53 protein-coding genes (1 of these 53 only partly in view) are annotated in these 54537 nt (G+C 68.1%); 23 read left to right on the top strand and 30 right to left on the bottom strand.

All coding sequences use genetic code 11. The annotated features are described in order from the left end of the window. On the top strand, window positions 1–358 hold the 3' portion of the coding sequence (locus AC3DEZ_RS19895; protein WP_488389754.1) for a hypothetical protein. 293 nt of this gene lie to the left of the window's left edge; only the last 358 of its 651 coding nucleotides appear in the window; its start codon lies beyond the left edge, outside the window; it ends in the stop codon at window positions 356–358. 107 nt (window positions 359–465) lie between these two features. Next, on the top strand, window positions 466–1395 hold the full coding sequence (locus AC3DEZ_RS19890; RefSeq protein WP_488389753.1) for a DUF2268 domain-containing putative Zn-dependent protease: 930 nt from the start codon (window positions 466–468) through the stop codon (window positions 1393–1395). Here AC3DEZ_RS19890 and AC3DEZ_RS19885 read toward each other — a convergent pair. From AC3DEZ_RS19885 to AC3DEZ_RS19850, 8 genes are all read right to left on the bottom strand, one after another. Then, the gene (locus AC3DEZ_RS19885; protein ID WP_488389752.1) at window positions 1392–2105 is read right to left on the bottom strand and encodes an ankyrin repeat domain-containing protein; all 714 of its coding nucleotides are present in this window, start codon (window positions 2103–2105) and stop codon (window positions 1392–1394) included. The two genes, AC3DEZ_RS19890 and AC3DEZ_RS19885, sit on opposite strands and share 4 nt — an antisense overlap. 88 nt (window positions 2106–2193) lie before the next feature. Beyond that, window positions 2194–2745 carry a hypothetical protein gene (locus AC3DEZ_RS19880; protein ID WP_488389751.1) on the bottom strand — a complete coding sequence of 184 codons (552 nt, stop codon included), beginning with the start codon at window positions 2743–2745 and terminating at the stop codon, window positions 2194–2196. A gap of 104 nt (window positions 2746–2849) precedes the next feature. Further along, window positions 2850–3452, bottom strand: coding sequence for a class I SAM-dependent methyltransferase (locus AC3DEZ_RS19875; RefSeq protein ID WP_488389750.1), 603 nt, complete (start codon window positions 3450–3452; stop codon window positions 2850–2852). Between the two features lie 112 nt (window positions 3453–3564). After that, window positions 3565–5661: a pyrroloquinoline quinone-dependent dehydrogenase gene (locus AC3DEZ_RS19870; protein WP_488389749.1), complete on the bottom strand. Its 2097-nt coding sequence runs from the start codon at window positions 5659–5661 to the stop codon at window positions 3565–3567. 147 nt (window positions 5662–5808) lie between these two features. Continuing rightward, complete coding sequence (locus AC3DEZ_RS19865; protein ID WP_488389748.1) at window positions 5809–6492, bottom strand: class I SAM-dependent methyltransferase; 684 nt, start codon at window positions 6490–6492, stop codon at window positions 5809–5811. Window positions 6493–6526: 34 nt separating this feature from the next. Next, entirely contained in the window at window positions 6527–7801 is a 1275-nt protein-coding gene (locus tag AC3DEZ_RS19860; RefSeq protein WP_488389747.1) for an MFS transporter, read from the bottom strand. Between the two features lie 40 nt (window positions 7802–7841). Beyond that, window positions 7842–8657, bottom strand: coding sequence for a siderophore-interacting protein (locus AC3DEZ_RS19855; protein WP_488389746.1), 816 nt, complete (start codon window positions 8655–8657; stop codon window positions 7842–7844). Between the two features lie 66 nt (window positions 8658–8723). Continuing rightward, a complete protein-coding gene (locus AC3DEZ_RS19850; protein ID WP_488389745.1) occupies window positions 8724–9425 on the bottom strand; it encodes a PadR family transcriptional regulator in 702 nt (233 codons plus the stop codon). A gap of 171 nt (window positions 9426–9596) precedes the next feature. Between AC3DEZ_RS19850 and AC3DEZ_RS19845 the strand changes: the two genes are divergently transcribed. The 3 genes from AC3DEZ_RS19845 (at window position 9597) to AC3DEZ_RS19835 (ending at window position 10852) form a co-directional block, all read left to right on the top strand. After that, on the top strand, window positions 9597–10115 hold the full coding sequence (locus AC3DEZ_RS19845; RefSeq protein ID WP_488389744.1) for a helix-turn-helix transcriptional regulator: 519 nt from the start codon (window positions 9597–9599) through the stop codon (window positions 10113–10115). Further along, window positions 10112–10528 carry a VOC family protein gene (locus tag AC3DEZ_RS19840; RefSeq protein WP_488389743.1) on the top strand — a complete coding sequence of 139 codons (417 nt, stop codon included), beginning with the start codon at window positions 10112–10114 and terminating at the stop codon, window positions 10526–10528. The genes AC3DEZ_RS19845 and AC3DEZ_RS19840 overlap by 4 nt, the downstream gene beginning before the upstream one ends. Before the next feature lie 108 nt (window positions 10529–10636). Beyond that, on the top strand, window positions 10637–10852 hold the full coding sequence (locus AC3DEZ_RS19835) for a hypothetical protein (protein WP_447103590.1): 216 nt from the start codon (window positions 10637–10639) through the stop codon (window positions 10850–10852). 42 nt (window positions 10853–10894) lie between these two features. Here AC3DEZ_RS19835 and AC3DEZ_RS19830 read toward each other — a convergent pair whose 3' ends face one another. The 9 genes from AC3DEZ_RS19830 to AC3DEZ_RS19790 all read right to left on the bottom strand — a co-directional run bounded on the left by AC3DEZ_RS19830 (window position 10895) and on the right by AC3DEZ_RS19790 (window position 19482). After that, window positions 10895–12334, bottom strand: coding sequence for an amidohydrolase family protein (locus tag AC3DEZ_RS19830; RefSeq protein WP_488389742.1), 1440 nt, complete (start codon window positions 12332–12334; stop codon window positions 10895–10897). Between the two features lie 25 nt (window positions 12335–12359). Further along, on the bottom strand, window positions 12360–12989 hold the full coding sequence (locus AC3DEZ_RS19825; protein ID WP_488389741.1) for a TetR/AcrR family transcriptional regulator: 630 nt from the start codon (window positions 12987–12989) through the stop codon (window positions 12360–12362). 52 nt (window positions 12990–13041) lie between these two features. Further along, a complete protein-coding gene (locus AC3DEZ_RS19820; protein WP_488389740.1) occupies window positions 13042–13674 on the bottom strand; it encodes a hypothetical protein in 633 nt (210 codons plus the stop codon). A gap of 22 nt (window positions 13675–13696) precedes the next feature. Next, complete coding sequence (locus tag AC3DEZ_RS19815) at window positions 13697–14458, bottom strand: DUF899 domain-containing protein (RefSeq protein WP_488389739.1); 762 nt, start codon at window positions 14456–14458, stop codon at window positions 13697–13699. Window positions 14459–14671: 213 nt separating this feature from the next. After that, the gene (locus tag AC3DEZ_RS19810) at window positions 14672–15337 is read right to left on the bottom strand and encodes a Vgb family protein (RefSeq protein ID WP_488389738.1); all 666 of its coding nucleotides are present in this window, start codon (window positions 15335–15337) and stop codon (window positions 14672–14674) included. A gap of 48 nt (window positions 15338–15385) precedes the next feature. Then, complete coding sequence (locus tag AC3DEZ_RS19805) at window positions 15386–16606, bottom strand: helix-turn-helix domain-containing protein (RefSeq protein ID WP_488389737.1); 1221 nt, start codon at window positions 16604–16606, stop codon at window positions 15386–15388. Between the two features lie 69 nt (window positions 16607–16675). Next, window positions 16676–17068, bottom strand: coding sequence for a DUF6165 family protein (locus AC3DEZ_RS19800; protein WP_488389736.1), 393 nt, complete (start codon window positions 17066–17068; stop codon window positions 16676–16678). 64 nt (window positions 17069–17132) lie between these two features. Next, on the bottom strand, window positions 17133–18170 hold the full coding sequence (locus AC3DEZ_RS19795; protein ID WP_488389735.1) for an NADP-dependent oxidoreductase: 1038 nt from the start codon (window positions 18168–18170) through the stop codon (window positions 17133–17135). A gap of 16 nt (window positions 18171–18186) precedes the next feature. Continuing rightward, window positions 18187–19482 (bottom strand): MFS transporter, encoded by a 1296-nt coding sequence (locus AC3DEZ_RS19790; protein ID WP_488389734.1) that lies wholly within the window; start codon window positions 19480–19482, stop codon window positions 18187–18189. A gap of 73 nt (window positions 19483–19555) precedes the next feature. Here AC3DEZ_RS19790 and AC3DEZ_RS19785 point away from each other — a divergent pair, with 73 nt between their 5' ends. After that, window positions 19556–20593: an AraC family transcriptional regulator gene (locus AC3DEZ_RS19785; protein WP_488389733.1), complete on the top strand. Its 1038-nt coding sequence runs from the start codon at window positions 19556–19558 to the stop codon at window positions 20591–20593. 27 nt (window positions 20594–20620) lie between these two features. On the opposite strand, the gene AC3DEZ_RS19780 is transcribed toward AC3DEZ_RS19785, so the two are convergent. From AC3DEZ_RS19780 to AC3DEZ_RS19770, 3 genes are read right to left on the bottom strand one after another with little or no spacing between them, the layout of a single operon-like run. Beyond that, window positions 20621–21586 (bottom strand): alpha/beta fold hydrolase, encoded by a 966-nt coding sequence (locus AC3DEZ_RS19780; protein WP_488389732.1) that lies wholly within the window; start codon window positions 21584–21586, stop codon window positions 20621–20623. A 53-nt stretch (window positions 21587–21639) separates the two neighbouring features. Beyond that, window positions 21640–22551 (bottom strand): hypothetical protein, encoded by a 912-nt coding sequence (locus AC3DEZ_RS19775; RefSeq protein WP_488389731.1) that lies wholly within the window; start codon window positions 22549–22551, stop codon window positions 21640–21642. After that, window positions 22548–22895, bottom strand: a complete 348-nt coding sequence (locus AC3DEZ_RS19770) for a PadR family transcriptional regulator (protein WP_488389730.1) — start codon at window positions 22893–22895, stop codon at window positions 22548–22550. The genes AC3DEZ_RS19775 and AC3DEZ_RS19770 overlap by 4 nt, the downstream gene beginning before the upstream one ends. A 296-nt stretch (window positions 22896–23191) precedes the next feature. On the opposite strand from AC3DEZ_RS19770, the gene AC3DEZ_RS19765 reads away from it, so the two are divergent. From AC3DEZ_RS19765 to AC3DEZ_RS19745, 5 genes are read left to right on the top strand one after another with little or no spacing between them, the layout of a single operon-like run. Then, window positions 23192–23665: a (R)-mandelonitrile lyase gene (locus AC3DEZ_RS19765; RefSeq protein WP_488389729.1), complete on the top strand. Its 474-nt coding sequence runs from the start codon at window positions 23192–23194 to the stop codon at window positions 23663–23665. Next, a complete protein-coding gene (locus AC3DEZ_RS19760; protein WP_488389728.1) occupies window positions 23643–24431 on the top strand; it encodes a carboxymuconolactone decarboxylase family protein in 789 nt (262 codons plus the stop codon). Before AC3DEZ_RS19765 ends, AC3DEZ_RS19760 begins: the two co-directional genes overlap by 23 nt. A gap of 2 nt (window positions 24432–24433) precedes the next feature. After that, complete coding sequence (locus tag AC3DEZ_RS19755) at window positions 24434–25510, top strand: alpha/beta hydrolase (protein WP_488389727.1); 1077 nt, start codon at window positions 24434–24436, stop codon at window positions 25508–25510. 44 nt (window positions 25511–25554) lie between these two features. Next, a complete protein-coding gene (locus AC3DEZ_RS19750) occupies window positions 25555–26655 on the top strand; it encodes an alpha/beta hydrolase (RefSeq protein WP_488389726.1) in 1101 nt (366 codons plus the stop codon). Between the two features lie 58 nt (window positions 26656–26713). Further along, window positions 26714–27631: an SDR family oxidoreductase gene (locus AC3DEZ_RS19745; protein WP_488389725.1), complete on the top strand. Its 918-nt coding sequence runs from the start codon at window positions 26714–26716 to the stop codon at window positions 27629–27631. Window positions 27632–27677: 46 nt separating this feature from the next. Here AC3DEZ_RS19745 and AC3DEZ_RS19740 read toward each other — a convergent pair whose 3' ends face one another. Together AC3DEZ_RS19740 and AC3DEZ_RS19735 are read right to left on the bottom strand one after the other, a co-directional pair. After that, the gene (locus AC3DEZ_RS19740) at window positions 27678–28571 is read right to left on the bottom strand and encodes a LysR family transcriptional regulator (protein ID WP_488389724.1); all 894 of its coding nucleotides are present in this window, start codon (window positions 28569–28571) and stop codon (window positions 27678–27680) included. Window positions 28572–28932: 361 nt separating this feature from the next. Beyond that, window positions 28933–31206, bottom strand: coding sequence for an arylsulfatase (locus AC3DEZ_RS19735; protein WP_488389723.1), 2274 nt, complete (start codon window positions 31204–31206; stop codon window positions 28933–28935). Window positions 31207–31461: 255 nt separating this feature from the next. Between AC3DEZ_RS19735 and AC3DEZ_RS19730 the strand changes: the two genes are divergently transcribed. From AC3DEZ_RS19730 to AC3DEZ_RS19710, 5 genes are all read left to right on the top strand, one after another. Then, entirely contained in the window at window positions 31462–32712 is a 1251-nt protein-coding gene (locus AC3DEZ_RS19730; protein WP_488389722.1) for an efflux RND transporter periplasmic adaptor subunit, read from the top strand. A 19-nt stretch (window positions 32713–32731) separates the two neighbouring features. Further along, window positions 32732–33508, top strand: a complete 777-nt coding sequence (locus tag AC3DEZ_RS19725; protein WP_488389721.1) for an ABC transporter ATP-binding protein — start codon at window positions 32732–32734, stop codon at window positions 33506–33508. Continuing rightward, on the top strand, window positions 33505–35949 hold the full coding sequence (locus AC3DEZ_RS19720) for an ADOP family duplicated permease (RefSeq protein ID WP_488389720.1): 2445 nt from the start codon (window positions 33505–33507) through the stop codon (window positions 35947–35949). Before AC3DEZ_RS19725 ends, AC3DEZ_RS19720 begins: the two co-directional genes overlap by 4 nt. 36 nt (window positions 35950–35985) lie before the next feature. After that, complete coding sequence (locus AC3DEZ_RS19715) at window positions 35986–37383, top strand: sigma-54-dependent transcriptional regulator (protein WP_488389719.1); 1398 nt, start codon at window positions 35986–35988, stop codon at window positions 37381–37383. Window positions 37384–38197: 814 nt separating this feature from the next. Next, a complete protein-coding gene (locus AC3DEZ_RS19710; protein ID WP_488389796.1) occupies window positions 38198–38680 on the top strand; it encodes a sensor histidine kinase in 483 nt (160 codons plus the stop codon). 258 nt (window positions 38681–38938) lie between these two features. Here AC3DEZ_RS19710 and AC3DEZ_RS19705 read toward each other — a convergent pair whose 3' ends face one another. Continuing rightward, window positions 38939–39829: a small ribosomal subunit Rsm22 family protein gene (locus AC3DEZ_RS19705; RefSeq protein WP_488389718.1), complete on the bottom strand. Its 891-nt coding sequence runs from the start codon at window positions 39827–39829 to the stop codon at window positions 38939–38941. Window positions 39830–39935: 106 nt separating this feature from the next. Then, window positions 39936–40847: a LysR family transcriptional regulator gene (locus tag AC3DEZ_RS19700; RefSeq protein WP_488389795.1), complete on the bottom strand. Its 912-nt coding sequence runs from the start codon at window positions 40845–40847 to the stop codon at window positions 39936–39938. A gap of 123 nt (window positions 40848–40970) precedes the next feature. Between AC3DEZ_RS19700 and AC3DEZ_RS19695 the strand changes: the two genes are divergently transcribed. The 3 genes from AC3DEZ_RS19695 (at window position 40971) to AC3DEZ_RS19685 (ending at window position 43367) form a co-directional block, all read left to right on the top strand. Further along, window positions 40971–41837, top strand: a complete 867-nt coding sequence (locus tag AC3DEZ_RS19695; protein ID WP_447103571.1) for a pirin family protein — start codon at window positions 40971–40973, stop codon at window positions 41835–41837. 80 nt (window positions 41838–41917) lie between these two features. Then, complete coding sequence (locus AC3DEZ_RS19690; RefSeq protein WP_488389717.1) at window positions 41918–42598, top strand: hydrolase; 681 nt, start codon at window positions 41918–41920, stop codon at window positions 42596–42598. A 127-nt stretch (window positions 42599–42725) separates the two neighbouring features. Further along, window positions 42726–43367: a hydrolase gene (locus tag AC3DEZ_RS19685; protein WP_488389716.1), complete on the top strand. Its 642-nt coding sequence runs from the start codon at window positions 42726–42728 to the stop codon at window positions 43365–43367. A 136-nt stretch (window positions 43368–43503) separates the two neighbouring features. Here the strand turns inward: AC3DEZ_RS19685 and AC3DEZ_RS19680 are convergent, their stop codons facing one another. Both AC3DEZ_RS19680 and AC3DEZ_RS19675 read right to left on the bottom strand, forming a co-directional pair. Then, window positions 43504–43635, bottom strand: coding sequence for a hypothetical protein (locus tag AC3DEZ_RS19680; RefSeq protein WP_488389715.1), 132 nt, complete (start codon window positions 43633–43635; stop codon window positions 43504–43506). 148 nt (window positions 43636–43783) lie between these two features. Beyond that, window positions 43784–44659, bottom strand: a complete 876-nt coding sequence (locus AC3DEZ_RS19675) for an EamA family transporter (RefSeq protein WP_488389714.1) — start codon at window positions 44657–44659, stop codon at window positions 43784–43786. A gap of 222 nt (window positions 44660–44881) precedes the next feature. Here AC3DEZ_RS19675 and AC3DEZ_RS19670 point away from each other — a divergent pair, with 222 nt between their 5' ends. The 4 genes from AC3DEZ_RS19670 (at window position 44882) to glnE (ending at window position 49900) form a co-directional block, all read left to right on the top strand. Continuing rightward, window positions 44882–45832 carry a CsgG/HfaB family protein gene (locus AC3DEZ_RS19670; protein WP_447103563.1) on the top strand — a complete coding sequence of 317 codons (951 nt, stop codon included), beginning with the start codon at window positions 44882–44884 and terminating at the stop codon, window positions 45830–45832. Window positions 45833–45948: 116 nt separating this feature from the next. Further along, window positions 45949–46227 (top strand): DUF493 family protein, encoded by a 279-nt coding sequence (locus tag AC3DEZ_RS19665; RefSeq protein ID WP_447103562.1) that lies wholly within the window; start codon window positions 45949–45951, stop codon window positions 46225–46227. After that, the gene (gene lipB, locus AC3DEZ_RS19660) at window positions 46215–46883 is read left to right on the top strand and encodes a lipoyl(octanoyl) transferase LipB (RefSeq protein ID WP_488389713.1); all 669 of its coding nucleotides are present in this window, start codon (window positions 46215–46217) and stop codon (window positions 46881–46883) included. Before AC3DEZ_RS19665 ends, lipB begins: the two co-directional genes overlap by 13 nt. A gap of 206 nt (window positions 46884–47089) precedes the next feature. Further along, window positions 47090–49900: a bifunctional [glutamate--ammonia ligase]-adenylyl-L-tyrosine phosphorylase/[glutamate--ammonia-ligase] adenylyltransferase gene (gene glnE, locus AC3DEZ_RS19655; RefSeq protein ID WP_488389712.1), complete on the top strand. Its 2811-nt coding sequence runs from the start codon at window positions 47090–47092 to the stop codon at window positions 49898–49900. 95 nt (window positions 49901–49995) lie between these two features. Here glnE and AC3DEZ_RS19650 read toward each other — a convergent pair whose 3' ends face one another. The 4 genes from AC3DEZ_RS19650 to AC3DEZ_RS19635 form a co-directional block, all read right to left on the bottom strand. After that, window positions 49996–50961, bottom strand: coding sequence for a hypothetical protein (locus tag AC3DEZ_RS19650; protein WP_488389711.1), 966 nt, complete (start codon window positions 50959–50961; stop codon window positions 49996–49998). Window positions 50962–51104: 143 nt separating this feature from the next. Then, window positions 51105–52208 (bottom strand): hypothetical protein, encoded by a 1104-nt coding sequence (locus AC3DEZ_RS19645; protein ID WP_488389710.1) that lies wholly within the window; start codon window positions 52206–52208, stop codon window positions 51105–51107. A 5-nt stretch (window positions 52209–52213) separates the two neighbouring features. Continuing rightward, window positions 52214–53500: a Smlt3024 family type IV secretion system effector gene (locus tag AC3DEZ_RS19640; RefSeq protein ID WP_488389709.1), complete on the bottom strand. Its 1287-nt coding sequence runs from the start codon at window positions 53498–53500 to the stop codon at window positions 52214–52216. A 20-nt stretch (window positions 53501–53520) separates the two neighbouring features. Then, window positions 53521–54537, bottom strand: a 1017-nt coding sequence (locus tag AC3DEZ_RS19635) for a hypothetical protein (RefSeq protein ID WP_488389708.1), incomplete at its 5' end; no start/stop codon positions are given.

Raw genomic sequence — 54537 nt, 5'->3', positions numbered from 1 at the left:
GTCGGAAGCCTATGTCCCCAGCCGCCCGGAACTGACCCATGCCGGCGGCTATGCCAAGTCCCGGGCACTGACGGTGGGCGGCATGGATTTCCATCTGGACACCTGGGGCCGCGCATTGAGCGACAAGGCGCCCGCCGATTCGGATCTGGAACAGGTCGAACAACTCGTCGCGGCCGCGAAGCTGCGGTTGCCGGACAACATGGCCTTCGTGCGCCTGGTACATCTTCCGGATGCGGCGCAGCGCAAGGAACTCATGCTCATCTACGCCGAGCGCGCGACCACGGATGCGACGCCCGACGATGGCGTGATCACGCGCATGCGGGAAACCATGACCATCGAGCGCTCGTCGAAGGACTAGAAGCCAGAACCGGCCGCGGCATGGCGACAGTCATCGTGACCAACGGCCGTTGATCCCGAACCGGCGCACTCCGTAGCGTGGCGCCCATCCCCCCGGAGTGACGGAACATGCGCGTGGCATTCAAGGCGATGGTGGTGTGTGTGGCATTGGGAAGCGTGGCGCCGCAGGCGGGCGCCGCCGATGCGGCGAAAGCGGGTGAGCCGGTCATCGACACCGGCGACGTCGAACGCTTCTACCAGCTGTACGAGCGTACCCACGGACAGCCAACCGCCGAGCAGTTGCAGCGGGATTATCTGGACAGCGGGTCCGCGGGGCTTCATCAGTTCGCCAGGGCGCGACGGATCACCGGCGAGGCGATTGCCGCGAATCTGGCCAAGCATCCGCAAGCCTACGTGGATGCGAAACGCTGCATGGCGGCGTTGCCCGATACCCGCATCCGGTTGAAGGCATCGCTGCGGAAACTGGTCGAACTGTACCCGGATGCGCGCCTGCCGGCGGTCACGATCGCGGTGGGCCGGGGCAAGCCGGTCGGCACCGCCAGCGCGGACACCGGCGTGCAGATCGGACTGGAAGCCCTGTGCGCGACCGACTGGATCAATCCGGACGTGGAAGATCGGTTCGTCCACGTGATCGCGCATGAATACGTGCATGTCCAGCAGGTGCCGGCGTTCGTGGAAACCGAGCAGGCCACGGTGCTGGAGAGCGCGTTGATGGAAGGCGCGGCCGAATTCGTCGGCGAGCTGATCTCGGGCGAAGTCGCCTATCTGCATCTGAAGCACAACACGAAGGGCCAGGAGAAGGCGATCGAGACGAAGTTCCAGGCGGACATGGACAAACGCGATCTGTCCGACTGGATCTACAACAGCAAGCCCGGCAATCCGGGCGATCTCGGCTATTGGGTGGGCTACCGGATCGTGAAGGCCTACTACCGGAACGCCGGCGACAAGCGCCAGGCGTTGCGCGACATCATCGGCCTGCGGGATGCCAAACAGTTTCTGGCGCGCAGCGGCTGGCAGCCGGGAATGGAACTGCGCTAACGGCGATCCGGGTGCGGCTTGCCCACCCCCATCACGCCCCAGCCGGTGCCGTGGTCATAGGTGGAGTTGCGCGCCGGATGGATGAAGTGATCGCCGAAGCAGAGCTTGCGCAGGATGGCGTCGGGCCGCAGATGCCAGCTCGCCCAGCCCAGCGGCGAATCGCCATGGCTGTCGCGCGCATCCACGCGAGCGCCCGCGCCCAGCAGCAGATCGATGGCCTTCTCGCTGCCGAAGGCCGCCGCGCGATGCAACGGGGTTTCGCCGTGGGTGCGCGCGTCGCGCATGAAGCCACCGGTCTCCACGCCGGGCCGCGTGGCCCGATTGGGATCCGCGCCGGCGGCCAGCAGCAATTCCAGAATCACGTCGTAGGCCGGTCGGTTGGCCTTGCACAGGGCCAGATGCAGGGGTGACTCGCCGGTTCCGGAAACCGCCTGGTTGACGTCCGCGCCCTGCTCGATCAGGAACTGGCAGAGCGGCCAGTGGCCATGGAAGACCGCATCGCCCAGGCCAAGGTTGTCGCCGAGCGACGCCAGGGTTTCACCGTGTGCGAGCAGGAAGCGGATCGCGCTGACGTCCCCGTAGTACGCGCACCATCGGATCAGCCGGGTGCCGTGGGCGTCCGCGTCGGTGGCGGCGTGGCCGTCACCGACATGATCGAACACCAGATCGGTGCGTCCATCGCGGATGCGGTCGAAGCGCTCGCTGTTCATGGGAACCCGTCGAAGTCCCGGATAATGGCCGGATTCTGCCACTGGACGCGTCGCTGGCGCGTGGCCGTTCGTCAGTGGCCGTGCCCCTTTACGGCGTGGCCCGCGCCGCGCGGTCGAACAGGCCCGCCGAAGCCAGCCACAGCGCCATGAATGCCGCCGTTGCCGGCCATGGATGATCCATGCCGCCGGAGTGCGCGATGACGCCGGCCGCCAGTTGGGCGAGCGCTGTCGCCAGCATCGCCATCGCCATCCCGCGCGGGCGGAAGCGTGCGATGCATGCGCCGAGAAGGCCGATGCCCAGCACGCCGCCGTACATCAGGTTGGCGGGGTTGCGCTCGCTGCCGATGAAACCGACCGCCAGATTCACCCAGACCAGCAGGAATCCGGTGGCGACGGCCAGGAAAGCGCCGACGCGATAGAGGCGATTGCCGCGACTCAATCGCACCGCCAGTTCACAGGCACCGCAGGCCACGGTCAACATCGCGCCGAACACGAGGAAATCGAATGGACTCCAGTTCACCTCATCGGTGAACTGCATGGCGATCAGCGGCAGCAACAGCAGGGCCGCCGCGCCGCCCCACATCAACAGGCGCCAGCCGGACAGTTGCGGACCACGGGGATGTTGCGCGTCTGCGGTCATGATCGGGTCTCCCTCCAGAGGTGTCGCCAGCGTGCCTGGGCAGGATGGGGCAGGGGAAACGCCTGTGTGAAGCGGAAATGAAAACCATGCCGGTGCGATGCTTTTCAGCTGGCGCGGAACACCAGCCAGGTCCAGGTCACGCCGGCCTGGCGGTTGGCGACGCTGACGGATGGCACCCGGCGCGAGAACAGCAGGGAGAAGCCCGCCTGGATCGCCAGTTGCGAGGTGGCGAGGGCGTCGCTCTCGAAACAGGTCCGCGCGGGATGTCCCGGACCATGGCGGATCGACATCAGCAGTCCTCCGCCGGACGCAACCAGTTGGCGCAGGCGGCGCAGCGCCCGTCGCCGGTCCTCCGGCGCGAGATGATGCCAGGCGGCCACCATCAGGATCAGGTCGAAGCCGGTTTCCGTGATCCGCTCCAGCGCGGGCAGCGTGTCTTCACACCAGCGGATGCGTGGATGCGCATGCAATCGCATGCCGGCTTCCCGGAAGCCCGCGACGGGCTCGACCGCCAGCACCGAGTGACCGCGCGCCGCCAGCCAGGCCGCATCCCGGCCGGTGCCCGCGCCGACGTCGACGATGCGGCTGGACGCTGCTGGCAGCCATGCCATCACCGGCGCCAGCACATCCGCCGACGAGATCGCTTCGAACGACGGAATCAGCGCGTCGGCTTCTTCGGCGTAGGCGGCTAGGATGTCCTGCTGCATGGATGCGTGCGCGTTCCCGAACAACCAGCGGATTCTGCGCCGCCGCCACGCAGGGGAGAAGTGCCGGCGCGTGGCATCTCGGCGGTTCGCGCGCTCGATGCCGGGCGCGGCGTCATGCCGCGCGCCGATGCGCGCGCCCGCGTCGGCGCCAGTATCGCCATAGTGCGATCGCGACACCCAGCAACATGAGCGTGGCGGTCGCGAGGATCGTCATCCGCACCGCCACGCCGTGCTGGAACACCACTTCCTCGCCTTCGCCATCCAGCGTGTAGGCGATCACGTAGTCGCCCATCGGGCCGAGGCCCTCGCGGCCGCCCGCGGCGATCACGATGAACTGGCGTCCCTTCACCGCGTAGATCGAAGGCGTGGCTTGTCCGCCCGCCGGCAGCTTGGCGTCCCACAGCACTTTGCCGGTCGCGCTGTCGAGCGCGCGGAAGCGCGCATCGGCGGAGGCGCCGATGAAGGTCAGGCCGCTGGCGGTGGTGACCGCGCCGCCAAGCACCGGCATGCCGATGTCCAACGGCAACCACGGCAGTTCTTCCTCCAGCGTGCCCAGCGGACGTTCCCACAACACCTTGCGCGCGCGCAGATCCACCGCCACCACCCGGCCCCACGGCGGCTTGACGCACGGCGTGCCCTTGGCCGAAGCCAGCACGCCGCGGCGCATGCCGTAGCCGGTGCCGTCCATGCTGTTGAACTCCTGCTCCGGATAGGCGTCGTCCTTGTCCCAGTCGAAGTCCCGGCGCGGGATCAATGTCACCTGCATCGGCAGGTCCGACACCGGCAGGATGGCGATCTGGCGCTGCGCGTCGATCGCGATGCCGCCCCAGTTCACTCCGCCGGCCCAGCCGGGCAGGGCAATCGTGCCGCGCACGCTGGGCGGGGTGAAGATGCCTTCCGAGCGCAGGCCCTCGATCTGTTGCGCGCAGTCGCGGCGCTCGGCCGGGGTCGGACCCCAGGCATCCTCCGGCGTCAGTGGCGCGTGGCGCGCCAGTCGCAGCGAAGGCTCCGGCATCGGCTGGGTCGGCCAGGCCTGTTCGCCGGGCACGTCCGACGCGGGCACCGGCACTTCGCTGATCGGGAACACCGGTTCGCCGGTGCGGCGATCGAAAGCGAACAGGAACCCGGTCTTGGTCGCCTGCAGCACCGCCGCGCGCGGACCCTGCGCGGTCTGCACGGTGGTCAGCGCCGGCTGCGAGGCCAGGTCGTAGTCCCACAGATCGTGATGCACCAGCTGCTGCGCCCAGACGCGCCGGCCACTGCGCAGATCCAGCGCCACCAGCGAATTGGCGTCGCGGTTCTCGCCGAGGCGTTCGGCGCCGGTGTAGTCGGGACTGGCCGAACCGGTGGGCACGTAGACCAGGTCCAACGCCGGATCCACCGACAGCGGCGCCCACGCATTGGCCGCGCCCACGGTGCGCGCCTGTTCCGGTTGCCAGCCGCGCGCGGCCGCTTCGGCCGGATCCCGCGGCACCGGATCCCAGCGCCACAGTTCGCGCCCGCTGCGCGCGTCGTAACCGCGCACCACGCCCTGTTCCAGCGCGTGCGCGCGGTTGTCACCGACCGAGCTGCCGACCACCAGCACACCGTCGGCGACCACCGGCGGCGAGGTCACCGCGTAGTTGCGCCATTCGCTGTCGGGCTCGTCGTGGAGGGTGATGCCGGCGCGCAGGTCGACCGCGCCCGCGTCGCCGAAACCCGCGCAGGGTTTTCCGTCGCGCGCGTCCAGCGCGATCAGGCGCGCGTCCAGGGTGCCGTAGACGATGCGTTCCCGACAGGCCGCGTCCTCGGCGGCCTGCGGATCCCGCCAGTAGGTCACCCCGCGCGAGGCCGGATCGCTGTAGCGCTTGGTCCGCGCCACCTTCGCGTTGAATGACCACAACTCGCGGCCGGTCGCGGCGTCCAGCGCGAACGCGATGCCGGTGCCGGTATTGAGGTACATGCGTCCGCCCACCACCAGCGGATTGGCTTCGAACCGCCGGCGTTCCGGATCCGGCAGGCCGGCACCGAGCTCGCCGGTGCGGAACGACCAGGCGATGCGCAGGCGGCCGACATTGGCGGGCGTGATCTGGGTGAGCGGCGAGTGCTGGCCGCCGCCGGTGGCACCGCCGTAGCTGGGCCAGTCGCCCGGATCCGCCGCCCGGGTGCCCGCACCCGCCAGTGCCAGGATCACGCCGCCCATCCACCCGTACCGCGCCTTGCCGATCATGTGTCCGCTCCCGTGTCGTTGCGGCGGCAGTGTGCGCGTGTCCGGGCGGGGCGTGGGATGCGAAGGGATGGACCGCGGGCCGTGGGGACGAATGGCGGAGTGCCGGGGGCGAGCCGTGCGGTCCCCGCTCCCACGACGGGACCACGCTCAGGCGTACGCCACCCAGGCGCGGAAGGTGAACCCGACATGGAACAGGCTGACGCCGGTGAAACCGGCGTCTTCCAGGATGGCTTCGTCCTCGTCGGGCGTGAGCAGGTGGAGATGCCGATCGATGGCGGCGCGCCCGGCTTCCGCCTGCGCCGGATTGATGCCGGACGCCATCGCGAAGGCCGCGTAGCGCGACAGCCAGAGTGCGCGCTGCCCGCCCTCTTGCGGAAAGCTGGCGTGGGCCACCACGAACGGCGCGCCCGGGCGCAGGCGCCGGTGGACTTCGCGCAAGGTCCGACGGCGTTCCTCCGTGGCGAGGAAGTGCAGGGTCAGCAGGCAGGCGCCCGCGTCGAAGGGTCCCCCGGGCGCATCGTCGATGTAGCCGTGGATCCATTCCACCCGCGCCGCCGGCGGGCCGAGCAGGGTCGCGGCGAGATCCAGCATGGGGCGCGCCGGATCCACGCCGGTGAATGACCAGCCCGGGTGGGCCTCCGCGAAGGCCTTCAGTTCGAGCCCGCCACCGGCGCCAAGCACCAGCACCCGCGCGTCGTCGGGTGCGCGTTCGGCGAGCAGGATCGCCGCCATGCGTTGCAGGTCGGCGAAACCGGGCACCAGGCGCGGCGGACCTTCGGCGTAGCGCGCCACGGCGGCGGCGTCGGAGAACGCGGACGAGGACTCATTCATGCAGACGCTCCGAGGGATGACGGCGCTGGCCGGCTCAGCCTTCGCTTCGCGCGAGCAGGTCCGCATCCTCGTCCACGGCGGCGACCGGGGCCTGCGGCCGGTCGCCGTCGGTGCTCACCCGTCCCACCCAAACGATCGCGATCAGGGACAGCGCCACCGCCACCCAGCCCGCCATGCCATAGCCGCTGATCGGACCGGCGGGTGTCGGCGAGGACAGCATCAGCCCGCCCAGCCAGGCGCCGCAGCCGGTGCCCATCGCCTGCACCGCGCTGTTGGCGCTGAGGAAGGCGCCGCGCTGGTGGGACGATGGCACCGTGGTCAGCAGCGCCTGCATGGGGATCATGCGACCGGACATCAGCACCATGAAGAAAGGGAAGAACGCCAGCATCGCGAAGAAGCCGATGTCGGGAAGATGGGTCACGAACAGCATCGGCGCCAGCGACAGCAGCACCGCGATACGGAACACCCGGTGCTTGCCGTGCCGATCCGCCAGCTTGCCGATCGCGCGCGAGGTGAAGAACGTCGCCGCGCCGCCGACCATGTACAGCCATGACAGCTGATCCGGGGCGATGCCGTGGTTGGCGACCAGGATGGGCGACATGAAGGGGATCACCAGCATCGAGGCGATCATCAGCAGCAGGGTCAGCACGAACGCGTTGAGATAGCGCGCCTGGGTGAACAGGCCGAACAGGTTGGGGAACGCCTGCTTCCATGGCACGGTCTGCCGCGCCAGATGCTGATCCAGCGGAGGCAGCACGCGTGATCCGGCGAACCAGATCACCACCGAGAGGCCGACCAGCAGCCAGAACGGCGCGGCCCAGCTGTAGTGCGCGCCCAGCAGCACGCCGGCCGGCACGCCCAGCACCGATGCCAGCGAGAACGCCATCATCACCGTGCCGGTGGCGGCGCCGCGGCGCGGACCGGGAATCACGTCGGCGATGATCGCCATCACGATGGAACCGAGCACGCCGCCGCTGATGCCGGCCAGCGCGCGCGAAGCCAGCAACAACACGTAGCTGTCGGCGAGCGCGCAGGCCAGGTTGGACAGGGCGAACAGCGCGTATACGACCAGCATCAGTTTGCGCCGGTCGAAACGATCGATGTAGGTGGCGGCCAGCAGGCCGGACAGGCCGGCGCACCAGGAATAGGCCGACACCGCGGCCGCGAACGCGGCCGGGGTGATGTGGAAGGCCTGCATGATCTGCGGACCCAGCGGCATCATCACCATGAAGTCCATGATGAGGGTGAACTGGGTCAGCATCAGCAGCCACAGCAGGCGCCGCTCGCGCGGCGCGCTCAAGGTATACATGTAACGTCCTTGCGGTCGTGGGGACCGGAACAGGGGGAAGTCAGTCTTCCAGGTTTTCGTGCACGCCCGGCGCGCCGCGCTTCCAGTAGGCGGCGGCGCGGATGCGCGACTTGTCGATGCCGCGCTCGCTTGCCAGATGCTGACGCACGGCACGGATGTCGGTGGATTCGCCGGCGGCCCAAACATACCCGTCGCCCTCCGGCAGCACCAGTGCGCGTATCGCCGACAGCAGCGGCGGCGCGTCCGGTGCCGCGTCATCGCGCTGGCACCAGATCACCCGCAAATCGGCGCGGGTATCGAACGCCAGCCGCGCGGAGGCATCGACGACTTCGAGCACGGCGATCGCACGCGCGCCGGCGGGCAGTTCGGACAGGCGGCGGGCGATGGCGGGCAACGCGGTGTCGTCGCCGATCAGCAGATGCCAGTCGAAGCCGGTGCCGATCACCAGCGACCCGCGCGGTCCGCCGACGCCCAGCCAGTCGCCCGGCTGCGCGCGCGACGCCCAGTCGGTGGCCGGACCGGCTTCGTGCAGGGCGAACTCCAGTTCCAGTTCGCGGGCGTCGTTGTCGTAACGGCGCGGGGTGAAATCGCGCATCACCGGGCGTGGCCTGTCGTCGCGGAACTCCACACCGTCCGGACCGAGCGCGGGAAGTTCGGGGCGCGCCTCGCCGGGCGCGGGAAAGAACAGCTTGACGTGATCGTCGAACGAGGCGGAGACGAAATCCTGCAGATCATCGCCGGCCAGGGTGACGCGGCGCAGATGCGGAGTGACGTCGTGCACGCGGGCGACTTGCAGGAGACGCAGTTTCAGCGGATGGCGGACGCGCACGACCGTCCGGTTGGCAGCTTCTGACATGGAAAACCTCGTGGGGGAGGGATGAAACGGTTCCGCCGCCCGGAGGCGGCGGAAGGGAGTGTCGGATCAGTGGTCTTCGCCGTCCTCGATCTCGCGGGTGGCGCGTTCCAGAATCGTGGCGATGCGCCGTTGTTCCGTCGCGGACACGCCGTCGCGGCGCACCAGCGCATGCTTCAACGCGTGGCGGGCGCGAACCAGTTCGGGCACCCAGCCGCCTTCGTCCACGTCGGCCGGCGGTTCACCGGCGAACGCGCGCCGTACCGAATCCATCTTGCGCGCGATGTGCGACAGCTTGGCGAGCATCAGCTCGACCCGATCCCGGTTCGCCTCCAGGTGTTCGCGACCCGGTGCCGCCAGCGCGTAGCGCTTGCGGTTGCCCTCGGCTTCCACGTCCACGTAACCCAGCTCTTCCAGATAGGTGAGGGCCGGATAGACCATGCCGGGACTGGGGCTGTAGAAGCCGTTCGAGCGCGCCTGCAGGGCCTTGATCAGCTCGTAACCGTGGCTGGGCTGATCTTCCAGCAGACCCAGCAGCAGCAGTTGCAGGTCATCGGAACTGAACTTGCGGCCGCGGGTCAGACCGTCCTCGCCAAAGCCGCCGAAACCGCCGGGAAAGCCAGGGCCGGGACCATGGCGATGACCGCCGCGGCCACCATGGCGACGACCGATGGCTTGCCAGAAGGAATGCGGGGAAAAGCCCTCGGAAAAGGGGAAATCACCGCCGCAGTCCTCGCCGCGGTGCTCATGTCGGGGGTGATGACGGCGCATCGGACACTCCAGATATGTCATAAGATAGGTCGTAAGATATATATCGTAAGAGTGTCCGTCAAGTCTCCGGATGACGGAGACACCCGGGCCAGGACCTCCCTCGACCTTGCCGGTCTTTGGGGTATGGTTGCCCCCGCCGACGGCGTTCGCCCCGGCCGAGACAGGAATCCCATGGCGACATCCGAACGATCGCAAGCCGACAGGGCACGCACCGGCCAGGACCCCGAACTCCTGCGTCGCCTGCTGCGCGCCAAGGATCGGATGGACGCCGCCTCGCACGAGGACTGGCCGGTGTCGCGGCTGGCGCAGGTGAGCCATGTGTCGGAGGCGCACTTCGCGCGCTGTTTCAAGGACGCCTTCGGCGTGCCGCCGCACCGTTATCTGCTCACCCGCCGTATTGAACGCGCCAGGGCGCTGCTGCGTGACACCGGACTTCCGATTCTCGACATCGCCCTGCAGACCGGCTGGACCAGCCTCGGCACTTTCGGCCGCACGTTCCGCGACATCACCGGCGAAAGTCCAAGCCAAACCCGTGCGCGCGAACAACTCGCCCGTGAGGCGGCGCGGCGGATGCCCGCCTGTTACGCCAGCGCCGCGCATCGCCCGGATCTCACCATCGCAGTTTCGGAGAAGCGGCGGCGGGAGGCCGATGCTACAAAGACCGCCCCATCGAAACCGGAGGTCACATGAGTCAGGGTGTTGGAGTGGTTGGGCTGTACGTCCGCGATCAGGACGAGGCTCTGGAGTTCTATGTCGGCAAGCTGGGCTTTCGCGTCCACACCGACGTGAACGGTGGCGACTATCATTGGTTGACCGTGCAGCATCCGGAACAGCCGTCGTTCCAGTTGGGCCTGTTCAAGCCGCAGGAACCCCTGCTTGACGCGGCCACCGTGCGGACCGTGCGCGAAATCGTCGCCAAGGGCGCGATGCCGCCGTTGATCCTCGACGTCGAGGATTGCCGCGCGGCCTATGAACAGCTGAGCGCGCGCGGGGTGGAATTCACCCAGCCGCCGGAAGAACGCTACGGCAATGTCGATGCCAATTTCCGCGATCCCTCCGGCAACGGCTGGAAGATGATCGAGTCGCGCCGCGGCAAGCACTGAATCCCGTTCGTCCCGCCCGCGGTCGCGTGACTCCGCGCGGGCGCAACGCCGTCCGGCAACGTGCGTGCCCGCCCGGGGCGTCCCGGGCCAAGTCCAGAGGAAATCCCGATGAACAAGTGGATCCGTCAGTTCCACCGCTGGCTGTCGATCATCTTCACCCTGACCGTGCTCGCCAACCTCGTCGCCCTGGCGATGCAGAAACAGTCCACCTGGGTGGGATTGATGGCGCTGTTCCCGCTGATCCTGCTGATGATCACCGGGCTGTATCTGTTCGCGCTGCCCTACCTCTCGAAGGTGCGGCGACTTGAACAGGCCGAGGGCTAGCCTCGCCGCGGAAACCGGAGGCGGCCGCGAAGGTCGCCTCCATCATCTGTGTGTTTCGGCGGAGGCGCTGTCGACCTTCCCGGCGGGCGCCAGCCGCGCATAGCGCTCCGCCAGTTCTTCCATCATCCCGTCGAGCTCCGCGCGGGCCAGGTAGCGTCCCCGGGAGAACACCGCCGCGATCGCGCGGGTATTGCGGATGTCCGCGAGCGGATCGGCGTCGAGCAGCACCAGGTCCGCGAGCTTGCCCACCTCGACCGTGCCGCGGTCGTCGGCGACCCCCAGGAACTCCGCCGGGACGCGCGTGGCGCTTTCCAGCACCTTGCGGTGGGGGATGCCGGCTTTCGCCAGCAGTTCCAACTCGTCGTGCAGGCTGAATCCGTAGACCACGCCGGGAATGATCGAATCCGTGCCCGTCATGAGTGGCACATCGGCGGCGGCCAGCGTGCGGACCAGGCGCTGGTTGAAATCGACCAGACCATCGCGGTGGGCGATCTTCCCTGGCGTCACATCGCGGGTATAGCGATTGGCGTGAAGCCAGTAGTTATTGAGTTCCGGATGGAGGTACCGGATGCCGTCCGCCTTGGCGACCACGGAGGCGTCATGGGTCTGGCGCGCGATCATCACGTTGGTGACCAGTGTGGTTGCGACCGCGATGCCATGCTTTCGACTCAATACGGCGTAGTGTTCGATGTCGGCATCGTTGGGCTGCTCGCCGAGCCGGCCGAATTCCTCGGCGTGCGCCACCATCGACATGCCGGGAATCAGCACCTCCTCCGCATGGTCTCGCGCGGCGTGGGGAAGGTGGCCGACCACGCGCACACCCGCATGTGGCGCCTCGTCGGCGATGGCGGCGTACACGGGCAGCGCCAGGCCGCTGTAGACCTTGACGAACGGGAAGCCGGCGGCGGCGATATCGCGCACCACCCGGCGACCCGCCTCCGGCGTCGTCGCCACGCGCGCATCCATCGGCCATGCCGGCGGATCGCCATCCACCATAGAGGCCGCGGCCACGTGCGGCCCGAGCACGCCGCCCCGCTCGATCTCGTCGCGCTGCGCGAGGGTGTAGTCGGAGGCGCTCATGTCCAGGATCTGGGTCACCCCGTTGGCGATGAACGGCAGCATCAGGTCCGCTGTCCGCATGTAGTCGGCGGGAAACACCTTGCCGAGCGGCAACTGGCGCCCGTAGCCGCGGTTCAGCACATGCACATGCATGTCGGCAAGCCCGGGCATCAGCCAGCGGCCCCGTCCGTCGATGCGGATGGCGCCCGCGGGCGGGCGGATCGAGGCGGCGGCTCCGATCTGGTGGATGCGTCCGTCCCGGATGACCAGCGTGGCGTCGTGGATGGGCGCGCCGTCCCGGGTCATCGGCAGGATAGTGACGTGCTCGATCACCAGCGGCGCATCATTGGACCTGGCCATTGACGCCTGGCCCGCGAGCGCCAGCAACAACGACAGCAGGATCGCGCTTGTTCGTTTCAACATGGGTGGGATGTCCCGGCGGTGATGTTCATGTGGGCGCGCGCCTGGCGCGGCCACGGGGCGCGGGTGAGCGCGCCCGTGCTTTGAGCCCTTCGAGCAGCCGCTCCAGCGATGTCCGGTAGAACGCGCGGAACTGCGCTTCATCGAAACTGAAGCGGCCGGCGCGATAGAGCGCGATCAGGCCATGCTGCTGCGCCCAGATCGCCATGCCGACGTCATGCGGGTCGTCGGGTTTGAGGAAGCCGGAAGCCATCTGCTCGCGGATGACCTCGACGGCGACATTGAAGGTCGGCGACAAGCCTGCGCGGAAGTCCTCCGGAAAGCGCCGCGCATCCTCGCGCGGCTCGGAGAACGCGTGATCAAACAGATGCGGATGGGACAGCGCGTATTCCAGATAGGGATCCGCGATCGCGATCAGCCTCTCCATCGGATCCGGATGATGCGAGCGGGCCTTCCAGTCTTTGGCGGCGGCATTGAAGCTATCGTCGGAAAGCCGCTTGAGCAGCGCTTCGCGATTGGGGAAATGGCGGTAGATCGCCATGGGCGTGACTCCCACCGCCTCGGCCACCCGGCGCATGCTCACGGCCTCGGCGCCTTCGCGGTCGAACAGCCGGTGGGCGGCGCGGAGAATCTTCTCGGCGGTGGTCAGGCGTGTCATGTATACAGTGTATACATGATCGTTCCGGAACCGCAAAGAGATGCCGGCGGAGCTAGGGCGATACCAGCAGCAGCGTGCCGATGACGCCCAGTGCCAGCGTCCACAGGTGACGGCAGGTGGCGCCCCGCCAGCGGCGGGTACCTGTGCGCAATCCGCGCCAGGTGGCGTGGGCAAGCACGCCGGTGACCGCGAGCATCGCCACCATGTGCAGCGCGACGGCGGCCAGCAAGAGCGATGACGCCCCGCTGCCGGCGAATTCGCGCCAGGGGCCGGCGGACAGGCACAGCGGCACCAGTGCCGGAACCAGAACCATGCCGAGTCCATGCGCGGTGGCCATCAACGCCGACCACAGCGCCAGTCCTGCCGTGCCCATTCGCTCCGTCGTGGCACTGTCATGCGCACGCTTTCCGCACAGCAGGCGATGACAGGCCAGCCCGAGCAGGGCCAACCCGGCGAACCGTGCGGTGAGATCAGGATCCACCTTCAGGCCTTGGGCGAAGGCGGCGGCGATCACGAGAATCGCCGCCGCGTGTCCCAGCGCGATGGGAATCAATGCGCGCCAGGCTTCGCCGCCGCGGTCGGCGCGCGTCGCCCGGGCCGCGGCGAACATCCAGCCATTGGCCGGATGCAACCCATGCAGGGCGCCGAGTCCGGCGATCATCAGCCAGGGCCAGAGCGTGCTCATGCCGCCGCGCCGGTGCCCGCGATCAGCCGTGGCAGCCGCAGGCGGTCTTGCCCGCCTGCTCGTAGAGATCGTGGTGGCGCACCCACGACATCGTGTCTTCCAGACCGGCTTCATCGCGGCCCTTCGGGGTGAGATCGAGCAGCGGGTACGTTCCCATCATCACTTCCACGCCGCGCCCGAAACGCGAATAAGTATGGAAGACGGTGCCGGAATCATCGCGATGGAACACGCTGATGCCGGGGGCTTCCGAATGCGGGAAGTACTGGTGGGCGTAGTTGTAGTCCACTGCGCCGGTCGCCATGTCCTCCGGGGTGAAGCTCACGCCGAAGTCGTAGTTGAAATCGGATCCGAACGAGGACACCCACGGGAACCGCCAACCCATGCGCGCGCGGAAACGCTGGATGTCGGCCAGCGGCGCGCGCGAGATCACCAGCAGGGTGGTGTCGCGCTGGGCCAGGTGCGCCCGCGCGCCGTCATGGTGATCGGCCATGTAGGAACAACTGCGGCAACCCTGGTCGCGACCCGGCGTGAACATGAAGTGCTGGACCAGCAACTGGTGGCGGCCGTCGAACAACTGGTCCAGCCGGCGCGGACCGTCGACGGTGTCGAACACGTAGTCCTTCTCGACCTTCACCCACGGCAGGGCGCGGCGCTCCTCGGCGATTCGATCGCCCAGGCGGGTCAGTTCCTTTTCACGCGCGAGCAGCTGCAGGCGCTCCTTCAACCACTGTTCGCGGCTGACGAGACGGGGGGCGGTGGCGGGGATGTCGGCAACGAGATTCATGATCTGCTCCTGGTATGTGGGTAGAGCCATCGGGGGAGGAACGGGGTGGCGCGATGCGGGTGGCGGCGGGGACTGAGCGGCCATCCGGGTGTCGGGACGCGCCTTCTTCCTTCGCGGAAAGGCAAAGCCGTCCCTGTCCCCCTTGTCGAAGGGAGAGGTGGAAAGACATCGGGGAGACGACGTGCGCGGCGCTTCAATCGCCCGCGCGGGGCGTCACGCGGCGTGTCGCGGCCTGCGTACCGCGCGGACCTTGCCGCTGCCGCCGCCGCCGGCATAGAACAGATCCGCGCCGTCGGATTCCAGGCCGCTCACGTGGGCGCCGGCCGGCATCTGCAAGCGATCCAGCACGTCGCCGCTGTCCGGATCGATGCGGCGGATTTCGCTTTCGTCGCCTTCCCAGGTGCCGTGCCAGAGTTCGCCGTCCACCCAGGTGACGCCGGTGACGAAGCGGTTGGATTCAATGGTGCGCTGGATGGCGCCGGTCGCCGGATCGATGCGATGGATGCGGCGATCGCGGTACTGGCCGACCCACAGGCTGCCTTCGGCCCAGGCCAGACCGGTGTTGCCGCCCTGTGCCGGAGCGGGAATCGAGGACACGACGTCGCCGCTGACCGGATCGATCTTCTCGATGCGCGAATCGACGATCTGGTACAGGTACTTGCCGTCGAAGGCGGTGCCGGCGTCGCAGGGACGTTCCAGCTTGCGGACGGCGGCGCCGCTGTCCGGATCGAACGCGATCAGTCGCTCGTTGGTGGCGGCCCAGACACGGGTGCCGTCGTGGGTCACGCCGTGGATGCCTTCCTTGTCGTTGATCGCGTATTCGCGGACGATCTCGGCGGCCCTGGCCGGGGCGGGGGAACGGGAGGCGGTGCGGTTCATGGCCTGGATTCCTGCGATGTGCGCCGGTCGTGGCGCGATGGGCACACTCTAGCCAGCCGGCAGTGCGGCGGGGAGTAACAAGATCGTCGTGAATCCGGTCAGCGGCGGCGCGACCCAGCGCTGGGCGCGGGCACGCCCGACCGCGCGGACCCGGCCACCGGCCTCTAGCTCGGCGAGCGCGCGCTGCACGGTGCGCTGGCTGGTATCCAGCGCCAGCGCCAGCGCCGAGGTGGACCAGGCGGCGCCGTCGGCGAGCAGCGCCAGCAGTTCGGCCTGTCCGCTTTCCAGCGGCGGCACCAGCAACGCCACTTCGCGCGCGTCGTGCGGGATCAGGGCGAAGCCGCGCGTGGTGGCCTCGATGCGGGCCAGCGGCGCTGCCAGCGCGCGCAGGCGGCCGAGTTCCACCCGCAGGCGGGCGCGGTGGGTTTCGTCCGGATCGCGCGTGCGGAAGGCCTGTTCGATCAGGTGTTCGCGGCTGGCATCGCCCGGCCAGGCTTCGGCCAGAGTGCGCGCCAGCGCGAACAGCACCGGCCGCCGCGCCAGCGGATACCACGCACCGTCGCGGCGCAGTCCGCGCCGGCAGGCGTCGATCACCAGCGCGCCGGAAGCCAGCAGTGCCTCCACTTCATCCAGCCGCAATGGCCGCTCGCCTTCGGCGTGCCGGCGCCGCGCCGCGGGACGGGCGAGCAACGAACGCGCGTCGGCCACTTCCGCGCGCAACGCGGGGATCCCGGCGTGGATGGCCGCTTCGTCGGCGCGTTCCAGCGCGGCCCGCGCCGCGCCGGTACGCAACGCGCGCAGCGCCAGTTCGGCCCGGACCAGCTGCGCGATCGCGGCCAGCGCCGGCGACAGCCGGCCGCGCGCCAGCACCGCCAGCGTGGCGGCGGCGGCATCCAGGCGGCCCAGCAGCAACTGCCTGCGCGCGATGACCAGGCGACCCTGGTTGGCGTTGACGTGATCGGCATGCGTTTCCAGGATCGCGACGGCGCTTTCAAGCGCGCGCGGCGTGGCATCCAGATCCCGCATCGCCAGTGCGACTTCGGCCTCGGCCACCACGCAGCGCGCCCGCGACAGCGGTTCACGCGCGCCGAAGCCGCGCACGGCACGACGCAGCAGTTCGCGCGCCCGCGGGTGCTCGCCGAGCTGGGCCATCGCGATGCCGCGCAACGCCAGCGCCGGTGGATCCTCGCGCAGGGCGACACGCTTGAGCGCGCCCAGTGCATCGCCGGCGGCGAGGGCGCGTGCGGAAGCGGTGAGCAGGGCGTCCATCGCGACAGGCTAACCGGTCGCGATGGCGGGAGCGAGCAAGGGCCGGTGAATCCGGGCGCGCCGGCGTGCTCAGCCCTCGGCGCGGTATTCCTTCTCTTCGACGAAGGTCGATCCGGCCTGCTGGTTGATGGCGTTCTTCAGGCCCACACGCTGGCCGTTGTGCTGCGCGACGGCGCGGGCCAGCTGGATGAAGGCATCGTCGAACACCTGCGCGGCTTCCTTCTCGCGCAATGCGTCCTGCACGTCCCACATGCGTTCGTTGGCCTGCTTCAGCTGCACCTTGAGGTCGGCCATGGTCGGATGGCGCGCGGCGATCGGCGCCCACAGCGGCAGCAGGTCCTGCAGTTCCGCGAGCACGTTGCGGTGCTTGCCTTCGTCGGTGATGCGCTCGGCCTTGATTTCCAGGATGGTGATCTTGTCCGCCAGCTCACCGATCGATACCGGTACCCGAATCGAATCCACGTCCGTTCCTGCATTGGGAATGTGCGCGGATGATAGCGGATCGTCCTTTCCGGGACGGATGCGGTCAGTCCGCCACCCGCACCACGAGCTTGCCGAAGTTGTGGCCCTGGAGCAGGCCGGCGAACGCCGCCGGCGCCTGTTCCAGCCCGTCCACGACGTCTTCGCGCAGGCGGATGTCGCCGTTGGCAATCCAGCCGCGCATGTCGCGGCGGAAGGTGTCGAAGCGGTCCGCATAGTGGTCCAGGATGATGAAGCCCTGCAGGCGCACGCGCTTCTGCAGGATCGTCGCCAGCAATCGCGGACGCAGGTCCGTGGCGCCGGCGGCGTCGCGATCGTTGTAGTGGGCGATGAAACCGCATACCGGCACCCGGGCATGCAGATTGAGCAGCGGCAGCACCGCGTCCAGCACCTCGCCACCGACGTTCTCGAAGTACACGTCGATGCCGTCGGGACAGGCGGCGGCGAGCCGTTCGGCCAGATTTCCCTCGCGGCGATCCAGGCAGGCGTCGAAGCCCAGTTCCTCCACCGCGAAGCGGCACTTGTCCGCGTCGCCGGCGATGCCGACCACGCGCGCGCCTTTCAGTTTCGCGAGCTGGCCGACCACGGCGCCGACCGCGCCGGTCGCCGCGGCCACCACCACCGTTTCGCCCGCGCGCGGCTGGCCGATGTCGAGCAGTCCGACGTAGGCGGTGAAGCCGGGCATGCCCAGGCCGCCCAGGGCAAGTGAAGGATGCGGCAGACCGTCCAGCGGGGCGAGGTCGGACCCATCGGACAGCGCATAGTCCTGCCAACCGGCGTTGGCGAGCACGACCTGGCCTTCGCGGAAACCGGGATGGCGCGAAGCCCCGACCCGGCTGACCGTGCCGCCGACGATGACATCGCCCAGCGCCAGCGGCGGCGCATAGCCCGGACCGACTTCATCCATCAGGTTGCGCATGTACGGATCCAGCGACAGGTGCAGCGTGCGCAGCAGCACCTGGCCCTCGCCGGGCGTTGGCGCCGGCTCGGTGATCAGGCGGAAGTCGGTCGCCACCGGCAGGCCGCGCGGGCGCGCGGCCAGGGTGATGCGGCGGTTGAGCGGAGGGTTGGCGGGCGTGGACATGCGCGGCTCGTGATGGTCAGTGGAAACCCTGGCGCGAAGGCATCGCCTCGCCGGCGGCGAAGCTTGCCGGACGCGGCCCGTGGCGCAGGGTCAGCAGGGTGCCGAGGGTCATCATGATGACCGCGAACAGCGGACCGCCGATCGCGCCGACATGATCCACCAACAGGCCGCCGCCGATGGCGCCGGTGGCGATGGCGATCTGGAACGCCGCGACCAGCAGGCCGCCCGCGCCTTCGGCCTGATCCGGCGCGGCGCGGATGATCCAGATCTGGAACCCGACCGGGAACGCGCCGAACGCGAATCCCCACAGGGTGATCGCGATGGCGGTGACGACGGTCGAATGCCCGGCCAGCAGCAGGCCGATCGCGAGCAGCGCGATCAGGGTTCCGCCGAACACGATCGCGGTCCGTTCGCTGCGGCCGGCCAGATAGCCGCCGGCGAAGTTGCCGAAGAAGCCGCCGATGCCATAGCCCAGCAGCACCGCCGAGATCGCGCCGACCGACAGGTGGGTGACGTTTTCCATCAGCGGGCGCAGGTAGGTGAAGCCGGCGAAGTGGCCGGAGATCACCAGCAGGACCGCGAACAGCGCCATGCGCACGCCGGGACGGGTCAGCAACTGGCCGAGCACGCGCAGATCCGGGTTGGCCGTCGGTGGCAGCGCGGGCAGGGTGAAGGCCTGCGCCAGCAGGGTGATCACGCTGAGCGCGCCGGCGGCGATGAACGCGCTGCGCCAACCCCACAGCTCGCCCATCCACGCACCCACCGGCGCGGCGCAGACGGTGGCGACCGAGACGCCGGTGAGGATGAACGACATCGCGCGCGGGAATTTCGATTCGGGCACCAGCCGCATCGCCAGCGCCGCGGCCATCGACCAGAACCCGCCCAGCGCCACGCCCAGCATCACCCGCGCCGCCAGCAGCGGCCACAGGCTGTCGGCGGTGACCGCGATCGCGTTGGACAGCACCAGCAGCGTGGTCAGCGCCAGCATCACGTGCTTGCGATCCAGACGCCGGGTCAGCAGGGGAATCGACGGCGCGGCGACCGCGCCGATCAGTGCGGTGGCGGTGACCGTCTGCCCGGCGGCGCCTTCGCTGATCGACAGGTCGGTGGCGAGCGCGGTGAGCAGGCTGGCCGGCAGGAATTCGGCGGTGACCAGCCCGAACACGCCCAGCGCCAGCGAGGTCACGGCGGCCCAGCGGGCAGGGACTTCGGCCTCGGCGTACGGGGCGGAAACAGGGGGAGTGGAGGAAAGCGCCTCGACGTCATCCAGGAGCGCGTCGGCGGTGCAGTCGGTGCAGGAAGGGGAGGACAAGGGGGAAGCCTGTGGGGGGCGGATTCGCAGATTAGGCGTATGATGCTGGCGTTTCCATGCCGGAAAGACCTGAATGCTTGCTCATTCGTCCAAATCCGCGACGCCTCCGTCTCCCGCATCCGAAGCGACCAGCGGCCGCGACCTGCTCACCCAAGTGCTGCTCGACCTGCGTCTGGACGGGGTCGAGTACGGTCGCTGCGTGATGCGGGCGCCGTGGGCGATCGCCTTTCCCGCACGCCGCGAAGCGAGTTTCCATTTCGTCGCCCAGGGCGGCGGCTGGCTGAAGCTGCCGGATACGGACTGGGTGCGCCTGAACGCGGGCGACGCGGTGCTGCTGCCGCGGGGCAGCTTCCATGTGGTGGCCAGCGATCCGGACGTGCCGACGATCGACATCGACGCGTTCGCGCGCGTGCCCGTTTCCGAGAACCTCTACCTGGTGAAGACCGGAGACGACGCCGACGTCGATCCCGCCGCGCGCAGCGTGATGTTCTGCGGCAGCATGCGCTTCAACCTGGATCCCCTGCATCCGCTGCTGGCGATGATGCCGGACATGATGCGCGCGGGTGAACTGGCGCAACGCGATCCCACCGTGCCGGCGATGCTGGAAGCGATGGAGCGCGAGGTCTCGCTGGATCGCATCGGCGCGTGCGGCATCATGGCGCGGCTGGCCGACGTGCTGGCCGCCAGCATCATCCGCGCGTGGGTGGAATGCGGTTGCAGCGATTCCTCCGGCTGGATCGCCGCGGTGCACTGTCCGTCGATCGGGCGGGTGATCGCGGCCATCCACGCCGAGCCGGAACGCGACTGGAGCGTGCCGGAGCTGGCCGGACTGATGGGCGCGTCGCGCTCCCGCTTCGCCGAAGCCTTCACCCGCACGCTCGGGGAAACCCCGGCACGCTACGTCGCCCGCATCAAGATGTTCCAGGCGCGGCGCTGGATCGCGCAGGAAGGCATGCGGGTGGCGGTGGCGGCCAATCGCCTGGGCTACGACTCCGAAGCCTCCTTCAGCCGCGCGTTCAAGCGCATCATCGGCCAGTCGCCCGGCGCGCTGCGCAGCGAACACCTGCACCCGCGCCCGCGCGTGGCGTTCGAGGCGCACGCACCGCGCTGATCGTCGCGCGGTGCGGCGCGGTGCCGGTCAAGGCTTGCGAACCTCGTCGAGCCGGATCTCATCAAGGATCCGGCGCGCCGCCTCGGCGACCACGGCCGGATTCTCGTACGGGATGACATGGCCGGTGTTTTCCGCGACCACCAGGAAGCCGCGCGTGGACAGGGTCGCCAGATCTTCCTGCCACCCGCGCCACTGGAGATCCTCCGCGTTCGGCGGCGTCTCGGTCTTGCCGCGCCGGATCACCGCCAGCGGCAGATCGCCGAGGGTGCCGTAGCCATGCGCCTGCTGCATCGCGGCGGGCACGCGATCGAGCGCTTCGTATTCCTGCTTGACCGTGGCGAGCACGCGCGGCAGGAACGCCACCACGATGTCGGGTTCGACGTCGGCCGGCAGCGGCACGACCGGACCTTCGCCCTGCGCCTTCTTCAAGCCGGCATCGATTTCCGCCGCCAGCCCCGTGCGGAATCGCGCCGCGCCCGGAGTGAACAGATACGGCTCCGGGCTGGCGTCCACCAGCACCAGGCCGGCGACCTCGTCCGGATATTCCCGCGCGTACAGTCGCGCCAGCAGCCCGCCGACGGAATGGCCGACGATCACCAATGGCGTCCGCAGTTTCTTCGCGGCGATCAGTGCGTGCAGATCCGCCACCATGTCCTGTTGCGTGCGGGCGCCGGGAACCGGATCGCTCCAGCCCAGTCCCGCGCGGTCATAGGTGCAGGCGCGGGCGAACGGCGCGATGGCGTCCTGCGCCTTGGAGAAGCCCGAACGCGCGGTGTACTGCGACAGCCCGGCCTCGAACAGCACGGTGGGAGCGGCCGCGTCGCCCTTGCAGTCCAGGTGCAGACGGCGTCCGCCGATGTCGACGAGTTCGCCCGGCGCGGGTGGCGGAACGAACGTGGACGGAGACGGGGCGGATTCATCCGCGAAAACGAGGTTGGCCAGGCCCAGGTTGGCCGGAATCAGGGCGAGCGAAAGCAGACACGCGCGAAGCATGGCGGGACTCCTTGCAGGGGAAGCGGGAAGGCCGGCGGCGCCGGCCGGTGATGTCAGCCGGAAGGATCCGGCAGGCGGATGCGGGTACGGCCGCGATGCAGGCGGACCCCCAGGTCCACCAGCATGATGACGACGATCAGCGCCAGGATGCCGCGCGCACCCTGATCGGTCGGCGTGGCCTGGAACATGCGGCCGGCGGCGACCCACCAGACCAGCAGCGCGATGAAGGCCGCGCTGGACACGATCTCCAGCTTGCGCATGAGCGGCGACCAGCGGCCCTGCACCAGCACCGCCGCCAGGATCGCGAAGCTGGCCGCCCACAACGGCAGCACCGGCCAGGCGCGGATCCGCAGGAAATCCGGATCCAGCGACAGCACCCGCGGCAACGCGCCGGGAAGATGCGGCACCAGCCAGGGCAGCGACACCACCACGGCCACGCCGATCACGAACCACGCCAGGCCAAAGGCGAGCGCGCCGCGATTGACGCGTTCGGGATCGACCGCCCGCGGCCGCCAGCGTGACTTGAACCAGCCGCGCTGCCGCAGCCACGCGGCGAGCAGGGTGAACATGATCATGAAGCCGGGCCACCAGAAAGCGCCCAGGCCCGGACCCAGCCACCAGCCGGCCAGCGGCAGGCGGCCATCGAACACGTGCGGCAGGCTGATCGCCCACTGGATGACGAGGCCGATGATCGCGATCAGCGCGAACTTGCCGGTTTCCTGAGGAGGAATGGCGACCAGGCCCGGCGGGCGGTAGCGCGTGGCCACCTCGGCCGGCGTGCCGAATTCGCGCAGCAGCGCCAGCACCATCGCATCGTCGGCGGGCCGGCCTTCGCCATCGGCGCGTTCGGCCAGCATCTCGGCGAGCAGGCCACGCAGTTCCAGCCCGATTTCATTGCGCTCGCGTGCGGGCAGGCGGCGCATCACATCGATCACATAGGCATCGATCACGTCGTTCACGTTCATTTCCCGTCCCCTTGCAGCAGTCCGCCCATGGTCCCGACCAGCGAATCCCAATAGGCCTTCAATTCGGCGAGCATCGCCTCGCCCGCGTCGTTCAAGCGGTAGTAGCGGCGCGGCGGGCCGTCCTCGATCCGCCACTCCGAGGCCAGCACCCCCTGGCCTTCCAGGCGCCGCAGCAGCGGATACAGCGTGCCTTCCTCGATCGGCATGCCGCGCTGGGCCAGCGCCTGCCGCAGCGAATAGCCGTACTGGAACCCGCGCAGCTGCGACAGCACCGCCAGCACCAGCACGCCGCGCCGCAGCTCCAGTTCCAGCTTGGATCCCGGGTTGTCGCGTGCTTCCACCATGTCCCACCCCGTAAAGTTTTGCGAACAGTACTTTGTGCTACACAGTATGTAAACGGGATCGCCCCACGAACCGACGAACGGTTGTGCTCACAAAGTCATGGCTCGTCCTTCAGTCTGGTGGCCGGAGACTTGGCATCGTGGAAAGGCAGCAAAGATTTGTCGCGGCCGTTGTCAGTCTGGTCAACTTATATCAATAAAGAATTAGTTCTATTCGAATGATGCTATTTATCTATTAAATGGCAGTGCCTATCTTGCTTCTGTCGGCTCAACGACGAAGGGCCGTGGAGCACTATCTGATGACCAGAACACTATTGGGATTCGCGATCTGCGTCGCAACGACGGTCGCGCAATCTAGCGAGGCGGGTGGGCAGAAGATCACCCGCGTCGGCGAACAGGTTTCCACCTTCGGCCCCATCACATCCTTCACCGGACACGTGCGTGTCGACCCCCTGCTCGCCGACGACGAGAAGATCAATGACGTCTCGCTCGCCTACGTGACTTTCGATCCCGGTGCGCGCTCCGCCTGGCATACGCATCCGGCGGGCCAACGGCTGGTAGTAACCGCTGGTGTGGGTCTGACCCAGGAATGGGGCAAGCCCGTGCAGGAAATCCGCCCCGGTGATGTGGTCGTGTGCCCAGCCGGCGTCAAGCACTGGCACGGCGCCGGGCCGAACACGGCCATGACTCACCTGGCCATGACCGGCTCGGTGGATGGCAATAGCGTGGAATGGATGGAGAAGGTGACCGATGAACAATACAACGCTCGTTGACCGCCGCCATTCCAAAGGGCTGGCTGCGGCATTGACGCTGTTTCTGGGATGGACGACTGCGCCGTATGCCGTCGCGCAGAACACCGTGGACCCGCAGATCATGACGCAGAAACAATCCGCTTCCGAAACGCTTTCCGAAAAACAGCGGGCGATTCCCTTGATCGCGGCCGCCATGGCCACAAGCGACATGCCCAAGCTCAATGTCGCCTTGAACCAAGGGCTGGAGGCGGGACTGACCATCAGCGAGGTCAAGGAAATCCTTGTGCAGCTTTATGCCTACGCAGGCTTTCCACGCAGCCTCAATGCACTGGGCGAACTGCTGAAAGTGGCCGAAGCACGCAAGGCGTGCGGCATCGAGGATGCGCCGGGGCGCCTGCCAAGCCGCGCAGTCGCGACAGGCGATGAACTGATCGCGATCGGTAAGGCCAACCAGACGAAGATTTCCGGCGGCCCGGTCAAAAATGCAGTGACAGACTTCGCGCCGGCCATCAACCAGTTCCTGCAAGCGCACCTGTTCGGCGACATCTTCGAGCGAGACAACCTGGATTGGCAAAGCCGTGAACTGGCCACGGTCGGGGCGCTGGCCGCGATGCCGGGTGTTGAGGCGCAATTGCGCTCGCACATGGGCGCCAGCATGCGTGTGGGCCTGAGCGCGGCACAACTGCGCCAGGTCGTTCGGATTCTGGCAGAGCACGCCGACCCCCAGACAGCCGAGCGTGCGAGCGCGGCCCTGACGCAGGCGCTTGCGGCTGCGTCGGAGCATTGACCATGAACTTTCCCCAAGTGCTGCTGACTCTCATGACGCTGACCTCGCTTGCCGCTTGCGCGACCCCCGCCGTCAGCTTGAGTACCACCGGTCCCCTGGTGATCCAGGACCAAGGTAGCTTCGCCGTCGGCGGCAGGGTGATGAGGACGCCCGGGACCTACGACAACAATCGTCCGACCTCCGCGGGACAGACGTTCCACGGCGATCACCTCTACGCCTTCTATCAGATGCCGCAGAACCCGCGGCCGCTGCCCATCGTCATGTTGCATGGCGCGTTCCAGTCTGCGCGCAGTTGGGAAACCACCTCGGACGGACGTGAAGGCTTCCAGACGATCTTCCTGCGTCGAGGCTTCCCTGTGTATCTGGTCGATCAGCCGCGTCGTGGTCGTGCGGGCAACAGTATGCAAGAGGCGAAGATCGAGCCCATACCTTTCGATCAGCTTTTCTTCGATCAATTCCGGATCGGCAAGTGGCCTGACTACTTCGACAACGTCCAGTTCGACCGCAAGCCCGAGACGCTGGATCAGTTCTTCCGTTCGGTCACCCCGAACACCGGTCCCTACGATGCTGGCGTGATCTCAGATGCCATGGCCGCACTGTTCGACAAGACGGGCCCCGGCATCCTGTTCTCGCATTCGCAGGCGGGCGGACCGGGTTGGTTGACGGCAATCAAGAGCCAGAACGTCAAGGGCATTGTCGCCCTCGAACCTGGCAGTGGATTCATCTTCCCGGAAGGCGAGTTGCCCCCAGCAATGCCGAGCGCTGCCGGCACCTTGTCGCCCGAGTCGGTGCCGCTGGCGGATTTCAAGAAGCTCACCCGCATACCGATCGTCATCTACTACGGCGACAACTTCCCGACCGAACCGACGGCGGAACGAGGACAGGACAACTGGCGAGTGCGCTTGGCCATGGCCAAGCTCTGGGTCGATGCCATCAATAAACATGGTGGCGACGCGCAGATCGTGCATTTGCCGGAAATCGGCATCCGAGGAAATACGCACTTCCTGATGTCGGATCTCAATAATGTCCAGATCGCTGACCAGGTGTCGAAATTTCTCGTAGATAAACATTTGGACTGATGTGCCCGCTTGCACTCATCCGCTTTGTTGAGAAGGAGCCACAAATGAACAATGAAGTCTTCAACAAGACCCGGCGCGGGTTCCTTGGAGCCTCCGGGCTTGCGTTTTCAATTGCCATCATGGGAGTTCCCGCAATGACCGCCGCCGCAGCCGCAGTCGCCTTCGACTATAAGAATCATCCATTCTCGCTGGTCTATGAAAACGCGATAACGAAGAACGAGCCCGGCAAGGTCAATATCCACCCGGTTGAATACGACCTCAACGGTTTGAAGATTGTCGCCAACGTCTACACACCGGCCCACTACGACCCGAAGAAGACGTACGCCGCGATCGTGGTGGCCCATCCCAATGGTGGGGTCAAGGAACAGACCGCGGGCCTGCATGCACAGCGTCTTTCCGAGTTGGGCTACATCACGATCGCAATGGATGCCGCATACCAGGGTGGAAGTGGCGGCGAACCGCGCAGCACGGACAAACCACAGTTCCGAATCGAGGACATTCACGGCGCGGCGGACTACATCACCCGCTATCCGGGCGTAGATCCCGAACGCCTTGGGCTGCTCGGCATTTGCGGCGGTGGAGGCTACTCGTTGGCTGCGGCAAAATCCGACAAGCGTTTCAAGGCAGTGGCGACGCTGAGCATGTTCAATTCCGGGCGCGTTCGTCGCGAGGGCTTCGCCGATTCGCAGTTGGATACAATCCAGCAGCGCCTCGAACAGGCCTCAGACGCACGCGCGCAGGAGAAGGCCGGAGGAACCATCCTTTATTCCGGTGACGCTGACATGACCGATGAGCAGATCGCGGCGCTGCCTTTCGAGATGTACCGGCAGGGTTACGAGTACTACTGGCGCACCCACGCGCACCCCGGCTCGACCTTCAAGTACACCACCAGCAGCCTGTTCGATTTGATGCGCTGGGACGCCATCGACCAGATCGAACTGATCGCGCAGCCCCTGCTGATGATCGCCGGCAGCAAGGCTGACAGCCTTTACATGACCGAGGATGCCTTCGCCAAGGCCACAGGTGCCGAGGACAAGGAGTTGTTCAAGATCGATGGGGCCACGCACATCGAGACCTACTGGGTCGACAAGTACGTGGACGCCACCATCGGCAAGCTGACGACGTTCTACGCGCGAACCCTGTGAAGCGGGAAGGTTCGGGTTCAACCTGAGCCTTCCGCGTTGGCAGATCGCCCAAGTGTTCATGAGCATAGGCTTGTCCGACATGGGTCGACCGACCTTGGCTGTGCTGCTGGCGTTCCTGCTGGTGCCCCTGGTGGCGCCGGGAACCGCCATCGCAGGATCGCGGCCATCGCAAGCGGACGTGCAGTCCAAGAACGGCAGAGCAAACGTGAGTACAGATCAACCTATTGTCCTGGTCATCGGCGCAAGCGGAAGCATCGGGGTGCCGGCTGTCGCGGAATCGCTGAGGAGAGGCTACGAGACCCGGGCGCTGGTGCGCGATCCGGCGCAGGCCAGGTTGTTTCCCGACGACGTACAGATCGTCGTCGGCGACCTGACCCGGGCTGAGACGCTACATGAGGCCGTCGCGGGTGTCACCGGCATCATTTTCACCCACGGTGTCGGAGGAAACGATCCGAAGGGCGCCGAGGAGGTGAATTACGGCGCGGTGCGCAACGTCCTGAGCGTCCTGAAGTCTCCGGCAAGAATCGCCCTAATGACCGCCGTCGGCGTGACCAAATCCAGCGTCGGGCACGACTGGAAGCGCCGCGGGGAACGGCTCGTGCGTGCCAGCGGGCTGTCTTACACCATCGTGCGGCCCGGATGGTTCGACTACAACGCGCCCGACCAGCAGCGCCTGGTATTGCGACAAGGCGACACACACTGGGCGGGCTCTCCTTCCGACGGTGTGGTTGCCCGTGCCCAGATTGCCCAGGTTCTGGTTGCCTCATTGACCTCGTCCGCCGCGAACCACAAGACCTTTGAACTGGTCGCCCAAAGAGGGGCTGCGCAAACTGATTTGGAGTCATTGTTCTCGGCGCTGCCGACCGATCCTATGGACGGCCATGATGGGATCAAGGACCGGAACAACCTGCCACTGGCCAGGGAACCTGCCACGGTCGTTCGCGACCTCGACGCAATCCGTGGAAGGTTCGAGTAACAAGACCAATCCGGAAAGCCTGGGTCAGGAGGCAACCGGCTGCGGATCATCCCACGAAACGCAAGGCATCACGGAAAAGCGTGAATGCCGGTGAGCTCTGTCGCCTGCTCGGATAGTAAAGATGGTAGCCGGAGAATGGTTCACACCAATCCGAAAGAACACGAATGAGGCTACCTTCCTGGATGTGGGTCAAAACCAAATCCTCCGGCATGTAGGCGAGCCCAAGGCCTTTGAGCGCTGCGTCCAGGCGCATGGCGATGTTGTTGAACACCAGTTGGCCTTCTACGCGCACCTTCAGCTCCTTGCCCTTCTTCTCGAACTCCCAGGCATAGATCCCCCCATAGGTCGGCAAGCGGATAGTGATGCAGTTATGCCCTGTCAGATCGTGGGGAGTCCTCGGGCGCGGGTGTCGGGTAAAGTAGTCTGGAGAACCAACAACGGCCATGCGCATGTCGGGGCCAATACGCACTGCAATCATGTCTTTGGCGACCGCCTCGCCCAGTCGCACGCCGGCATCGAAGTTCTCGGCCACGATGTCGGTTAGCCCATAGTCCACGATGATCTCGATGTGGAGATCGGGATTTTCCGGCAACAGCTTCGCCAGTACCGGTTGAAGCACCGTGATCGCCGCGTGCTCGCCCGCAGTTATGCGCAGCTTGCCCGCAGGCTTATCCCGAAACGCACTTAGTAGCGCCAGCTCGGTGTTGATCTCTTCGAATCTGGGCGCAATCACGTGGAGCAGGTGCTCTCCTGCTTCGGTCGGGGAGACGCTGCGGGTCGTGCGAGCCAGTAGCCTGATACCCAGCCGTTCCTCCAATAGACGCATGGAACGGCTCAACGCCGGTTGCGACATGCCGAGCTTCGCCGCCGCGCGGGTAAAGCTGCGTTCGCGAGCAACGATCAGGAAGATCGCGAGCTGGTCATAGCTCTCCGTGGACATCTATGCATTCTTGTTATCAACCAGACTCGATTATGCCATTGCCATCGGCCTGGGCTGCATGGGTCTGAGCTTGGCTATGGTCCTGCAGTGGACCGCGCTGATGGCATCACCCTCATCCATAGGGCCTCTGAGTGGAGCGTGACCTTCATTTGATACCACCGAAGTCTATGGGCAGTGGGTGAGCGAAGAACTTCTGGGCGACGCACTGCAGCCTATGCACTGGTTCTCAACGGTCAGTTCGTTTTATTGCGGAACTAAGTCAGTCCTTTATGACCAGTTCGCCGACCCGGCCGGCCAAGCCGATTCAGGGAAGGCCTGCCGGCTCGGGAAAAGGGGGATAGGGATCCGCCGGGGCGGGAAGTCAGCGCAATTGCAGGCTCAGGCGCTTCAGCGCACCGGTGAAGGCGAACGGCAGGCGGTAGTCATCGCTGATCGGCGAGGTATAGGCGCGGCCCACCCCGAAGGAACCCAGCACCGACGACCCCAGGCGCGCCACGCGCTGTTGCGCCACCGGCTGGCCGTCGACGAGCAGGCGGACGACACCGCCGCTGCCGGAGGCATCGCGCGCGAAATCCAGTTCCAGCCGATGCATGCCCGGCGACAGCGCCTGCTCCGCCGACACGAGGACGCGGTCGCGCCCGTACACGTTGTTGGCGAAGGTCGGCCTGCCGTTGCGCAGGTACCACGCGAAGCCGCCCAGGCGGCTGCCGTAGGCGGCCAGCATGCCTTCCGTTGCACCGTCGACGCCTGTCTCCACTTCCGCGGTGAAGCGGAAACTCGAGCGCGGCAGGCGGGGCAGCGATTTGGCCGGCAGCCGCGGCAGCGGCGGGACGAAATCGAAGCGGGTGCGTCCATCCGCGAGGCTGGGCGCGCCGTGGTCGGCGCCCTCGACGTAGTTGGCAAGCGGGAACACCTGGTTCCTGCGCGCCTCTTCGTCGAACCGCCGCTTCATGGCGGCCAGCTTCTCCGGATACCGCGCGGCCAGATCGTGGGCCTGGCTGAAATCGTGTTCCAGGTCGTATAGCTCCCAGCGGTCCGCGTCGAAGCCTTCCGGATAGGGTTTGATCCAGGGCGTCATGTGGCGCGCGCTGGCGATCCAGCCATCCTGATAGAGCGCGCGGTTGCCGAGCATCTCGAAGTACTGCACCCGATGCGCGGGCGGTAGTGTTTTTCCGTCCAGCAGCGGCAACAGGCTGACGCCGTCGAGCGGTCGCTGGACGATGCCGTCGACGCGCTCCGGCAACGCGATGCCAATCGCCTCCAGCAGGGTCGGCACCACGTCGTTGGCGTGCGAGAACCGTGCGATCGGTTGCGCCCGCGCCGCGAAACGCGCGGGCCACGACACCGCCATGCCCACCCGCAGGCCGCCGAAGTGCGAAGCGACTTCCTTCATCCACTGGAACGGCGTGCTGCCCACCCACGCCCAGGCGGACGAATAGTCGTTGAAATGCAGCGGGCCGCCGAGTTCGTCCAGATGGGCGAGCTGCGCTTCGTGGCCGGCGGTCGCATCCATGTGCCCGTGGATGCCTTCCATGCCGCTGGCGCCGTTGTCGCCTGCGACATAGACGATGATCGTGTTGTCGCCGTCGGGCGCGCCGCGCACCGCATCGAGCAGGCGGCCGATCTCGTGATCGGTGTGGGCGAGATAGGCGGCGAACACCTCCATCTGCCGCGCGAACACGCGGCGCTGCTCCGGCGTGAGTGAGTCCCAGGCGGGAATCTCGGCGGGGCGTGCGGTCAGTTCGGCATTCGCCGGCAACAGGCCGAGGCGCTTCTGGCGCGCGAAGATCTCCCGCCGCAGCACATCCCAGCCCTGATCGAAGCGGCCGCGGTACTGATCGATCCACATCTTGGGCACATGATGTGGCGCATGCACCGCGCCGGTCGCCAGATACAGGAAGTAGGGCTTGTCCGGCGCCGCCGCTTCCCGGGTGCGCAGCCAGGTGATCGCCTGATCGACGAAGTCGCCGGTCAGGTGGTATTCGCGGCCGGGAACGTGTTCCGGCTCCACCGGCGTGGTGTCGCGATACAGGCTGGCGGGTTCCCACTGGTTGTCGCCGCCGTGATTCATGATGCCGTAGAAATATTCGAAGCCCAGGCCGGTGGGCCAGCGATCGAACGGTCCGGCGGGAGACACTTCCCACTCCGGCGTGTTGTGCCATTTGCCGATCGCGGCGGTGCTGTAGCCGTGATCCTTCAGCACCCGCGCGATGGACGCCGCTTCGGGTTTCCAGACCGCGTTGTAACCGGGCGTGCCGGTGGCCCAGTCGGCGACCCGGCCGAAGCCCACCGCGTGATGGTTGCGCCCGGACAGCAGCGATGCCCGCGTCGGCGAACACATGCCGGTGGTGTTGAAGTTGGTGAACAGCGCGCCGTCCCGCGCGACCCGGGAGAATGCCGGGGTCCGCGCCACGCCGCCCAGACTGTCGGGATCGCTGAAGCCCACATCATCGAGCAGGATCAGCACGATGTTGGGCGCGCCCTCGGGCGCCCGGACCTGTCGTCCCCAGTCGGCCGCACGGGTCGGCGGGCACAGAAGGGCCAGGCAGACCGCGAGCCGGAAAGCCCCGGTTCGATGCGTCGTCGCGATGATCCGCGCGAGCGGGGGGCGTGGTGAAGCGTGCGTCGATGACATGGAAATCCGGATTCCCCTCCCAAGGCGAGGATCGATCCTAGGCCGGGGAACCGATCGGACAACCGCGGTCGCCTTTCTTCTGTCCCAAGCATTTGTCGGTTGTTCGTCCACGGCCCGCGTACCGGCGATGCCCGATAGCGGACGCCGAACGTCCGGTATCGGACAGCATCGCGCGTCCGTCCCGCGAAAAGCCGCAAGCGGTTCAGTCACTTGCGCGCGGTCCGCATCTGGCACGCCGTCTGCAGTGATAACCGCATGGACATTGCACGCACGCCAACACGTTCCTCCTCGCGCCGCCGCCTGCTGATCATCGGCGGCCCGATCCTGTTCCTGCTGGCGGTCGCCGCCGTCGCCGTGCTCGGCGTGGGCCAGGCCGCGCCCAAGGTGGAGCGTGGCAGCCTGTGGATCGGCGCGGCGGAGCGCGGCGACATGGTCCGCGAGATCCGCGCGACCGGGACGCTGGTGCCGCGCGACATCCGCTGGATCACCGCCGGCGCGGTCGCCACGCTCGAACAGGTGCGGGTGCAGCCCGGCAGCCGGGTGAGCGCCGACACCGTGATCCTGCGGATGGTCAATCCGGAACTGACCGCCAACCTGGAGAAGGCGGAAGCGGCGCTGGCCGGCGCCGAGGCGGAGGTCGCCTCGGTGCGGACGTCGCTGGCGTCGCAACTGCTGGACCAGCAGGCCCAGCAGGCGCAGGCGGAATCGGAATGGCGGATCGCCGAGGTCAAGGCGCAGGCCTACGAACGCGCGCACGCCGCCGGAGTGATGTCGCGGATCGATTTGCGCCAGGCACAGATCACCGAGACCACCCAGCAGGGACGCGCCGAGATCGAGACCCGGCGCGTGGCCGCGTTCCGCCAGAACATGGCCGCCCAACTGCGCGCGGCGCAGGCGCGGCGCGATGAAGCCGCGAGCACCCTGGCGATCGCGCGCCAGCAGGTCGCGGCGCTGGAAGTGCGCGCCGGCACCGACGGCATTCTCCAGCAGATCGACGTCGAGCCGGGCCAGCAGGTCGCGGTCGGCGCCAAGCTGGCGCGGGTCGCGCGCCCGGACGATCTGATCGCGCGGCTGCAGGTGCCGGAGGTATTGGCCAAGGATCTGTCGCTGGATCTGGCGGTGAGCGTGGATACCCGCAACGGCGTGGTGCAGGGCCGCCTCACCCGCATCGATCCGGCGGTGCGCAACGGCAGCGTGACCATCGACGCCGACCTGGGCCACCCGTTGCCGGCCGGCGCGCGCCCCGATCTTTCGGTCGACGGCCGCATCCGCCTGGGCGTGCTGCGCGATGTGGTCAGCATCCCGCGCCCGACGCTGGCCGTACCCGGCAGCCCCGGCACCCTGTTCGTGCTGGAGGGCGACGGCGAGGCGCGTCAGGCCGCGGTGCGCTTCGGCGCCGCCTCCAGCGATCGCATCGAAATCCGCAGCGGCCTGCGTCCCGGCGACCGCGCCGTGCTTTCCGACACCAGCCAGTGGGCGCAGTACCCGCGCCTGCGTCTACGCTGACCTTTCCCCAGGAGCTCCGATGAATCCCGCCACCCCTTCGTCTTCTTCCGCCGCCCCCGCGCCGCTGCTGCGCCTGCGACACCTGGGCAAGGTATTCCATACCGACGAGGTCGAGACCCACGCCCTGTCGGACATCGCGCTGGACATCGGGCGGGGCGACTTCGTCGCCATCACCGGTCCCTCCGGTTGCGGCAAGTCCACGCTGCTGTCGATCCTGGGCCTGCTGGACGCACCGAGCGGAGGCGAGTACTGGCTCAATGGCCGCAATGTCGCCGAACTGGACGCGCGCGGTCGCGCGCGCATCCGCAACGGCGAGATCGGTTTCATCTTCCAGGCGTTCAACCTGATCGCGGACCTGACCGTGGAGGAGAACGTCTCGCTGCCGCTCACCTATCGCGACGGCATCGGCCGCGCCCACATCGCGCGGCGGGTGCGCGAGGTGCTGGAACTGGTCGGCATGAACCACCGCACCCGCCACTATCCGGGACAACTGTCGGGCGGCCAGCAGCAGCGCGTGGCGGTGGCGCGCGCGCTGGTCGGCAACCCGTCGATCCTGTTGGCCGACGAACCGACCGGCAACCTGGACAGCCGCAACGGCGAGGCCGTGATGCAGTTGCTGGAACAGCTGCACGAGAACGGCACCACCCTGTGCATGGTCACCCACGATCCCGCGTTCGCGCGGCGCGCCCAGCGGATCGTGCACATGCTCGACGGCCGCATCGTCGACGAGGACACCTTCGAGCGCCTGCGCCACGAGCGCGACATGGTGCTGCCGGGGCTGGAGGCGGTGTCGTGAGCGTCGCCATCCTGTGGAACGAGGCGCGCCAATCCTGGCGCGGCCTGTTGCGCCGCCCCGGCTACCTGCTGCTGGCGGTGCTGACCCTGGCGCTGGGCGTGGCGACCACCACGGCGGTGTTCTCGCTGCTGGACCAGGCGCTGCTGAGGCCGCTGCCGTTTCCGCAGGCGGACCGGCTGGTCACGCTCGGCCAATACTTCGACACCGAGCGCAATTCGGCCGCGCCCGGCTACTACGCGCCGGCGCGCGGCATGCGCAGCTTCGCTTCGACCGGCATGCTCAGGAGCTGGGCGATCAACACCAACATCGCACGCGGCGATGAGGGACGCGTGGTCGGATCCCTGCGCGTCGACCGCGGTTTCCTGGAAACGCTGGGCATGCCGATGGCGTTGGGCCGCAATTTCAATGCCGAGGAGGACCAGCCCAACGGCCCGCAGGCGGTCATCCTCAGCCACGTCTTCTGGACGCAGTACTACGGTGCGGATCCCGCCGCCATCGGCCAGACCCTGCAGGTGGAGGGACGCGCGGCGCAGGTGATCGGCGTGCTGCCGGCCGCGTTCCAGTGGCCGGTGCAGTTCGACGTCCTGCTGCCGATGCAGCCGGACCTGGCCAGCACCAATCTCTCCACCAATGAACAGATCATCGCCCGGCTCAAACCGGGAGTCAGCGTGGCCGCGGCCTCGGCGGAAACCGGCGCCGTGCTGGGCGCGGTCATCCGCCAGAATCCGCGCATGATCGAGCAGGGGCGACGCCATCTGCTCGAGTTCCCGCCCAATGCGTTGCCGTTGAAAGGCAGCGTCTTCTCCTCGCGAACTGGCAACACTCTGTGGCTGTTCTTCGGTGCGGGCGCGTGCGTGCTGCTGATCGCCGCGATCAATCTGGCCAGCCTGATGCTGTTGCGCGCGCTCGGGCGCAGCCACGACAGCGCGGTGCGCCTGGCGCTCGGGGCACCGTTGACGCGGCTGGGCCTGCCCGCACTGGCCGAAGGCCTGCTGATCGGCCTCTGCGGCGCGCTGATCGGCATCGCGCTGGCCTGGCTGGGCCTGCGGCTGATGGCCAGTTGGGTGCCGCCGGAATGGATCCGCGGCGAGGCCGCCGCGTTGACACCCACCAGTGTGGGCTTCGCCCTGCTGGCCGGCGCCGCCACCGCGCTGCTGGCGTCCCTGCTGGGCGTATTGCGCGTGCGCGGGCTGCGGCTCACCCGCGAGCTGGTCGGCGGCGGACGCGCGGGCTGGAGCCGAGGCGCCGGACGACTTGGCCGTGGACTGGTGATCGCGCAGGTGGTGGTGGCGGCGGTGCTGCTGATCGGCGCCGCGCTGTTCACCCGCACCCTGCAGCGGTTGTCCGAGGTGCCGATGGGCTTCGAAAGCCGGGCAGTGACCATTTTCAGCCTGGCGCCGATCCGCGAGCGCTACGCGGAGGTGGACGCGATGATCCAGCAGACCGACCGCATCGTGGAACGGTTGAACCGGTTGCCCGGCGTCGCCCATGTCGGCGCCGGCAGCAATCCGCCCACCGCCACCCAGTTGAACTGGAGCTACGTGTTGCCGGACGGCCGTTCGATCAGCGCGCAGTACCGGTTCATGACACCGGATTTCTTCAACGTGTTCGGCATGCCGGTGCTGGCCGGTCGCGGCATCGGTCCGCAGGACACCGCGGGCGCGGAGCGGATCTGCGTGGTCAGCGCCGCGTTCGCCCGCCAGTACCTGGGGGATTCGCCGCTGGGCAAGATCGTCGCCATCGAGGACGACGGCGAGGATCGGCGCATCCCGATGCGCGTGGTCGGCGTGGTCGGCGACGTGCGCCAGTTCGGCCCTGCCGAACCGGCGCCTCCCATCGTCTACACGCCGCTGGCCCAGCTTTCGTCCGGGGCATGGAAGGTCATCCGAGGCTTCGGCGGCCTGACCTACGCGGTGCAGTCGCAGGCCGGCACCGGTGGCGGAAGCGCCGAGCGCGGGCTGCGCGAGGCGATCGCGGAAGTCGCGCCGCAGCAGCCGATTTCGGATCTGGATTCGATGGACGCGGTGGTCGCCTCCACCACCAGCGACCAGAAGCTCAACCTGCTGCTGGTGGGACTGTTCGCGGGCCTGGCGCTGCTGTTGGCGGCGGTGGGGCTGTACGCGGTGATGGCCACGGCGGTCGCGGCGCGCCGGCACGAATTCGGCGTGCGCGCCGCGCTCGGCGCGGAACCGCGGCGCCTGCTGCGCCAGGTCCTGCGCGAGGCCGGCCTGCAGATCGCCATCGGCCTGCTGGTCGGGCTGGGCATCGCGATGGCGATGTCGCGGTTCCTGCAGCGCTTCCTGTTCGAGGTCCGGGTGGCGGATCCGCTGGCGATCGGCGCGGTGGTGGCCGCGCTGGCGCTGGCCGGCCTGCTGGCGGCGCTGTCGCCGGCCCTGCGCGCGGCGCGGGTCCCGCCCATGCAGGCGCTGCGCAATGAGTGAAGCGCGCGTGGCGGCGCGGACGCTAGACTGGCGGCGATGAGTACCTTGCCGACTTCCCGCCCGTCTCCCGGCGCCCGCGTCCTGGTCGTGGACGACCAGCCCGACGTGCGCGAAGCGCTGCGCATGCTGCTCAAGAGCGCCGGCTACGGCATGGTCGGCGCGGAGTCGCCGGAGATCGCGCTGGGCTGCCTGCGCGGCGATGAGTTCGCCGCGGTGGTGGTGGACATGAATTACCGCCGCGACACCACGTCCGGCGAGGAAGGATTGGCGCTGGTCGAGGCGATCACCACGCAATGGCCCGGCCTGCCGGTGGTGGCGATGACCGCCTGGGGCAGCATCGAACTGGCGGTCACGGCGATGCAGCGCGGCGCGGTCGACTTCATCGAAAAGCCCTGGCAGAACGCGCGCGTGCTGAACGTGCTGGAAAGCCGCATCGCGCTGGATCGCAGCCGTCGCAGCGAACAGCGGCTGGGCCAGGCGCAGGCATTGCTGCTGCAGGAGGCGGGCGAGGATTTCATCGCCGAATCGCCGGTCATGCGCCGCCTGCTGGAAGACCTGGCGCGGATTGCGGAGAGCGACGCCAACCTGCTGTTGCTGGGCGAGAACGGCACCGGCAAGAGCCGGCTTGCGGGCTTCGTGCATCGCGGCTCACGGCGCGCGGCGCAGGCGTTCGTCAAGGTGAACATCGGCGGGATCGCGCCGACCCTGTTCGAGGCCGAACTGTTCGGCCACGTGCGCGGCGCCTACACCGACGCGCGCCAGGATCGCGCCGGCCGGTTCGAACTGGCCGACGGCGGCACCCTGTTCCTCGACGAGATCGGCAACCTGCCGCTGGACCAGCAGCCCAAGCTGCTGCGCGCGATCGAGGACGGCGAGTTCGAGCGCCTGGGTTCGTCGAGCACGCGCCGGGTGGATGTGCGCGTCATCGCCGCGACCAACGCCGATCTGGAAACCGAGGTCGCGGCCGGACGATTCCGCCAGGATCTGCTGTACCGGATCAACACCTTCCAGGTGCGCGTGCCGGCGCTGCGCGAGCGCGGCGAGGATATCCTGCCGCTGGCTCGCCACTATCTGTCCGCGGCCTGCACGCGCTATCGGCGCGCGGCGCCGCGCATCGGCCGCGATGCCGAACGCGCGCTGCTGGCCTACGCCTGGCCCGGCAACGTGCGCGAACTGTCGCACGTGATGGAACGCGCGGCGTTGCTGGCCGACGAAGGCGTGCTGGACGCCGCCGCGCTGCGATTGCCGGGCGCGGCGGAGCCGCGCCTGTCCGAGCGCATGACCCTGGAAGAGGCCGAGGCCCTGCTGATGAGGCGCGCGCTGGCCGATCAGGGCGGCAACCTGCAGCGCGCCGCCGATCAACTCGGCATCACCCGTCAGAGCCTGTACCGGCGGCTGGAGAAACACGGCCTGCGTGGCGATGAAACGGCCTGAGCGCTGGCGCGCGGCCTGGCTGGTCGCGCCGGCGATGCTGGCGCTGGCGGCCGTGCTCGCGCTGGGCGCGCCCGCGCCGCGCGAGGCCGGATTGCTGCTGGTGTGCGTGCTGGCGCTGACCGGGATCATCTGGCGGTTGCAGCGATACGCCGACGGACGCCGCCTGCGGACCCTCGATGGTCTGCTGGAATCCCTGCGCGAAGGCGACTACAGCGTGCGCGGCGCGGTTTCCGGCGGGAACGGGGAACAGGCGCGATTGATGGGCCGCTTCAACGCGCTGGCCCAGCGTCTGCAGGACGAACAACGCGATTCGCACGAAAGCGTGCAACTGCTGAGCAAGACCCTGGCCGCGCTGGACGGCGCGGTGTTCGCGTTCGAACAGGACGGACGCCTGCGCCTGATCAATCCCGCCGGCGAACGCCTGCTGGGGCGGCCGGCGGCCGCGCTGTTGGGGCAGAGTGCGGAAGCGCTGGGGCTGGCGCCGCTGTTCGGGATTCCGAACGGACGCATCCATGCGCACGCGTTCCCGGCCCAGCAGGGGCGCTGGCAGATTGGGCATGCGTCGCTGCGCAGCCGCAGCCAGGCCGGTCGCCTGCTGGTGCTGCAACCGATGGAACGCGCATTGCGCGACGAGGAAGCGCAGGCGTTCCGGCGCCTGCTGCGCGTACTGAGCCACGAGATCAACAATTCGCTGGCGCCGATCGCATCGATGGCCGACACCCTGGCGCGCGTATTGCCGCCGGCGGGCGCCACGCTCGACACCGAGGCGCGCACGGATCTGGCCGGAGGGCTGGACCTGATCGAACAACGCAGCCTGGCCTTGCAACGTTTCCTGGGCGGCTATGCGCGCCTGGCCAAGCTGCCCGAACCGCAGCCGGCGGATGTATCGCTGGCGCCGCTGTGCGAACGCGTGCGCCGGTTGGTCGACGAACGCATCCGCGTGGAGGTCGCCGTGGATCTGCGGGTGGTGGCCGATGCCGATCAACTGGAGCAGGTGCTGATCAATCTGCTGCGCAACGCGGTCGAGGCCGGCGGCACCGCGGAGGTCGAACTGCGTGCCTGGGCGGAAAACGGACAGGCGCGGGTGCAGGTGCTGGATCGAGGCGAAGGGCTGCCGTCCAGCGACAGCCTGTTCGTGCCGTTCTTCACCACCAAGGCCGGTGGCTCCGGCATCGGCCTGGTGCTGTCACGGCAGATCCTGGAAGCGCAGCACGGCAGTCTGGAACTGCAGGCGCGTGCGCCGGAGGCCGGCACGGTGGCCGAGCTGCGGTTGCCGCTGGTGCAAGCGGACGGCTGAGCGCATCGCTTCTTGTGGGAGCGACGTGAGTCGCGCGCTTTTCCGCAGGTACTCCCCAACCGCCTTCGCGACTCACGTCGCTCTCACCGGGGGAGGCAACCCGCATCGCAAGACGGTCCGCCTGCCCGCCACCCGGCCTCTCCACTCAGGCGACCTCAATCTTGCGGGAGCGACGTAAGTCGCGAGCTTTTCCGCAGGTACTCATCAATCGCCGTCGCGACTCACGTCGCTCCCACAGGGATCTGCGAGCGCCACCGATCAGGACGCGGAAGCTTCCACCCACCACGCGGGCGACCAGCTGTAGTCGTACAGATGCCGGGCCTCGCGCAGGCGATAGCCGGCCTGTTCCAGTTCGCGCTGCCATCCGGCGATGGGCTGCTCCCAATTGGAAGGGGCCACGTCGCGGCGCAACTGGCCGGTCAGCATCGGCGCGAGGAAACCGCGCGCGATCAGATCCGCGTCGTCGCCGTATTGCGCCAGGCAGCGCTCGTAGCGCCGTGCGATGGAGTGGAAGTAGGCGTCGCTGCCGTGAATGAGTGCGGGCACGTCGAACTCCACCAGCACCAGCGTGTCCACATGCGGGCGCAGCGCACGCAACGCCTCGACGCGTTCGTCCGGTGGCAGCGACTGCAAGGCGAAACTGGACTGGGCGAGATCCCAGTGGTCCGCCGGTGACAGCGAACGCACGAACGCCTGCAGCGTGGTGTCATGCAGGACCAGTTCGCTGGCCGGCGCCGCGGCCTGGAATCCCGGCGCCAGCGCCGCGCGCAGATCGGCCTGCGGTTCGATGACGTCGACCCGCGCCGGCTTGTGCACCGCCACCCACAGGGCCGGCAACAGCGCCATGCCATCGCCGGCGCCGATGTCCAGCAGCCGTTGCACGGGCGGCGTCCCGTAGCGTTCGGTCATCGTCTGGCTCACCGCGCGGTACAGCGGCAGGTTGTCGCCGCCGCGGATGAAGGCCCGGAAGGCTTCAGCCCCTTCGTAGGCATCGGCGGGACCGCCGCCGGCCAGACGGTCGTGCAGCGCGGCGGCCATGCGCGATCCGCGCGCGCGCGCCTGTTCCAGGAAGGGCAATGCCGCCTGCGGCCGTTCGTCGGCGATCGCGGCGAACGCCTGCGCCAGAGATGCGGGGATTCCGTCATCCACGGAAGGCGCCGGCGGAGATGAAGACGAATGCGGCATGGTTCGGATGATCCGGTTCTGCGGGGACCGGGCGATTATGCCGGCGCGGGAACGGTTCACGCCGATCGGCTCAGTCTTCCTCCAGCGCCTGGAAACGCTGCGCGAGATAGTCGATCAGGCTGCGCACCGACGGCACCAGTCCGCGTCGTGACGGGAACACCGCGTGGATGATGCCCTGCTTGGGCCGCCATTCCGGCAACAACCGGATCAGGCGGCCGTCGGCGAGTTCGTCGCACATCATCATGGTCGGCAACATCATGATGCCCACGCCCGCGACCGCCGCCATGCGCAGCGCGGTCATGTCGTCGGTGACCAGCCGTGGCTCGTGGTGAACCGTGGCGATCGTGCCTTCGCGATCGGTGAACTGCCAGCTGTGGTCGCGGTGGAACGGACCGAGATCGAGGGTGGGATGAAGCGCCAGATCCGCGGGCGTGGCGGGCAGCGGCGCGGTATCGAACAGGCGCGGACTCGCGGCCACGTTCCAGCAGCGCTGGGCCAGCACCCGGATCACCAGATCGCTGTCCTCCAGCGGCGGCGGGCGCACGCGGATCGCCACGTCGACGCCTTCGCCGACCACGTCCACACGGCGATTGGTCGCGTCCAGCAGCACGGTGATCTTCGGGTTCTCCGCCATGAAGTCGGCCACCATCACCCCGACCCGCGCATGCAGCAGCGCCACCGGGCAGGCGAGCCGGACGACGCCGCGCGGTTCGGACCGGGTGAGTTCGATCGCCTCCTGCGCCGCCTCGGCCTCCACGATCATCGCCTTGCAATGGCGGTAGTAGTCCTGACCGATATCGGTGACCGAGAAGCGGCGGGTGGAACGCTGGATCAGGCGCACGCCCAGGCGTTCCTCCAGCAGCGCGATGCGCCGGCTGAGCTTGGACTTGGGGACGCCGAGCGCGCGCCCGGCCGGGGCGAACCCGCCGTGGTCCACCACCTGGGCGAAATAGAACAGGTCGTTGAGGTCGGTCGGGACCATACCGGTCATCGTTCACCTGATAGGACTCTGAGGATAAATCCTGCCGACTACCGGGTCCATCGTCCCGGGACTAACGTGGCGCCCATCGCAAATCAAGCCCGGTCGTCCGGGCGGGAGCCCACCATGAAGAAAGTCCTCGGCGTCTACGGCGCCCCCCGTCCCCACTGGGTGGGTGACGGTTTCCCCGCCCGCTCGCTGTTCTCCTACCAGACCCACGGGCGTCACCTGAGTCCGTTCCTGCTGCTTGACTACGCCGGTCCGTACCGGTTCGAGCCCGCCGGGCATCCGCGCGGCGTCGGCCAGCATCCGCATCGTGGCTTCGAGACCGTGACCCTCGTGTACGAGGGCGAACTGGAGCACCGCGATTCCTCCGGCGCCGGTGGCCGCATCGGTCCGGGCGACGTGCAGTGGATGACCGCCGCCTCGGGCATCCTCCACGAGGAATACCACTCGCCCGATTTCACCCGCACCGGTGGCACCCTCGACATGGTGCAGCTGTGGGTGAACCTGCCGGCCGCCGCCAAGATGTCCGCGCCGGGCTACCAGACCCTGCTCGACGGCGACATTCCCTCGGTCGCGCTGCCGGACGATGCCGGACGCGTGCGGGTGGTCGCCGGGCAGTACGACGGGCACCCCGGTCCGGCGCGCACGTTCACCCCGATGGATGTATGGGACGTGCGTCTGCGGCAGGGCGGCAGCACCACCTTCGAAGTCGCCGAAGGCCGCACCCTCGCGCTCGTCGTGCTCAAGGGCGCGCTGCGCGTCAACGGCAAGCAGACCGCGCACGAGGCGCAGCTGGTGGTGCTGGATCGCGACGGCGCCGACGTGTTCGTCGAAGCCGAGGCCGACGCCACCTTCCTGCTGCTCAGCGGCGAACCCATCGACGAGCCCATCGTCGGCCACGGCCCCTTCGTGATGAACACCGAGGACGAAATCGTCCAGGCCATCGATGACTTCAACCGCGGCCGGTTCGGCCGGATCGCGCAGTAGTTCCCCGGGGGCGCCCGCGTCGCGGGTGCCCCTTCCTTCCCCGGGCGACGACCGCCCGTTCTCCCCACGGAGTGTTTTCCATGAGCCTTCCCGCCAACTTCAACGGCGCCAAGCCGGTCCTCGATCCCGCCAACGCCGCCATGCTGCTGATCGATCATCAAAGCGGCCTGTTCCAGACCATCGGCGACATGCCGTTCACCCGCGTACGCGCCCACGCCACCGCGCTCGCGCGGATGGCCACCTTGGCCGGACTGCCGGTGATCACCACCGCCTCGGTGCCGCAGGGGCCGAACGGTCCGCTGATTCCGGAAATCCACGCCGCCGCGCCGCACGCGCGGTACGTGGCCCGGCGCGGCGAGATCAACGCCTGGGACAATCCCGACTTCGTCGCCGCGGTGAAGGCGACCGGCCGCAAGCAGCTGATCATCGCCGGCACCATCACCAGCGTATGCATGGCGTTCCCGTCGATCGCCGCGGTGGCCGACGGCTACCAGGTGTTCGCGGTGATCGATGCCTCCGGCACCTATTCGAAGATGGCCGAGGAAATCACCCTGGCGCGGGTGGTGCAGGCCGGCGTGGTGCCGATGGACACCGCCGCGGTCGCCTCCGAACTGCAGAAGACCTGGCATCGCGATGACGCGCAGCAATGGGCCGAAATCTACACGCAGATCTTCCCCAACTACCAGTTGCTGATCGAAAGCTACATGAAGGCCCAGGACGTGCAGAAGAACCACGAAGTGCCGGATTCCCAGCGCAGCTGAGCACCTTGCACCCGATGGAACCGGCGGTGTCCGGTTCCGCGCTTCCGCATCGCGACGCCGTCTCCTCCCCCGCGGCGGCGCGGTGCTTCCCTCCGGCATCGCCGGACCCTTCACAGGAGCCACCGCCATGGCAAGCGAACCGATTCGTGATCCGAAGAGCGATCACCTGCTCACCCCGCAGAATGCGGCCTTCATCATCATCGACTACCAGCCCGTGCAGGTGAATTCCATCGCCTCGATGGATCGCCAGTTGCTGGTCAACAACATCGTCGGCGCGTCGAAGGCCGCGGTGGCCTACGGCCTGCCGATCGTGCATTCGACCGTCAACGTCAGGACGGGATTGAACAAACCGCCGATCCCGCAGCTGCGCAAGGTGCTGGACAAGTTCCCCACCTACGACCGCACCACCATCAATTCCTGGGAGGATGTGGAATTCCGCCAGGCGGTGGAGGCGACCGGACGGCGCAAGCTGATCATGACCGCTCTTTGGACCGAGGCCTGCCTCACTTTCCCGGCGCTGGATGCGCTGCGGGAAGGTTACGAGGTCTACGTGGTCGCCGACGCGGTCGGCGGCACCTCGCGGGTCGCGCACGAGGCGGCGCTGCGCCGTATCGAACAGGCCGGCGGCAAGCTGATCAGCGTGCCGCAGCTGTTCTGCGAACTGCAGCGCGACTGGAACCGGCAGCAGACCGTGCCGGCCTTCATGAACCTGTTCATCGAGACCGGTGGCACCGCCGGCATCCAGTTCTCCTACGACCGCAGCGAGTAAGTGGACCGGAATGGGCGGGACGGGCGGGTGGCCCGTTCCGCTCATTCACGGCCCAGGCGCTCGGCGTGGCAGCATCGGTGTCGTGGGAAACGGCGACGCCATACCTGATCGGAGGCAATCTGATCGGAGGCACCGCCTACGGAGCCACCAGCATCAGGAGCGCGATGACGGGCAGTGCGACCAGCGCCGCGTACCGGGGGAGGGTGGACGGCTTGCCGGTTTCCATGCCGGGCCGCGCATTCGCCGGTCCTTGCGCGGTTGTCTTCATGTGCGGGTGTCCAGGCGCGCGGGGATTGCGCGTGGCGAATCTAGGCGTGGGCTCCGCGCGGAGCCATCGGAGGACTCCGAATCACAGGTAAGCGCTGTGCCATCCGGGAAGAAGCCCCCGCATCGACGGCCACGGGACGCGAACGGGTTTAACGCCCCAGGCTCGCCGCAATCAACCCCACCGACACCATCGCCAACCCGATCCCCAGCCAGTTGATCCGGCTGAGCTTCTCGCCGAAGGCGAAGGTGCCGACCAGCGTGCCCAGCACCACCACGCCGAGGTTCATCGTCGCGAACACCACGGCCGGATGCGACGGCAGGGCCTGGTGCGCCTTGATGTAGAACAGGATGTTGGCGAAGTTGCATGCGCCGACCAGCAATCCCGCGAGCAGCGCGACGCCGTCGCGGCGGGGTCTTCCCTTGACCAGCCTCCCGCCTTGCAGGGCCAGCATGCAGGTCAGCGCGCCGGCGAAGGCGATGGTCAGGGATGCCGCGAACGGCGTCCCCGCCACGGCGATGCGCTTGAGCAGGATGTCGACCGCGGCATAGCCCAGCAACACGGTCAGCGGCAGCAGCCAGCGCGCCCGTGCGCCGCCGCCGGAACCGGCGCCGTCCTCGCGCGGTCGCGACACGATCGCGGCGATGGCGATCAGGCCCAGCAGCAGTCCCGCCAGCTTGCCGGTGTTGGCGGTCTCGCCGAAGAACAGGAACGCCGCACCCAGCGAGACCACCAATGACAGGCGCTGGGCCACGTCGGTGCGGGCGATGCCGGCGGCCCGCACCGATGCCGCCATCGCCAGGAAGATGCCCGGCAGCAGGATCATCAGCAGCCCGAGCGCGAGCCATGGCGTGCCCGGCCCGCGCAGGCGGTCCAGAGGCGGGTCCAGGGTTGCGAAGCAGAGCAGCAGGGCTGCCACATAGTTGCCCAGGATCACCGGCACCATGCCCAGTCCGCGCCGCTGGGCCAGCTTCAGCAGCACCCCGACCAGCACGCTGAACAGGACACTGACAATCAAGAAAGGCATGGGCGGACCGATAAGGAAAGGTTGGCGATTATCCCTCCGCTGGCCGGGGGGGCGCCGGATTCGCGTTTCAGGTCAATGATCCCGGTACTTACGGGTCATGGAAGAAGATTCGCATTCGCTTATCATCGCGGCTTCCGCGGGTTGCCATTCGGATGGCTGCGGCGGAGCAGGGGAGGGGCCACCGGCCCCGCAATGTTTCAACCAAACAGGGATTGATTTTTCATGTTGAAGATTTCTTTGAAGCAGGCCGCGCTGGCGGCCTCGATGCTGATGATCGCCGTGCCCGCCTTCGCCGCCAAGAGCGCCCAGGACACGCGCAAGGAAAAGGTCGCGCAGATTCCGACCTGCACCAAGCCGCTGGGCACCATCTCGGTGATCGAGCCGGAGGACGTGGTGAACTGGTGGACCGGCCAGCAGCTGCCGGCGCCGTCGCGCCTGATCAAGGTGTTCGTCAACAAGTCGCGCTGCTTCACCCTGGTGGATCGCGGCGTCGGCCTGAATGCCGCCATGAGCGAGCGCGCGCTGGCCGCCGACGGTGAGCTGCGCAACCGTTCCAACATCGGCAAGGGCCAGATCAAGGCCGCCGACTACGTGCTGGTGCCCGACCTGATCTCGCAGAACTCCAACGCCAGCGGCAACGCCATCACCGGCCTGCTGGGCGGCCTGATCGGCGGCACCGCCGGCGCCGTGGTCGGTGGCCTGAACTTCAAGAGCAAGACCGCCGACGTGGTCCTGACCCTGACCGACGTGCGTTCGTCCGAGCAGGTCGCGATGGCCGAAGGCAACGCCAAGAAGACCGACATGGGCTGGGGCGCGGGCGGCGGCCTGTTCGGCGGCAGCGGCGTGGGCGCGGCCGGCGTGGGCGGTTACGCCAACACCGAAATCGGCCAGGTCATCACCCTGGCGTACCTGCAGGCCTACACCGACCTGGTCACCCAGCTGGGCGGCGTGGCCGAGAACGCGTCGGCGGCCAGCGCGCAGCAGGCGGTCGAAATGACCAAGCCGGGCCGCCTGTTCGCCAATGCCAAGGGCAGCGGCAAGGCCGTGCGCGATCTGGACGTGGGCATGATGCTGTACCCCACCGGCAACAAGGAAGGCGTGATGTGGGAAGTCGAGGACGAACTCGGCAACAAGGGCTGGGTCTCCTCCACCCTGGTGCAGCTGGCCCGCTGAGGCCGCACCGCATCGTTTGACCGGAAGGCCGCGGGAAACCGCGGCCTTCCGCGTTTCCGGGGCGTGAACGGCGCCTTCGCTTGGTTTTCGCCGGGCCCGGCCCAATAATCCCGGGCATGGAAATCAAGTCCGACAACCCCGAACACGGCTTCCAGTTCCCCGGCACCTTCGAACTGAGCGCCATGGGCACCGCCAATGCGGGCCTGGAAACCGAACTCCCCAAGCTGCTGACCCAGGCCGGCGTGGAAGTGATCCACGAGGACATCACCTGGAAGCATTCGGCCAACGGCAAGTACGTGTCCGTGCGCATCGCCTTCCAGGCCGCCAACCGCGAACAGTTCGACGCCGCGCACGAAGCCCTGCGTTCGCATCCGGAAGTGAAGTGGACGCTGTGAGCGGTCCGTGCGTGGTGCGCGAGCTGGGACGCCAGCCTTACGAGCCGGTGTGGCGGGCGATGCAGCGTTTCACCGACGCGCGCGACGAACAGACGCCCGACGAGCTGTGGCTGGTCGAGCACGACCCGGTGTTCACCCTCGGCCAGGCCGGCAAGCCCGAACACGTGCTCGCGCCCGGCGACATCCCGGTGGTGCAGGTGGATCGCGGTGGCCAGGTGACCTACCACGGGCCCGGCCAGATCGTGGCCTATCCGCTGTTCGACCTGCCGCGGATGAAGGTCGGCGTGCGCGACTACGTCTGCAAGATCGAACAGGCGATGATCGACACCGCCGGCGAGTGGAACATCCACGCCGAGCGCAAACCCGGCGCGCCCGGCGTGTACGTGGCCGGCGCCAAGATCGGCGCGCTCGGCATCCGCGTGCGGCATGGCCGCACCTTCCATGGCCTGGCCTTCAACATCGCCATGGACCTGTCGCCCTGGCACCGCATCAATCCGTGCGGCTACGAGGGCCTGCAGGTCGCGACGCTGGCCGATCTGGGCGGTCCTTCCGGACTGGAGCAGGTCAAACCGGTGCTGCTGGAAAAGCTGGCCGCGCAGTTCGGACTGGATCTGCGCCGCGAAGCCGCCCTGCCGGATCTCTCGCTGGCCGCCTGACGCAGGCCGGCGGTGCCCGTGTGGGAGCGACGTGAGTCGCGACCGTGGAGGCGGCACGCACGCAGGCCATTCTTCCGTTTCTCGTCTGCGTGTTCTCATCTGCGTACGCAGGCATGCCGGCAGAACACTGGACCGTGGGATGAACGTCGCGACTGACGTCACCCCCAGAAAAAAAAAATGCCGGACGGCATGCCACAATCCGGCGTATGGATGACAACGCCCCGGTTTCCGACACCGATCTCGATGCCCTGATCGAACGCGGCCTGATCCGCCTGCGCGAATCCTCGCCCGCTTCGGCCGCGTTGCTGGCCGATCCCGTCCGCGCGGCGCGCGTCGGGCGGGTGATCCTGGCCAGCGACTTCGCCCTGGAAACCCTGCGTCGCCAGCCGGATCGGCTGGAAGCGCTGCTGGACGACGATGGCGCCGCGCCGACGCCCGTGCCGGTGTTGCAGGCCGACGAATCCGGGCGCTGGCAGGAGCAACTGCGCCGCTATCGCACCGCCGAATCCACACGCCTGATCTGGCGCGACGTGCTCGGCCTGGACGATGTCGACGCTACCCTGGCCGGCAGCACGCGACTGGCCGAAAACTGCCTGCGCATCGGCCTGGAAGCGCTGGAGGCCGAATTCGCCCAGCGCCACGGCGTGGTGCGCGCCGCCGACGGCGGCGTGCAGCGGCTGGTGGTGTTCGGCCTCGGCAAGCTCGGCGGTGGCGAACTGAATTTCTCGTCCGACGTCGATCTGGTCTACGCGTTCCCGCACAACGGCGAGTCCGACGGCGCGCGTCCGCTGGCGGCGGAGGATTATTTCGCGCGGCTCGGCCAGCGCCTGGCCAAGCTGCTGGACGAACCGACGGTGGACGGTTTTTCCCATCGCGTCGATCTGCGCCTGCGTCCGTTCGGCAATGCCGGCCGGGTCGCGCTGTCGTTCGCCGGCATGGATCAGTACTTCCAGCGCGAAGGGCGCGACTGGGAGCGCTATGCCTGGCTGAAGGCGCGCGCGGTCGCCGGTGATATCGAGGCGGGCGAACGCTGGCTGGAGAGCCTGCGCCCGTTCGTCTACCGCCGCTATCTGGACTACACCGCGCTGGATGGCCTGCGCGAGATGAAGGCCGCGATCGCCGCCGAGGTCGCGCGTCGCGAACTCGCCGATGACATCAAGCGGGGGCCGGGCGGCATCCGCGAGATCGAGTTCCTGGTGCAGGCGCTGCAACTGATCCGCGGCGGCCGCGAGCCGTCGCTGCGCGAGCGCCGATTGATGCCGGCGCTGCGCGCGCTGGTCGCGACCCGCCAGGTCGTCGAGGGCGATGGCGCCGCGCTGGCCCAGGCCTATCGCTATCTGCGTCGGCTGGAAAACCGCCTGCAGATGTTGCGCGACGCGCAGACCCACGCCTTGCCGGACAATCCGCAGGATCGCGAACGCATCGCGCGCGGACTGGACTATCCGGACTGGCCGGCGCTGTTGGTCGCCTTGCAACGCCAGCGCGATCGGGTCGCGCAGGAGTTCGCCGAACTGCTCGCGCCGCGCCGCGGGCAGGCCGCGCCCGGCGCGCTGGAACACTATTGGCGCGCGCTGCCGGAAGGCGGCGATGAATCCACGCTGGCGGACGCCGGATTCGCCGACGCCGCCACCGCCGACGGTGCGCTGCGCGACTTCGCCCGTTTCTCCGGTGTGCGCGCGCTGTCGGATGGCGCGCGCGCGCGGCTGGATCGGGTGGTGCCCGCGCTGCTCGGCGCGGCGGCGCGATCGGCGCAGCCGGATGCCGCGCTCAAGCGGGTGCTGGCGCTGTTGCAGGCGATCCTGCGCCGGGCCAGCTATCTGGCGTTGCTGGACGAGCAGCCCAGCGCGCTGGCGCGCCTGGTCGACGTGCTGGCGCGCAGCGCGCTGCTGGCCGAACGGCTGGCCCTGTATCCCCTGCTGCTGGACGAACTGCTGGATGCGCGCGTCTCCGGCCCGTTGCCGGACAAGCAGAGCCTGCACGCCGAATGCAATCGCGCCCTGGATGGCGGCGATGCTGAATCCACCCTGCGCGAATTGAACGAACGCCGGCTGGCGCTCAGTTTCCGCATCGCCATGGCGGCGCTGGATCGCCGCCAGCCCGCGCGCGAGAGCACGCGCCAGCTGGCGTGGCTGGCCGACGATGTCGTGCGGGTGGTGCTGCGCACCGCCGAGGAGGAAGTCGCCGCCGCGCACGGGCGCGTGCCGGATGGCCGTTTCGCGGTGATCGGTTACGGCAGCCTGGGCGGAGAGGAACTGGGCTTCGGTTCGGATCTGGATCTGGTGTTCCTGTACGACGCACCCGCCGACGCCCAGTCCGACGGCGCCCGTCCACTGGAAGCCGGGCGCTGGTACGCGCGGTTGGCGCAGAAAATTGTCGCCCTGCTGGGCGCGGAGACCGGCGCCGGCCGGCTCTACGACGTGGACGTGCGGCTGCGCCCGGATGGGGCCAAGGGCCTGCTGGTGTCATCGCTGGCCAGTTACCGGGAATACCAGCGTGAACGCGCCTGGACCTGGGAACACCAGGCCCTGGTGCGCGCGCGCGGTGTCGCCGGCGACGATGGCCTGATGCAGGACTTCGAGGACATCCGCGACGCCACCCTGTCGCGCGCGCGGGATCCGGCGAAGCTGCGCGAGGATGTGGTCGGCATGCGCCAGCGCATGCGCGCGGAACTCGACCGCAGCGACGCGGCGCGCTTCGATCTCAAACAGGGCGACGGCGGCCTGGTCGACCTGGAATTCCTGCTGCAGTACCGCGTGCTGCGTGAATCCGGCGCGGCGCCGGCGCTGTTGACGCCACGCAACACCGCCTCGCTGATCGCCGCGCTGCTGGCGACCGGCCGCATCGACGAACCGACCGCGCAGGCGCTCACCCAGGCCCATTCGGTGTTCCTCACCGAGGGACTGGCCTGCACCCTGGATCGACGTCCGCGCCTGGTGCCGGAGAACGCGGCCATCGCCACCGCGCGCGCCGCGGTGCGCCACGTGCTGGCGGCGCACGATCTGGGCTTCGACGCCTAGGCCCTCTTCCTTGTGGGAGCGACGTCAGTCGCGACCGTGATCCCACCCTGCCGGGATTCCTGATCGCGACTGACATCGCTCCTGCGCAGGGCGCATCAGTTCACGGCATAGAACCCCGAGCGCGCCAGGAAGGCTTCCACCGCGGCGCCGTCGCGGTAGTCCAGCTCGATGATTTCGGCCAGCGCGCGTGATTTGTCGGGTGCGCGCAGGTAGTAGTCGCGCATGATCGCGTAGCCCATGTAGTAGCCGAGATCGCCCACGCCATACGCGTTGCCGGGGCCGTTGTAGAGCCAGCCGCTCCAGTCGGAATCGTGCATCCGCGCCTGGAAATCGCGCTTCAGCGTGGCTTCGTTGGGCGGGCCATACGCCATGTACGGCAAGGCCGGAACCTGTCCGGTGATCCGCTCGGCGACGAAATCCGCCGCACCCTCGTACATCGCCTGGGCCAGCAGGTGGGGGCCGGGACCCTTCTGCTGGGTGTGCACGTATTCGTGCACGTTCAACAGCACCAACTGCTTGCCCGGTTCGCTGCGGAAGTAGGTGGCCAGCGATCTGGACATGCGCTCGGGCAACTCGGAGACATCGGTGCGCGCGTCGCCACCGGCCAGTTCCGCGCCAATCAGCACCTTGTCGTCCAGGGTGGTGCCGCTGGAACGCAGGCAACCGATGGTGAAGTAGATCTCGGCCGGACGCAGCGCCGGATACAGGGCACGGAAGCGCGCGATGCCGGGCGCGAACTCTTCGCCGCGTTGTTTCAGCGCCAGGGTGCCTGCCCGGACCGAGGTCCAGAACTTCGGATAGCGCTTGATCGCATCCAGGTAGCAGGCGGCGTCGTAGCCCTTGGCCTGCATGAAGGCCTTGAGTCCGGGCGTACCCGGCGTGAGGAAGACCTGATCGAGGATCCGCTGGCGTTCGGCGTCGTCCGACGTCGCCACAATCCGATCGTAGGCGGCCCAGAAGCGATCGATGTCCGAGGATTCAACATGATCCGCTCCGGACGCATCGCTGCTCCCAATTCCCGAGGCGGCCAGCGCCGTCACGACCAGAAGCAGTCCACCCATCCAGTGTATATAGCGCACCTTTCACCCCTCGACCGCGAAGCAGGAGTAAGTTGGATGCGGGAAGTGACCGTTGGGTTTAGTTCCTCATGGAGAGAAGATGGCTGCCTCCATGGCCGGACCGGCCCAGGCACGGGCCGGGAATGTCATGGCGTGTATTCCGCCTGCAGCAGGGCGCGCACGCGGTCTTCGATGCGCCGCCAGTGCGGCAGGAACACGCGGGGATAACTTGCCCGTACTCTCAGGTGCCACTCGGGGATGACGAAGTGGTGGCTACAAGATGCTCGCCAGCGATGTTGAGGGTCGTCGAACACCTCGTTGCCGCGCACGAGCAGGCCATCGGGGATTTCCCGGGACGGGCACTTGATGACGGTGGTCGGATACCCCGCATCGCCTTGGTGCAGGTACCACTCATCCGATTTTCGGAGGATGCTTTCCCGGCTCGACGCGCTCGGGTAGTACGTCTTGGAGTAGACCGTCATCCGCGCCAGGTCGAGGTAGTATGGCGTCAGGCCATGCAATGGCTCGCCCAGAATGCGCAGCTCCAGGTTGCGGTCGGGGTCGGCGCGTTGCACGGGGTCGTCCGGGTTGAGGGGACTGATCCTGAAGCGCATCAACTCCTCAAGCGAAACCTTGGCGGGATCCACGTAATCGAGGGTGATGTTGATGGCCCGCCGCACCAGCGCCTGGTGCTCACTGGCGACCACCCCCGGCGGCATCGGCTCCAGGCAGGGCCATTGCACGCTCAGGTCGACGTCCGAACCGAGGCCATCGGTGGGCGGCGCATGGTTGGCCGGGCCGCTCTGGGATTTGTAGAAGTTGACCGGGATGACGAAACGCTGGGGTCCCAGCCATTCGGTCACCGGCTCGTCGGTGCGGACGCGGGTGCGCCCGCTGGGCGGGGGCAACTCGCCGTCCGCCACCATCCGGTCGACCACGCCGCCGAAGAAGGCGCGCTCGGCGGCGATTTCGTCCAGGCGGGCGCGGTCCAGGGCGATGGGGGCGCAGCGGTACTCCGGGGGCACATGGTCCTGGCGCGGCTGAACCCTCAGGTCCTCATCCGGCGGGTGGCCGGTGGGAACCGTGGGAGCGGCCGGCGTGGTGTGCGCAGTCTGCGTTGCCGGTGCCTCCAGCGACGCGTGGCTGGACTCGGCGCTGGCGTGGCCCTGCGGACTGGCGCAGGCCGACAGCAGCGCCAGCGATGCCAGGGCGAGAAGCCGGTGAGTGCGGCAGGCGCATGTTTCCTTCATCGGACTCATCCCAGCACCATCGGTGCGGGGGAGGCCTGGCGCGCCTGCTGGACCCGGACGGCTTCCGCGTTCCGTTGTTCGGCCTGGCGTGCGCTCTCTTCGGCCGACGGCACCGGCGCGGCCAGGTCCACGCGCGCCAGATGGGTCGGATGTTCGCCACGCAGGCTGAGGTGGGTCTCGCCCACCCGGATATCCAGGCGTTCGTGCGGCGCGATGCGGGCGAGCTTGGCAGCCAGGGTGAGCTGTGCCAGCCGGTCTTCGGAGACTGCGGCTCCGGCCGGCAACCGCGCAGCCAGTTGTTGCTGCACAGAACGATACAGCGGGTGGTCGGGATGGTCGCTGACGGCGAACGGCAGCGGCCGCGCTGGAGAGCTGTCCGGTGTCGGCGCCAGACCCGCCAACCGCATCGCGGGGATCTGCGCCGGCGTATGCGCATCGGTCAGGGTCTGCGGGCTGACCGCGATGCTGCGGTATGGGTCGTCGGAGTGGAACTGCCCGCGCTTGGCCTCCCGTTCCAGGCGTACCTGGCGGGTGTCGTCCAGATCGCGCAGTTGTTCGGGGTGGTTGACGGCGCGGAAGTATGGGCCCGCGCCGGGCGCCTGGGACACCTGCATCCAGCCGCGATCGCGCTCGCTGTGGAGGTAGTAATGCGCTTGCGCGCCAATCACGTCGGGCGAGGTGTTGGCCCGCGCCTGGGTGGCTTCCAGGCGGGCGGCGCCCATGTCCGCCAGATAGTCGGCGGCCTGGCGGATGCTGGCCGGCGAACTGAAATCGGTGTGGGCATAGACCTGGCCCATGGTGAACACGCCGCGGTACAGCCCGTGCTTCTGGTTGTCGAGCATGTTGCCCCAGATGTGCTGCACGGCGACCGTGTCCTTGTCCCCGGTCATGCTCATCAGGCGGCGCGGGGTCCAGGCTTCCTTGGGGATGCCTGCATTCTCGAAGCTCTGGTCATGGACTTGCATGACGGCGATGCCGGGCAGGTTGAGGGCCAAGGACGGGCTCTCTTTGAAGGCCTTCTCCCGTTCGGCGAAATCAAGCTGCATCAGTCCGATGCCAAAGGCTTCCCAGTCGCGCTCGCTCATCTGTCGGCCGGTGCGACGGGCGAAGGCCTGGGCATGGGCGTTGGCCACCTGGCCGGGGACGTTGTCGTTGCGCACCACGCCCAGTGCCAGCAGGCCGTAGCCGTCGTTGCCGGGCACCTGCGCCAGGTAGTTCCAGTACAGTTCGCGATTTTTCTGGTCGGCGTAGTGCCTGAGGATTTCCAGGTCCTGGGGGGTCAGTCCGGGCATGTCGGTACTCTGGGGGGGCGTCAGGGGGCATGGCCGGCGTGCAGCAGGGCGCGCACGCGGTCTTCGATGCGCCGCCAGTGCGGCAGGAACACGTGGGGATAGCTCGCCGACACGTCCAGGTGCCATTCGGGGATGACGAAGCGGTGGTCACAAGATGCTCGCCAGCGATGTTGAGGGTCGTCGAACACCTCGTTGCCGCGCACGAGCAGGCCGTCGGGGATTTCCCGGGACGGGCACTTGATGACGGTGGTCGGATACCCCGCATCGCCCTGGTGCAGGTACCACTCATTGGCATTGCGGAGGATGTTCTCGCGGTCCGAGGCGGTCGGATGATAGGTCTCGAAGTAGGCCGTCACCCGCGCCAGGTCGGCGTAATACGGCGTCAGGCCGTGCAATGGTTCGCCCTGGAGGCGCAGGTCCAGGTTGCGGCGCGGGTCGGCGCGCTGCACGGGGTCGTCCGGGTTGAGGGGACTGATCCAGAAGCGCATCAACTCCTCAAGCGAAACCTTGGCGGGGTTCACGTAGCTGAGGGTGATGTTGATGGCCCGCCGCACCAGCGCCTGGTGCTCGCTGGCGACCACCCCCGGCGGCATCGGCTCCAGGCAGGGCCATTGCACGCTCAGATAGACCGCCGAACCGCGGCCCTCGGCGGGCGCATGGTTGGCCGGGCCGCTCTGGGATTTGTAGAAGTTGACCGGGATGACGAAACGCTGGGGTCCCAGCCATTCGGTCACCGGCTCGTCGGTGCGGACGCGGGTGCGCCCGCTGGGCGGGGGCAACTCGCCGTCCGCCACCATCCGGTCGACCACGCCGCCGAAGAAGGCGCGCTCGGCGGCGATTTCGTCCAGGCGGGCGCGGTCCAGGGCGATGGGGGCGCAGCGGTACTCCGGGGGCACATGGTCCTGGCGCGGCTGAACCCTCAGGTCCTCATCCGGCGGGTGGCCGGTGGGAACCGTGGGAGCGGCCGGCGTGGTGTGCGCAGTCTGCGTTGCCGGTGCCTCCAGCGACGCGTGGCTGGACTCGGCGCTGGCGTGGCC

The sequence above is a fragment of the Pseudoxanthomonas sp. 134C1 genome (assembly GCF_057773065.1).
The sequence above is the reverse complement of the archived record's forward strand: the minus strand, read 5'-3'. Positions and strand labels throughout refer to the sequence as shown.

What these genes read in the sequence shown, in the direction of transcription:
- AC3DEZ_RS19890 (WP_488389753.1), top strand. Translation starts at nt 466, where the DNA reads ATGCGCGTGGCATTCAAGGCGATGGTGGTGTGTGTGGCATTGGGAAGC.
- AC3DEZ_RS19885 (WP_488389752.1), bottom strand. Translation starts at nt 2,105, where the DNA reads ATGAACAGCGAGCGCTTCGACCGCATCCGCGATGGACGCACCGATCTG.
- AC3DEZ_RS19880 (WP_488389751.1), bottom strand. Translation starts at nt 2,745, where the DNA reads ATGACCGCAGACGCGCAACATCCCCGTGGTCCGCAACTGTCCGGCTGG.
- AC3DEZ_RS19875 (WP_488389750.1), bottom strand. Translation starts at nt 3,452, where the DNA reads ATGCAGCAGGACATCCTAGCCGCCTACGCCGAAGAAGCCGACGCGCTG.
- AC3DEZ_RS19870 (WP_488389749.1), bottom strand. Translation starts at nt 5,661, where the DNA reads ATGATCGGCAAGGCGCGGTACGGGTGGATGGGCGGCGTGATCCTGGCA.
- AC3DEZ_RS19865 (WP_488389748.1), bottom strand. Translation starts at nt 6,492, where the DNA reads ATGAATGAGTCCTCGTCCGCGTTCTCCGACGCCGCCGCCGTGGCGCGC.
- AC3DEZ_RS19860 (WP_488389747.1), bottom strand. Translation starts at nt 7,801, where the DNA reads ATGTATACCTTGAGCGCGCCGCGCGAGCGGCGCCTGCTGTGGCTGCTG.
- AC3DEZ_RS19855 (WP_488389746.1), bottom strand. Translation starts at nt 8,657, where the DNA reads ATGTCAGAAGCTGCCAACCGGACGGTCGTGCGCGTCCGCCATCCGCTG.
- AC3DEZ_RS19850 (WP_488389745.1), bottom strand. Translation starts at nt 9,425, where the DNA reads ATGCGCCGTCATCACCCCCGACATGAGCACCGCGGCGAGGACTGCGGC.
- AC3DEZ_RS19845 (WP_488389744.1), top strand. Translation starts at nt 9,597, where the DNA reads ATGGCGACATCCGAACGATCGCAAGCCGACAGGGCACGCACCGGCCAG.
- AC3DEZ_RS19840 (WP_488389743.1), top strand. Translation starts at nt 10,112, where the DNA reads ATGAGTCAGGGTGTTGGAGTGGTTGGGCTGTACGTCCGCGATCAGGAC.
- AC3DEZ_RS19835 (WP_447103590.1), top strand. Translation starts at nt 10,637, where the DNA reads ATGAACAAGTGGATCCGTCAGTTCCACCGCTGGCTGTCGATCATCTTC.
- AC3DEZ_RS19830 (WP_488389742.1), bottom strand. Translation starts at nt 12,334, where the DNA reads ATGTTGAAACGAACAAGCGCGATCCTGCTGTCGTTGTTGCTGGCGCTC.
- AC3DEZ_RS19825 (WP_488389741.1), bottom strand. Translation starts at nt 12,989, where the DNA reads ATGACACGCCTGACCACCGCCGAGAAGATTCTCCGCGCCGCCCACCGG.
- AC3DEZ_RS19820 (WP_488389740.1), bottom strand. Translation starts at nt 13,674, where the DNA reads ATGAGCACGCTCTGGCCCTGGCTGATGATCGCCGGACTCGGCGCCCTG.
- AC3DEZ_RS19815 (WP_488389739.1), bottom strand. Translation starts at nt 14,458, where the DNA reads ATGAATCTCGTTGCCGACATCCCCGCCACCGCCCCCCGTCTCGTCAGC.
- AC3DEZ_RS19810 (WP_488389738.1), bottom strand. Translation starts at nt 15,337, where the DNA reads ATGAACCGCACCGCCTCCCGTTCCCCCGCCCCGGCCAGGGCCGCCGAG.
- AC3DEZ_RS19805 (WP_488389737.1), bottom strand. Translation starts at nt 16,606, where the DNA reads ATGGACGCCCTGCTCACCGCTTCCGCACGCGCCCTCGCCGCCGGCGAT.
- AC3DEZ_RS19795 (WP_488389735.1), bottom strand. Translation starts at nt 18,170, where the DNA reads ATGTCCACGCCCGCCAACCCTCCGCTCAACCGCCGCATCACCCTGGCC.
- AC3DEZ_RS19785 (WP_488389733.1), top strand. Translation starts at nt 19,556, where the DNA reads ATGCTTGCTCATTCGTCCAAATCCGCGACGCCTCCGTCTCCCGCATCC.
- AC3DEZ_RS19780 (WP_488389732.1), bottom strand. Translation starts at nt 21,586, where the DNA reads ATGCTTCGCGCGTGTCTGCTTTCGCTCGCCCTGATTCCGGCCAACCTG.
- AC3DEZ_RS19775 (WP_488389731.1), bottom strand. Translation starts at nt 22,551, where the DNA reads ATGAACGTGAACGACGTGATCGATGCCTATGTGATCGATGTGATGCGC.
- AC3DEZ_RS19770 (WP_488389730.1), bottom strand. Translation starts at nt 22,895, where the DNA reads ATGGTGGAAGCACGCGACAACCCGGGATCCAAGCTGGAACTGGAGCTG.
- AC3DEZ_RS19765 (WP_488389729.1), top strand. Translation starts at nt 23,192, where the DNA reads ATGACCAGAACACTATTGGGATTCGCGATCTGCGTCGCAACGACGGTC.
- AC3DEZ_RS19760 (WP_488389728.1), top strand. Translation starts at nt 23,643, where the DNA reads ATGAACAATACAACGCTCGTTGACCGCCGCCATTCCAAAGGGCTGGCT.
- AC3DEZ_RS19755 (WP_488389727.1), top strand. Translation starts at nt 24,434, where the DNA reads ATGAACTTTCCCCAAGTGCTGCTGACTCTCATGACGCTGACCTCGCTT.
- AC3DEZ_RS19750 (WP_488389726.1), top strand. Translation starts at nt 25,555, where the DNA reads ATGAACAATGAAGTCTTCAACAAGACCCGGCGCGGGTTCCTTGGAGCC.
- AC3DEZ_RS19745 (WP_488389725.1), top strand. Translation starts at nt 26,714, where the DNA reads ATGAGCATAGGCTTGTCCGACATGGGTCGACCGACCTTGGCTGTGCTG.
- AC3DEZ_RS19740 (WP_488389724.1), bottom strand. Translation starts at nt 28,571, where the DNA reads ATGTCCACGGAGAGCTATGACCAGCTCGCGATCTTCCTGATCGTTGCT.
- AC3DEZ_RS19735 (WP_488389723.1), bottom strand. Translation starts at nt 31,206, where the DNA reads ATGTCATCGACGCACGCTTCACCACGCCCCCCGCTCGCGCGGATCATC.
- AC3DEZ_RS19730 (WP_488389722.1), top strand. Translation starts at nt 31,462, where the DNA reads ATGGACATTGCACGCACGCCAACACGTTCCTCCTCGCGCCGCCGCCTG.
- AC3DEZ_RS19725 (WP_488389721.1), top strand. Translation starts at nt 32,732, where the DNA reads ATGAATCCCGCCACCCCTTCGTCTTCTTCCGCCGCCCCCGCGCCGCTG.
- AC3DEZ_RS19715 (WP_488389719.1), top strand. Translation starts at nt 35,986, where the DNA reads ATGAGTACCTTGCCGACTTCCCGCCCGTCTCCCGGCGCCCGCGTCCTG.
- AC3DEZ_RS19700 (WP_488389795.1), bottom strand. Translation starts at nt 40,847, where the DNA reads ATGGTCCCGACCGACCTCAACGACCTGTTCTATTTCGCCCAGGTGGTG.
- AC3DEZ_RS19695 (WP_447103571.1), top strand. Translation starts at nt 40,971, where the DNA reads ATGAAGAAAGTCCTCGGCGTCTACGGCGCCCCCCGTCCCCACTGGGTG.
- AC3DEZ_RS19690 (WP_488389717.1), top strand. Translation starts at nt 41,918, where the DNA reads ATGAGCCTTCCCGCCAACTTCAACGGCGCCAAGCCGGTCCTCGATCCC.
- AC3DEZ_RS19685 (WP_488389716.1), top strand. Translation starts at nt 42,726, where the DNA reads ATGGCAAGCGAACCGATTCGTGATCCGAAGAGCGATCACCTGCTCACC.
- AC3DEZ_RS19680 (WP_488389715.1), bottom strand. Translation starts at nt 43,635, where the DNA reads ATGAAGACAACCGCGCAAGGACCGGCGAATGCGCGGCCCGGCATGGAA.
- AC3DEZ_RS19675 (WP_488389714.1), bottom strand. Translation starts at nt 44,659, where the DNA reads ATGCCTTTCTTGATTGTCAGTGTCCTGTTCAGCGTGCTGGTCGGGGTG.
- AC3DEZ_RS19670 (WP_447103563.1), top strand. Translation starts at nt 44,882, where the DNA reads ATGTTGAAGATTTCTTTGAAGCAGGCCGCGCTGGCGGCCTCGATGCTG.
- AC3DEZ_RS19665 (WP_447103562.1), top strand. Translation starts at nt 45,949, where the DNA reads ATGGAAATCAAGTCCGACAACCCCGAACACGGCTTCCAGTTCCCCGGC.
- glnE (WP_488389712.1), top strand. Translation starts at nt 47,090, where the DNA reads ATGGATGACAACGCCCCGGTTTCCGACACCGATCTCGATGCCCTGATC.
- AC3DEZ_RS19650 (WP_488389711.1), bottom strand. Translation starts at nt 50,961, where the DNA reads ATGGGTGGACTGCTTCTGGTCGTGACGGCGCTGGCCGCCTCGGGAATT.
- AC3DEZ_RS19645 (WP_488389710.1), bottom strand. Translation starts at nt 52,208, where the DNA reads ATGAAGGAAACATGCGCCTGCCGCACTCACCGGCTTCTCGCCCTGGCA.
- AC3DEZ_RS19640 (WP_488389709.1), bottom strand. Translation starts at nt 53,500, where the DNA reads ATGCCCGGACTGACCCCCCAGGACCTGGAAATCCTCAGGCACTACGCC.